Annotated in this window: 32 protein-coding genes, 2 tRNA genes and 1 pseudogene (1 of these 35 only partly in view); 7 read left to right on the top strand and 28 right to left on the bottom strand. The window is 34.1% G+C overall.

Annotation, left to right across the window (positions count from 1 at the left end):
* The 12 genes and pseudogenes from BXU01_RS12305 to BXU01_RS12250 all read right to left on the bottom strand — a co-directional run.
* Positions 1-3,202, bottom strand: a pseudogene (locus BXU01_RS12305) (DUF11 domain-containing protein); the annotation flags it as partial.
* Positions 3,203-3,698: 496 nt separating this feature from the next.
* On the bottom strand, positions 3,699-4,625 hold the full coding sequence (gene queG, locus BXU01_RS12300) for a tRNA epoxyqueuosine(34) reductase QueG (protein WP_083693479.1): 927 nt from the start codon (positions 4,623-4,625) through the stop codon (positions 3,699-3,701).
* Positions 4,622-5,968 carry a cytochrome P450 gene (locus BXU01_RS12295; RefSeq protein ID WP_083693478.1) on the bottom strand — a complete coding sequence of 449 codons (1,347 nt, stop codon included), beginning with the start codon at positions 5,966-5,968 and terminating at the stop codon, positions 4,622-4,624. Before BXU01_RS12295 ends, queG begins: the two co-directional genes overlap by 4 nt.
* A gap of 11 nt (positions 5,969-5,979) precedes the next feature.
* Positions 5,980-7,002, bottom strand: a complete 1,023-nt coding sequence (gene ruvB, locus BXU01_RS12290) for a Holliday junction branch migration DNA helicase RuvB (RefSeq protein WP_083693477.1) — start codon at positions 7,000-7,002, stop codon at positions 5,980-5,982.
* Between the two features lie 200 nt (positions 7,003-7,202).
* Positions 7,203-9,005, bottom strand: coding sequence for a cbb3-type cytochrome c oxidase subunit I (locus BXU01_RS12285; RefSeq protein ID WP_055096842.1), 1,803 nt, complete (start codon positions 9,003-9,005; stop codon positions 7,203-7,205).
* 31 nt (positions 9,006-9,036) lie between these two features.
* Entirely contained in the window at positions 9,037-10,221 is a 1,185-nt protein-coding gene (locus BXU01_RS12280; protein WP_055096843.1) for a cytochrome c oxidase subunit II, read from the bottom strand.
* Between the two features lie 19 nt (positions 10,222-10,240).
* Entirely contained in the window at positions 10,241-11,635 is a 1,395-nt protein-coding gene (locus tag BXU01_RS12275; protein WP_083693476.1) for a quinol:cytochrome C oxidoreductase, read from the bottom strand.
* 27 nt (positions 11,636-11,662) lie between these two features.
* Positions 11,663-12,208: a cytochrome c gene (locus BXU01_RS12270; protein WP_083693475.1), complete on the bottom strand. Its 546-nt coding sequence runs from the start codon at positions 12,206-12,208 to the stop codon at positions 11,663-11,665.
* An 8-nt stretch (positions 12,209-12,216) separates the two neighbouring features.
* Entirely contained in the window at positions 12,217-12,741 is a 525-nt protein-coding gene (locus BXU01_RS12265; RefSeq protein ID WP_025572651.1) for a DUF3341 domain-containing protein, read from the bottom strand.
* A complete protein-coding gene (gene nrfD / locus BXU01_RS12260; RefSeq protein WP_055096849.1) occupies positions 12,734-14,134 on the bottom strand; it encodes an NrfD/PsrC family molybdoenzyme membrane anchor subunit in 1,401 nt (466 codons plus the stop codon). The genes BXU01_RS12265 and nrfD overlap by 8 nt, the downstream gene beginning before the upstream one ends.
* Before the next feature lie 34 nt (positions 14,135-14,168).
* A complete protein-coding gene (locus tag BXU01_RS12255; protein WP_083693474.1) occupies positions 14,169-17,234 on the bottom strand; it encodes a TAT-variant-translocated molybdopterin oxidoreductase in 3,066 nt (1,021 codons plus the stop codon).
* A 32-nt stretch (positions 17,235-17,266) separates the two neighbouring features.
* The gene (locus tag BXU01_RS12250) at positions 17,267-18,595 is read right to left on the bottom strand and encodes a cytochrome c3 family protein (RefSeq protein ID WP_083693473.1); all 1,329 of its coding nucleotides are present in this window, start codon (positions 18,593-18,595) and stop codon (positions 17,267-17,269) included.
* A gap of 219 nt (positions 18,596-18,814) precedes the next feature.
* On the opposite strand from BXU01_RS12250, the gene BXU01_RS12245 reads away from it, so the two are divergent.
* Positions 18,815-19,204: an SPOR domain-containing protein gene (locus BXU01_RS12245; protein ID WP_083693472.1), complete on the top strand. Its 390-nt coding sequence runs from the start codon at positions 18,815-18,817 to the stop codon at positions 19,202-19,204.
* A gap of 411 nt (positions 19,205-19,615) precedes the next feature.
* Here BXU01_RS12245 and BXU01_RS12240 read toward each other — a convergent pair whose 3' ends face one another.
* The 4 genes from BXU01_RS12240 to rimP form a co-directional block, all read right to left on the bottom strand.
* Entirely contained in the window at positions 19,616-20,125 is a 510-nt protein-coding gene (locus BXU01_RS12240) for a DUF4920 domain-containing protein (protein WP_083693471.1), read from the bottom strand.
* A gap of 149 nt (positions 20,126-20,274) precedes the next feature.
* Positions 20,275-23,163, bottom strand: coding sequence for a translation initiation factor IF-2 (gene infB, locus BXU01_RS12235; RefSeq protein WP_083693470.1), 2,889 nt, complete (start codon positions 23,161-23,163; stop codon positions 20,275-20,277).
* A gap of 48 nt (positions 23,164-23,211) precedes the next feature.
* Positions 23,212-24,459: a transcription termination factor NusA gene (nusA, locus tag BXU01_RS12230; RefSeq protein ID WP_041516381.1), complete on the bottom strand. Its 1,248-nt coding sequence runs from the start codon at positions 24,457-24,459 to the stop codon at positions 23,212-23,214.
* Between the two features lie 13 nt (positions 24,460-24,472).
* A complete protein-coding gene (rimP, locus tag BXU01_RS12225) occupies positions 24,473-24,937 on the bottom strand; it encodes a ribosome assembly cofactor RimP (protein ID WP_165689783.1) in 465 nt (154 codons plus the stop codon).
* A 174-nt stretch (positions 24,938-25,111) separates the two neighbouring features.
* On the opposite strand from rimP, the gene BXU01_RS12220 reads away from it, so the two are divergent.
* The 3 genes from BXU01_RS12220 to BXU01_RS12210 all read left to right on the top strand — a co-directional run bounded on the left by BXU01_RS12220 (position 25,112) and on the right by BXU01_RS12210 (position 28,420).
* Complete coding sequence (locus tag BXU01_RS12220) at positions 25,112-25,936, top strand: universal stress protein (protein ID WP_083693468.1); 825 nt, start codon at positions 25,112-25,114, stop codon at positions 25,934-25,936.
* A 195-nt stretch (positions 25,937-26,131) separates the two neighbouring features.
* A complete protein-coding gene (locus tag BXU01_RS12215; RefSeq protein ID WP_083693467.1) occupies positions 26,132-27,547 on the top strand; it encodes an aldehyde dehydrogenase family protein in 1,416 nt (471 codons plus the stop codon).
* A 66-nt stretch (positions 27,548-27,613) separates the two neighbouring features.
* A complete protein-coding gene (locus BXU01_RS12210; RefSeq protein WP_083693466.1) occupies positions 27,614-28,420 on the top strand; it encodes an AraC family transcriptional regulator in 807 nt (268 codons plus the stop codon).
* 96 nt (positions 28,421-28,516) lie between these two features.
* On the opposite strand, the gene BXU01_RS12205 is transcribed toward BXU01_RS12210, so the two are convergent.
* Together BXU01_RS12205 and BXU01_RS12200 are read right to left on the bottom strand one after the other, a co-directional pair.
* Positions 28,517-28,587: transfer RNA gene (locus BXU01_RS12205), tRNA-Gln, on the bottom strand.
* Between the two features lie 97 nt (positions 28,588-28,684).
* Positions 28,685-28,755, bottom strand: a tRNA-Gln gene (locus BXU01_RS12200).
* 245 nt (positions 28,756-29,000) lie between these two features.
* On the opposite strand from BXU01_RS12200, the gene BXU01_RS12195 reads away from it, so the two are divergent.
* Both BXU01_RS12195 and BXU01_RS12190 read left to right on the top strand, forming a co-directional pair.
* The gene (locus tag BXU01_RS12195) at positions 29,001-32,282 is read left to right on the top strand and encodes a DUF2723 domain-containing protein (RefSeq protein ID WP_083693465.1); all 3,282 of its coding nucleotides are present in this window, start codon (positions 29,001-29,003) and stop codon (positions 32,280-32,282) included.
* Positions 32,283-32,374: 92 nt separating this feature from the next.
* Positions 32,375-33,010 carry a polysaccharide deacetylase family protein gene (locus tag BXU01_RS12190; RefSeq protein ID WP_083693464.1) on the top strand — a complete coding sequence of 212 codons (636 nt, stop codon included), beginning with the start codon at positions 32,375-32,377 and terminating at the stop codon, positions 33,008-33,010.
* 24 nt (positions 33,011-33,034) lie between these two features.
* Here the strand turns inward: BXU01_RS12190 and BXU01_RS12185 are convergent, their stop codons facing one another.
* The 9 genes from BXU01_RS12185 to BXU01_RS12150 form a co-directional block, all read right to left on the bottom strand.
* Positions 33,035-33,337, bottom strand: coding sequence for a co-chaperone YbbN (locus BXU01_RS12185; protein ID WP_007803883.1), 303 nt, complete (start codon positions 33,335-33,337; stop codon positions 33,035-33,037).
* A 74-nt stretch (positions 33,338-33,411) separates the two neighbouring features.
* The gene (locus BXU01_RS12180) at positions 33,412-34,647 is read right to left on the bottom strand and encodes a metallophosphoesterase (RefSeq protein WP_083693463.1); all 1,236 of its coding nucleotides are present in this window, start codon (positions 34,645-34,647) and stop codon (positions 33,412-33,414) included.
* A 120-nt stretch (positions 34,648-34,767) separates the two neighbouring features.
* Positions 34,768-35,619: an IS3 family transposase gene (locus tag BXU01_RS12175; RefSeq protein ID WP_206196619.1), complete on the bottom strand. Its 852-nt coding sequence runs from the start codon at positions 35,617-35,619 to the stop codon at positions 34,768-34,770.
* A 14-nt stretch (positions 35,620-35,633) separates the two neighbouring features.
* A complete protein-coding gene (locus BXU01_RS23755; protein ID WP_206196618.1) occupies positions 35,634-36,062 on the bottom strand; it encodes a hypothetical protein in 429 nt (142 codons plus the stop codon).
* 150 nt (positions 36,063-36,212) lie between these two features.
* Positions 36,213-36,401, bottom strand: coding sequence for a hypothetical protein (locus BXU01_RS12170; RefSeq protein WP_083693462.1), 189 nt, complete (start codon positions 36,399-36,401; stop codon positions 36,213-36,215).
* 107 nt (positions 36,402-36,508) lie between these two features.
* Positions 36,509-37,846 (bottom strand): cell wall metabolism sensor histidine kinase WalK, encoded by a 1,338-nt coding sequence (locus tag BXU01_RS12165; RefSeq protein ID WP_255373754.1) that lies wholly within the window; start codon positions 37,844-37,846, stop codon positions 36,509-36,511.
* A gap of 9 nt (positions 37,847-37,855) precedes the next feature.
* Entirely contained in the window at positions 37,856-38,530 is a 675-nt protein-coding gene (locus BXU01_RS12160; protein ID WP_083693460.1) for a response regulator transcription factor, read from the bottom strand.
* Positions 38,531-38,718: 188 nt separating this feature from the next.
* Positions 38,719-38,901 (bottom strand): hypothetical protein, encoded by a 183-nt coding sequence (locus tag BXU01_RS12155; protein ID WP_083693459.1) that lies wholly within the window; start codon positions 38,899-38,901, stop codon positions 38,719-38,721.
* Between the two features lie 50 nt (positions 38,902-38,951).
* Positions 38,952-39,149: a hypothetical protein gene (locus BXU01_RS12150; protein WP_083693458.1), complete on the bottom strand. Its 198-nt coding sequence runs from the start codon at positions 39,147-39,149 to the stop codon at positions 38,952-38,954.
* A gap of 324 nt (positions 39,150-39,473) precedes the next feature.
* On the opposite strand from BXU01_RS12150, the gene polA reads away from it, so the two are divergent.
* On the top strand, positions 39,474-42,314 hold the full coding sequence (gene polA, locus BXU01_RS12145) for a DNA polymerase I (RefSeq protein WP_083693457.1): 2,841 nt from the start codon (positions 39,474-39,476) through the stop codon (positions 42,312-42,314).
* 155 nt (positions 42,315-42,469) lie between these two features.
* Here the strand turns inward: polA and BXU01_RS12140 are convergent, their stop codons facing one another.
* Positions 42,470-42,772: the end of a LacI family DNA-binding transcriptional regulator gene (locus BXU01_RS12140; RefSeq protein WP_083693456.1), read on the bottom strand. The gene runs 723 nt beyond the window's last position; only the last 303 of its 1,026 coding nucleotides appear in the window; its start codon lies off the right edge, out of view — the gene reads right to left on this strand; the stop codon is at positions 42,470-42,472.

Below are 42,772 nucleotides of genomic sequence, written 5' to 3'. Positions count from 1 at the left end.
CGTTTAACGTATCGTTTGTTGTAACGTTTCCTATTGTAGTGATGGTGGTTGCTGAAGTCTGAATTGGATATGTATTGTCGATATTGGCACAAATTTTAGAATCTACAGTAACACTTGTGCTTAAAGATTCACAATTATTTGCTTTAGCAGTTATCGTATAACTTCCTGCTGGAGCAGTAATAGTATTTCCTGTCTGACTAACTCCTGTTGAAGGAGTTATCACATAAATATAACTTGCATTATAATTGGTTATAGTAAAACTACCTGTTGCTGTCGTACATGTTTGTTGAGTTACAGAACTCAATAAAGGTTGAGCCGGAGTGGCATTTACGGTTACTCCTACTGAAGTTCTTGCACTCTCACAACCACTGGCAGAAGTCTGGCTTACATAATAAGTTCCTGTTGCCAATAATTCTGTACCTGTGTAAAGTGTTCCGCCTGTACTGGCGTTATACCATTTTTTATTAGATCCTGTTGCAGCTAAATCATTAACTGTTTTGGCTTCAGCCGAACAAAAAGTCTGTGCCGATGCTGTTGGTGCAACTGGTGTTGTGTTTACGGTTACTCCTACTGAAGTTCTTGCACTCTCACAACCACTGGCTGAAGTCTGACTTACATAATAAGTTCCTGTTGTCAATAATTCTGCACCGGTATAAAGTGTTCCGCCTGTACTGGCGTTATACCATTTTTTATTAGATCCTGTTGCAGCTAAATCATTAACTGTTTTGGCTTCAGCCGAACAAAAAGTCTGTGATGAAGCTGTTGGTGCAACTGGTGTTGTGTTTACGGTTACTCCTACTGAAGTTCTTGCACTCTCACAACCACTGGCTGAAGTCTGGCTTACATAATAAGTTCCTGTTGCCAATAATTCTGTACCGGTATAAAGTGTTCCGCCTGTACTGGCGTTATACCATTTTTTGTTAGATCCTGTTGCAGCTAAATCATTAACTGTTTTGGCTTCAGCCGAACAAAAAGTCTGTGCCGAAGCTGTTGGTGCAACTGGTGTTGTGTTTACGGTTACCACGACTGGTTTTATATCTGAACATCCTAAAGTTGTAGTAGCTTTAATATAATATGTTCCTGCTGTAGCTGCTGTAGGTGTTGCATATGATGTTGTAGCAGTTGAGTTTGTCCAATATGTAAATGTTAAATTTGATGAACTTCCTGCAGTAATTGCCGGAGCTGTTATATCAACTTTTGATGGTGAACAAACTGATGCTGGATTAGTAATAACAAGTGTCGGTAAAGGATTAGGAGTAGTAGACACACTAGCCGAGTTATTTGCTAAATTACTATCTGTAGTCGTAGATGGTAATGCCGCTGTGTTATTGTAATTTCCTGTAGCGTTTACTTTTGCAATTATTTTTAATGTTTCTGTAATTCCTCCATTTACATCTCCAATACTCCAAACTCCAGTTCCGGCATTATAGCTTCCTACTGAAGGTGTTGCACTCACAAAATTATATCCGGAAGGAAGTAAATCATTTACAGAAACTCCCGTTGCATTATTTACTCCTAAATTACTTAGCTTAACCGTAAACTCAACATTAGAACCTACACATGGAGTTGCATTATCAACTGTTTTCGTTACGCCTAAATCCGTACACAAAGTAACACTTACAGGTTTAGATTGGGTTTGAACTCCACATGCTAAAGTCGAAGCAACTGAATAAGAACCTGTTTTAGTAGCTACATATGAATTTGAATTTGCTCCCGTTATAGCTGTACCATTAAAATACCATTGATAAGGTGCAAAATCTGGTGGGGTCGTTAATGTAGCTGTATTATTAGTACATCCGCCTCCTGAAACATAAGTCATTGTTGGATCTTCCGGCTGAGCTGCAAAATTTGAGAAAAACCCTGCCATCGAAAATCCTCCTCCTTGTTGCACAATCGAAACTGTTAATTTAGCTAAACTGGATATAGAAAGTACGTTTGGACTTCCAATTTGTGTATCTTCAAAATTGATTATATACCAGCCGGTAGATCCTAATTGATGACGCGGAGAAATACCAGATATCGTTTCAATATTAACCCCATTAACATTTACAACAGATGTGGCATCTTTTAAAAGTATATACCCAAAATAAGGTAACGAGCCTGTTCCGTAATTTCTAAATTTAGCAGTTTCTATAAAATTTGATCCACCACATTCAGATACGGGAGCAATTGTCGAAATATCTACCTCACATGATTGTGCTGTACCAGAATATACTGCTACATTTTTATCTGCAGAAACACGGGAAGCTGAAAAATTTGTATTTGAATTACCATTCAGGAAAGTGAAAAATTTACCCGCCGTTGCTAAAACAGTAGTTGTTGTTTTTGTTAATACTCCTGTGGCTGAATAACTATCAACTGTAACTGTTGTATTATCTTTTGTAGCAACAACAGTAGTTTGCTCTGCTGTATCATTTCCTTTTCCTCTTTCAATAAAATATTCTGATCCTAAAACTGATTCGGGAGGCACTTGATTATACGCTCCGTCTCCACATCCGCCAGGTGTATCAATGGCAGCAGAAGTATTCATTACTGTTGGATTAGAAGATTGTACCAAAGTACCTATAGGCGCTTTAAACAAATAACTCTGCCCAGCATCTAAAGTTGTCTTAACAACGCCATCTATAGTAATTGATGTGCCATTTGCAATAGCCATAATACTGTAAATAGGGCGTTGATCGCCATAACCATTAAAATTTCCTAAAGAACCGTCTCTATAATATCCTACTCTAAATCGTATACCAATTCCTGCATCACCAAAACTTGTTAATGCAGCATTTCCTTTAATATCCTGATCTGTACCATCACCGCCTAATGCATCTGAAGCCACATTTCTTAAGTTAATAGATATTGGTGCATCACCAGTAACAATTAATCCTGCCGCAGTCAAAACTGTATTTAATGCAAAAGCAGGAGCTGCACTTGGTTTTCCTGCAAATCTATATACTGCAGGAGTTCCTTTTGTAGCTGTAAGTGTTGTCACTAAAGTACCATCACTCTTAGCTACAGTAATATTTACAGTTGCTGTAGAATTCGTTGCGATTACGATCTCATTTGCTTTACTAAAATATTGCCAGGGTGCAGGTGCAATGTAGTGTTTGGTATAAAACTGTGCAGATGCGCTATAACTAATAAATAATGAAAATAAAACCAAGAAATTAAATCTAAACAATTTAGATCTGCAAAAAGTAAAGTTACGCATAAACAACTGTGAATTTAAAAATAGAAATACCAAAAACTGAATAGCCAATATTAGCATTCGATTGGATGTATGGGAGATACGATAAAATAGAAAGAATGGATTTTAAAAATCTGAAAAAAATATTTTCAAGATCTTCATAAAAATAAAGTAGCGTTTGAACCATAGATCGTTATAGGTGCAAGACTTAAATTGTCTCTCTGTTAAATTAGTAGTTTTTGGAGCGGCGAAAGTATACAAACACCTCTGTACTAGCTAGTTTAGTCGTCAAACTACACATATAAACGTTGAATTACACATTTTAACGATAAAAATTAACGTTGAAGTACAAAAAATATAACTATTTGATAACCAAACAACAGAAAATTCTTAATTTTTTAGAGAATTGTTACTATTAATAGATTTTGAAGATAAAAACGTAAAAATCTTACAAATAATAAAAATGAAGAAGCGAAAAATCTGAAAAGAAAAAACAAAAAGAAACTAAAATCTTACAAAATTATTCCAAGAATTTTACATTTCTCTTTAAGCCATCAAATTTAGTTCTTTTGATAGGAGAATTTTTAAAAACTGCACGAAAGGTTTCTTCTGTAATTTCAATCCAGTCTTTTTTAGAAAAAGAAAGCAGTTCCGGATTTGGATTAAATAAGGGTTCTGAATGTGGTTTTGAAAATCGGTTCCAAGGACAAACATCCTGGCAAGTATCACATCCAAACATCCATTCATCGAATTTTCCTTTCATTTCATAAGGAATATTCTCTTTGAGTTCTATTGTGTAATAAGAGATACATTTACTTCCATCAACAACATGAGGCGCAACAATTGCTTGCGTAGGACAAGCATCAATACAGGCTGTACAAGAACCACAATGGTCTGTAGTCGCATGATCATATTCCAGGTCTAAATCGAGAATAAGCTCTGCAATAAAATAAAAAGAACCTACTTTTTGAGTCAATAGATTTCCACTTTTACCAATCCATCCTAATCCGCTTTTTGCTGCCCAGGCACGATCTAAAACAGGTGCCGAATCAACAAAAGCGCGACCGGAAACATCGCCAATATTTTCCTGAATAGAATGCAGAAATTCTTTAAGTTTCTCTTTGATTACAAAATGATAATCCTGACCATACGCATATTTAGAAATTTTAAAACTTTCCTGAGTCTGGGTTTCTTCCGGATAATAATTTAATAAAAGTGACACTACACTTTTGGCATCATCAACTAACAAAGTAGGATCTAAACGTTTGTCAAAATAATTTTCCATGTAAGCCATTTGGCCATGATGGTTGTTATTCAGCCATTTTTCAAGACGTGGTGCTTCTTCTTCCAGAAATCCAGCTTTAGATATTCCACAAGAAAGAAACCCGAGGCGTTTTGCTTCTGATTTTATAAATTTTGAATATGTCTCTTTTGCATTAATGCTCATCTTTTAGAGAATAGAACTTCTACACCAACCGGTTTTAATGTAATTAAAGGATTGAATTCAACTGTATCAGTACTGGATTTAATCTCATACTTTTTTACAATTTGAGCAATGGTCAAACACATTTCATAAATAGCAAATCCCGCTCCGATGCACATTCTTGGTCCCGCACCAAACGGGTAAAAATATTGCATAGAAACTTTTTTCTGTTCGCCAAGAAATCGTTCCGGAATAAATTCATCCGGGTTTTTCCAATATTTAGGATTTCGATGCAATTCGTAGAAAGAAACTCCGATAAGAGTTTCCTTTTTTATATGAAAACCAGCAAGAGTATCATCAGTAACATTTTGTCTGTCTGTAATCCATGCAGGCGGATACAAACGCATTGATTCATTTAATACTGCATTAGTATAAGTCATTTTTTGAAGCTGCTCGACAATATTTTCAGTTTGAGATTCTATCTCAATAATCTCATCCAAAACTCTTTGTTGTACATTGGGATTTCTTCCTAAAAGATGCAAGGTAAAAGTCAAAGCATTTGCTGTGGTTTCATGTCCCGCTATAAAAAGAACTTTAATTTCATCAACTAATTGCTTAACCGACATACCTTCTCCCGTATCTTCATATCGGGTTTCTAAAAGCATATTAAGCAAGTCATTAATTTCTTCTTTCGAAGTCATTCTTTGTTCAATAATTTCCTGAATAATGCTATTATTTTCTTCAGCAAGTTCCAAATGTTTTTTTACTTGTCCGCTTAAAGAAAACCACCATGCTTTATGTGGAAGTCTAATTTCTTTGATTAAAAAATTCTGAACTTCCTCAATAATAAATTTAATTCGGTTTAATTTTTCGTCAGAGATTGAAAGTTGAAACAATGACTTCGCTACGACATTAAACGCTAACTGACTCATTACAGGAAAAACATCAATAGATTCTTCTTCTACTAAATTTTCTAACTCTGAAACAATAGTCTGATTCATGTTTTCAACCAGTTGATTCATCTTTTGTTTATGAAAAGCAGGTTGAATTAGTCTCCTTTGCTTTAGCCAAAAATCACCATCAACAGTCAAAAGCCCCTTACCTAAATATTTTGAAAGATAAACAGACTGAAATTTAGATTTATGATAATTCTTTTGGTTTTTCTGTAAGATATATTCAGCAATCTCATTGTCTCTGGATAAAATTATATGTTTAGAAAAACCAATTTTGAGAGAAAAAGAATCTCCAAATTTATCAAAATATCTTTTATGAAAGGGAATTGGATTTTTACGCACTCCTTCTGCATCCAGAAAAAATCTCAATATCGAAAGTCTGTTCGGGTAATTATATTTTCTATTTTCAGACATTTTGATAGAATTTAAAATAATCCTCCCTGAATGTTAATATTAATTTTTCCTAAATGTTTATAAGCTTTATCTGTTACCTCGCGTCCGCGTGGTGTACGCATAATAAAACCTTCCTGGATTAAAAACGGTTCATAAACTTCTTCAATAGTCTCACTGCTTTCAGAAACGGCAGTTGCCAAAGTTGAAAGTCCAACTGGTCCTCCTTTAAATTTATTAATGATAGTCAACAATATTTTGTTATCCATTTCATCCAGACCATGCGCATCTACATTAAGCGCTTTTAATGCATAACGAGCAATTTCAAGATCGATCGTTCCGTTTCCTTTTATCTGTGCAAAATCACGTACTCTACGCAACAATGCATTAGCTATACGAGGAGTTCCACGGCTTCTTCCGGCTATTTCTATAGCAGCATCTAATGAGATTGGCATTTTAAGAATAGAAGAACTTCTTTCTACAATTGTAGTTAAAAGTTCTGTAGTATAATATTGTAATCGGGATGAAATTCCAAAACGTGCACGCATTGGTGCAGTTAACAATCCTGAACGAGTTGTGGCTCCAATTAATGTAAAGGGATTTAAATTGATTTGAACTGTTCTGGCATTTGGTCCGGATTCAATCATAATATCAATCTTGAAATCTTCCATAGCCGAATATAAATATTCTTCTACAATTGGACTCAAACGATGAATTTCGTCAATGAATAAAACGTCTCTTTCGTCAAGGTTAGTAAGTAATCCGGCTAAATCACCGGGCTTATCTAAAACTGGTCCTGAAGTAATTTTGATCCCCACTTCAAGTTCATTGGCCAAGATATTAGCCAAAGTAGTTTTACCTAATCCGGGAGGTCCGTGAAAAAGTGTATGATCAAGTGCTTCGCCACGTTGATTGGCTGCAGCAACAAAAACTTTTAAATTCTCTAAAACTTGATCTTGTCCGGCAAAATCATCAAATGACAGCGGACGCAATCTTTTTTCAAGATCTAATTCTTCTGGATTGTACCCATTTGTAGTGGGATCTAGGTTCTCATTCATTTTACAAAGATAGACAAAGTAATCAGTTTGTAAAATAGATAAATCTCAAATAAAATACGCAAATCCATAAGATCAAATTCCTATATCTTAAATTAAGAATTTTAAATTATAACATTCTTTAATTTAGAATTTATAGCCAAATCTTAACCTAACCTAAAACAAAAAAGACCATCTTTTCAGATGGTCTTTCTTAAATATTTTTAGTGGTGTAAAACTTCTTCACCTTCTTTCATTGGTACATTTTGCGGTACAAAATCTACATCATGATTTGGGTTACTGTAGTCATATGGCCAACGGTATACATGAGGAATTTCTCCTGGCCAGTTACCGTGAATATGTTCTACTGGAGTTGTCCACTCTAATGTTGTCGATTTCCATGGATTTTGTACTGCTTTCTTACCATAGAAAATACTACTAAAGAAGTTGTACAAGAATACCAATTGGAACGCTCCTCCTACAAGAGCAAATGTTGTAATTAAAACATTCACATTTTGTAAATCATCAAATAATGGGAAGTTTGTATTTGTATAATAACGTCTTGGTAAACCAGCTAATCCGATAAAGTGCATTGGAAAGAAAACTCCGTAAGCACAAACTGCTGTTACCCAAAAGTGGATATAACCTAAGTTTTTGTTTAACATTCTTCCGTACATTTTAGGGAACCAGTGGTAAATACCAGCAAACATTCCGTAAAGTGCAGAGATACCCATTACTAAGTGAAAGTGAGCAATTACGAAGTAAGTATCGTGAACGTTAATATCTAAAGTACTATCTCCTAAAATGATTCCGGTTAAACCTCCAGTGATGAAAGTAGAAACCATTCCGATAGAGAATAACATTGCAGGGTTGAATTGTAGGTTACCTTTCCATAAAGTTGTAATCCAGTTGAAGGCTTTTACAGCAGACGGAATTGCAATCAATAAAGTTGTAAAGGTAAATACAGATCCTAAGAAAGGATTCATACCCGAAATAAACATATGGTGACCCCAAACAATGGTAGATAAAAATGCAATTGCAAGAACTGACATGATCATCGCTCTGTATCCAAAAATTGGTTTACGAGAGTTCGTAGCCATAATTTCAGAAACAAGTCCCATTGCAGGCAAGATTACGATATAAACCTCAGGGTGTCCTAAGAACCAGAATAAGTGTTCGAACAATACTGGAGAACCTCCTTGGTAATGTAAAACCTCTCCTGCAATATAGATATCAGATAAGAAGAATGAAGTACCAAAACTTCTATCAAAAATCAATAATAATGCTGCAGATAACAATACCGGGAACGAAATAACACCAATGATAGCTGTTACGAAAAATGTCCAGATTGTAAGTGGAAGTCTAGTCATAGACATTCCTTTAGTTCTTAAATTGATAACAGTAACAATATAATTTAAAGATCCCATTAAAGAAGATGCAATAAAGATAGCCATTGAAACTAACCATAAAGTCATACCTGTTCCAGAACCTGGAATTGCTTGTGGTAAAGCACTTAATGGAGGATAAATTGTCCAACCTGCAGAAGCTGGTCCAGCTTCAACAAATAGAGAAGACAACATAATTACAGCAGATAAGAAAAACAACCAGTATGAAATCATATTCATAAATCCAGACGCCATATCTCTTGCTCCAATTTGAAGTGGAATAAGTAAGTTACTAAAAGTACCACTTAAACCAGCCGTTAGTACAAAGAATACCATGATGGTACCGTGAATTGTTACTAAAGCCAAATAAATATCATTAGCCATTACACCATCAGGTGCAAATTTATCTCCTAATAAAACATTAAAGATCTTGAAAGACTCTTCTGGCCATGCTAATTGCATTCTAAAAAGCAAGGACATTGCAATACCAATTATACCCATAATAATACCGGTAATTAAGTATTGCTTAGCAATCATTTTATGATCAATACTAAAGATATATTTAGTAATGAACGTGTCTTTATGATGATGTTCGTGCTCGTGATCGTGTCCGTGATCGTGATCGTGCGCTTCTGCTGACATATATGTGTACTTTAAATTTTCTTAATAAATATTATTTCATAGCAACTTTAGCTATAGCTGCTTTAACAGTGTCGATTACCGCTTTAACAGTATCTTTAGCCGTGCTATCTGTAGTTGCTTTTGCTCCTTCAGCTGGTGCTTTAGCAGCAGCTGCCGCTTTAATATCCTGAGCTAAAGTAGTTTTTTCGCTTAACCATTTTTTATAATCTTCCGGAGTATCAACAACCACTTTCATTTGCATGTTGTAGTGAGAAGCTCCACAAATTTTATTACATAATAATAAATAATCAAATGTGTAAGGATCTAAAGCTGTACCTCCTTTAGCAACTAACTCAACGCTTTTTTCAGCTCTAAGTTTGTTGATGTTTGCTACTTTCTCCACCATAAATGGCAACTCTCTGTATTCAGCAGTTGTATAAGTTGGAATAAAAGCAAACTCAGTAACCATTCCTGGAACACAGTTCATTTGCGCTCTAAAGTGAGGCATATAAGCTGAGTGTAATACGTCTTGAGAACGCATTTTGAAATGTATTTTTTTACCTTTTGGAATATGCAATTCTGAAACTACGATATCATCAGCTGAATTTTTATCAGACATATCAACACCTAATGTGTTAACACCTTCGATCAAACGTACGTTAGCTTTTCCTAAAACATTATCATTACCAGCATACCTTGCAGTCCATTTAAACTGTTGTGCATATAATTCGATTTCGATAACATCTTCGTCTTTATCAACAAACATAATATTATTCCAAGCATACAATCCGTAAAGAATTAAACAAGCTAATACTACAGATGGAATAATACTCCAAATTGCTTCTAATTTATTACTATCAGCAAAGAATAATGCTTTTTTATCTTTATGACCTCTATTTTTGAAAGAGAACCAATACAATAAACCTTGTGTAATAAATTGTACTACAAAAATTAAAACCCAAGTAATATTCATTAAGTTATCTACTAAAAGCCCGTGCTCTGAAGCAGGAGTATGAAGTGCTAAATTACCCCATTTAAGTAAACCGTAAATCGTAAATATATATATGAATGCTAAAAAGCCAAACATAACATATCCCTGAATATTATTATCATTATCTGATGCAACTTGAGAATCGTCCGAAGAAGATCCCACTTGAGTAAGATCAAATATCTTGGTCAATTGCCATAATGCAACTGCTAATAAAACTAAAACTATAATTACCAACAAACTTGTCATCTGTTTACTTCTTTAAATATTAATAATGAAAATGTTTACTTTCTTCAATGAAAGGATTTCTTTTTGCTAACAAAGGAGCTTTAGTCAATGCAGTAAACACTACAAAAATAAATAAACCTAAGAAGAAAAGTATAGATGCAATTTCAGAAACTCCAATAAACCATTTATCTCCAACTGTACCAGGCATAATCATATTAAAGAAATCTACGTAGTGACCTAGTAAGATAACAACACCAGCCATTACAATAACCCAGCTAAGACGTTTGAAGTCTGTATTGATTAATATTAATAATGGGAACACAAAGTTCATAACCACAGCACCAAAGAATGGTAAATTGTATAATTGAATTCTTGTTACGAAGTAAGTTACCTCTTCAGGAATATTAGCATACCAGATTAACATGAATTGAGAGAACCATAAATAAGTCCAGAAAACACTAATACCAAACATAAATTTAGCTAAATCGTGAATGTGGCTTGTATTTACATACTCTAAATATCCTTTAGATTTTAAGTAAACAGTTACTAATGCAATAGCAGTAATACCACTTACGAAGAAAGATGCGAAAACATACCATCCAAATAAAGTACTGAACCAGTGTGGATCAATTGACATAATCCAATCCCAAGACATAATAGACTCAGATACGATAAAGAATACTAAGAAACCAGCAGTTAATTTGAAATTCTTTTTGTAGTATAGATCATCATTTGCTTCATCCTGAGCTAAACAATTTTTTCTAGATTGGTAACGGTATAAGTTCCATCCTACTAAAAAGATAGCTGCTCTGATAATCCAGAAAGTAAAGTTTAAATATCCATCTTTTCCAGCGATAATTTTATCATAGTTTGGACTAGTAGGATCTGTAACCCCTTCACCTAACCATACGAATATGTGATTAAAGTGTAATCCGCAAAGAATTAAAATAATAAAGAAAATAACTGAACCTACAGGCAAATAAGCCGTGATCCCTTGCATAACTCTAAACAAAACCGGAGACCAACCTGCCTGAGCAACTTGTTGAATAGCATAAAATGCTAAAGTTCCCATAGAAAGTAGCAAGAAGAAAATACAAGCAACATATAAAGCTGACCAAGGCTTATTTTGCAATTGGTGCAATACATGCGTTAAATGTTCTTTGTGCTCATCAGCAGCATTTACTGTTTCATGTTCGCCCCCTTTGTGCGATTCATGCGAAGCTTCAGCAGCTTCGTGGTGTCCAGCTTCTTGATGAGAAGTCTCTGCTGTTGCTTCATGTGCAGCACCATGAGATCCATGTGCATCTGCAGCTAGAATTTTTTCAACTTCTTGAATATCTTTAGGAGCAGTTAAAAAACCATATCCAATTCCTAATATACCAAGGGCCATTAGGATGATAGAAAAAGTTTTTAATTTACTTGAAAATGTATACATATCTATTACGATCAGTTTGTTCAACAATTATAATTGGCTTTTTAGTTTTAGAACATAGTCAGCAACTAACCAACGTTCGTGGGCACTTAATTGATTTGCATGTGAACCCATTGCATTTAAACCATAAGTTTCAACGTGAAAGATACTTCCTTCAGTGATTTCTCTGTCTTTATAGCTAGGTACTCCAAGAAATTTTTCTCTTTCAACCAATTTACCTTTACCGTTTCCAGCTGCACCATGACAACTGATACAGTAAATTTCGAAAAGTTCTTTTCCTTTTCCGGAATTTCTTTCGATTGAATCCAAAGGAGATTTTAAATTAGCTTTAGCCAATTCATAACCTGCTGTTGAATTTTCATATTCATAAGGCTCAAAACCTCTATTGATACTTCCTTCTGCAGGAAGTTGTCCTTCTTTTCCTCCTTTAAATATTTTTGCCTCTGAATATGGCTCATATGCCAAAGACTCATACATATTTGGGAAATACTGATAGTTTGGTGCCGAATTATTGTGGCAAGATGAAACTAAAATAGTTATACCAACTAAAAGTGTTATTTTATATATCCTTTTCATAGCTACAATTAATTCTTTTCAATTACTTTAACTTCAACAGCTCCTGTACCTTCGAAAAAAGAAACTAGTTCTGCTTCGTTATCATTTACAGCAACTTCCATTAAAAAATGGTCATCTGTTGTTCTTACATCAGGATTCTCTGCTTGTTTGAATGGCCATAATCTACTTCTCATATAAAAAGTAATAACCATTAAGTGAGCAGCAAAAAATACTGTCATTTCAAACATGATTGGAACGAATGAAGGCATATTCTGAATGAAGCTAAAACTTGGTTTACCTCCAATATCTTGCGGCCAGTCATGAATCATAATATAACTCATCATTGTTGTTGCAACAGAAATACCAACACATCCGTATAAGAAAGCACAAATTGCTAATCTTGTTGGTGCTAAACCCATAGCTTTATCCAATCCGTGAACTGGGAATGGAGTAAAAACCTCTTCAATATGATGATGAGCAGCTCTGGTTTTCTTTACTGCATCCATCAAAATATCATCGTCATTATAAATGGCGTATATTACTTTATTACTCATGATGTGTGTCTTTATTTGCTCTTTCTCTAATGTAATTATCTCCTGTTCCTTTCAAAATTGTTTTTACCTCTGCCTGAGCAATTACAGGGAATGTTCTTGAGTATAATAAAAACAATACAAAGAAGAAACCAATCGTTCCGATGAAAATTCCAATATCAACAAATGTTGGTGAAAACATTGTCCAAGAAGATGGAAGGTAATCTCTATGTAAAGAAGTAACAATAATTACGAATCTTTCAAACCACATTCCGATGTTTACTACAATCGAAATAATAAATGAAAACATGATACTTGTTCTTAATTTCTTGAACCACATAAATTGTGGAGAGAAAACGTTACAAGTCATCATTGACCAATATGCCCACCAGTAAGGTCCGGTTGCTCTGTTCAAGAATGCATATTGCTCATATTCTACACCCGAATACCAAGCTACGAATAACTCAGTGATATAAGCTACCCCTACGATAGAACCTGTAATCATGATTACAATGTTCATTAACTCGATATGTTGTAGTGTAATATATGCTTCAAGGTTAGAAACTTTTCTCATAACGATCAACAAGGTATTTACCATTGCAAATCCTGAGAATACCGCTCCGGCAACGAAGTACGGAGGGAAAATTGTTGTATGCCATCCTGGAATTACAGAAGTAGCAAAGTCCATAGATACAATCGTGTGTACAGAAAGTACAAGAGGAGTAGCTAAACCAGCTAATACTAAAGATACTTCTTCAAAACGCTGCCAGTCTTTTGCTCTACCACTCCATCCAAAACTTAGGATAGAATATACTCTTTTATTAAAAGGTGTTATTGCTCTGTCACGTAGCATTGCAAAGTCAGGTAATAAACCAGTCCACCAGAAAACTAATGATACTGAAAGATACGTAGAAATTGCAAATACGTCCCAAAGTAGCGGTGAGTTAAAGTTTACCCATAATGATCCAAATTGATTTGGAATAGGTAAAACCCAGTATGCTAACCATGGACGACCCATGTGAATAATTGGGAATAAACCTGCCTGAACTACCGAGAAGATAGTCATAGCTTCTGCAGAACGGTTAATCGCCATTCTCCAACGTTGACGGAAAAGTAATAATACCGCAGAAATTAATGTTCCGGCGTGACCAATACCAACCCACCAAACGAAGTTTGTGATATCCCAGGCCCAACCAACTGTTTTATTTAATCCCCATGTTCCAATACCGGTAGATACGGTGTAAATTATACAACCTAACCCCCAAAGGAAGGCTATTAATGCGATTGAAAATACAATCCACCAATGTTTGTTTGCCGGCCCTTCAACAGGGGCAGCTACATCTACAGTTACATCGTGATAAGATTTATCACCTATAACTAAAGGTTTTCTAATGGGTGCTTCGTAGTGAGACGACATAATCCTTTATATGTTTCTTAATTAATAATTTATTCTAAGTATTTCTAACTTTAACATGGTAAACCACATTAGGTTTTGTTCCAACATGCTCCAATAAGTGGTATGATCTATCATCAGCAGCTAATTTAGCAACTTTACTTTCAGCATCATTAACATCACCAAATATCATTGCTCCTGAAGAACAAGCATTTGAACATGCTGTCTGGAATTCACCATCAGCAACCGGACGACCTTCATTTTTAGCTTTTAGCTTAGTCGCCTGTGTCATTTGAATACACATAGAACATTTTTCCATAACTCCACGAGAACGAACGTTTACATCTGGATTTAATACCATACGTCCTAAATCATCATTCATGTGGTAATCGAATTCACTGTTTTTGTTGTACAAGAACCAGTTGAAACGACGTACTTTATACGGACAGTTGTTTGCACAATAACGAGTACCAACACATCTGTTGTATGCCATATGATTTTGACCTTCACGACCGTGAGAAGTTGCAGCAACCGGACAAACTGTTTCACATGGTGCGTGGTTACAGTGTTGACACATTACTGGCTGGAAAGAAACTTGTGGATTATCTCCTGCTTTTTCCATTTCATTAAATGTAGATAATGAACTAGACAAACCAGCGATATTCTCTTTTCTTTCGTTATCACCTTCAAAGGTACTTTCAGAAGAATAATATCTGTCAATACGCAACCAGTGCATATCACGGCTTCTTCTTACCTCTGCTTTACCTACAACCGGAACGTTGTTTTCAGCGTGACATGCAATAACACATGCTCCACAACCTGTACAAGCGTTTAAGTCAATCGAAAGGTTAAAGTGATGTCCTGTAGAACGATCAAATGATTCCCATAAATCGACAGTTGTAGCTTCAACTTCCTGGTGATCTAAAGATACCATTGGTTTTTCATTCCAATGTTCAGCATCTTTAGAGTTAAAAATTTCAAGAGAAGTTTCTTTAATGATATCTCCTCTTCCCATTAATGTTTTTTGGCCCTGAACACAAGCAAACTCATGAACTCCATTTGCTTTCGCAATAGAAACAGACTGAACACTATTGAAGTTTTTATATAATGAGTAAGCATTTAAACCTACTACCATTTCTTCTTTCAAAGCAGCCTTACGACCATAACCCAATGCTAAACCAACTGTACCAACTGCTTGTCCTGGCTGAACAATTACAGGTACATTTTCTAGTTTTAAACCATCAGCTGTAGTAATTGTAGCATAACTTCCGTTTAAACCTCCATTTGCAACAATCTCATTTGTAAGACCAAGTTTTTTTGCATCAGCATTCGAAACAGTTACATAGTTATCCCAAGAAACTCTTGTGATTGGATCCGGAAACTCCTGCAACCAAGGATTGTTTGCTTGTTGTCCGTCACCCATACCTGTTTTAGTATACAATACTAACTCGAAATCTCCAGCAGATTTTGATTTTGCAACAGCATTTGCAGCAGTAGCATAATCAACAGATCCGGCAGATAATGCAGATGAACCAATAACAAAAACACCATCATGTAAAACTTTGTTCCAAGAAGAACCTACAATAATTGAAGCTGAATTAGCTTTAATATAATCATAGAAATTTCCAGGAGTTCCATTTAAGGATAATAAAACGTCTTGAAATTGTTTTGTATTAAATATAGGACGAATAGTTGGCTGAGTCAAACTATAAGTTCCTTTCGTAATTACAACATCTCCCCAAGCTTCTAAATAATGAGGTACCGGAGCAGCAATTGTAGTTATTGATGCAGTTTCATCTTCTTTTAAAGAAAAAGCAACTGATGTTTTTACTTTTTTCAACCCAGATACAAATGAAGCTGAATCAGCTAATGTATAAACCGGATTAATTCCACTCATGATTAAAGTATGAACACTTCCTGCATTCATATCTTTTATCAATTGAGATACAATTGCGTTAGATCCTTTTCTAATTTGTCTTGTACCCGCAGTATTAAAAGCCTCACTAGCCAACACCTGGTTGATAGCTAAAACTAATAACTGAGCATTTTTATCTTCAAGCCCTGAAACTAAAACTCCTTTAGAACCTGCAAGTTTTAATTGCTGAGCAGCTTTAACCGCTTCGGCTTTAAATTTAGCATCTAAAGAAACAGCTACAGAAGAACCTGTAATAATGTTATAGATTTGAACCAAAGCTTGTTTTTGATCAGCTACTCCCATTGGAATACGCTTATCAGCTGCAGCTCCGGATAATGTCATATTTGATTCGAACTGAAAATGACGAGACATTTTTTTCGCTCCGTTAGATCCTGACGGGATTCTACCTTGCGCATATCCTGCATCATATCCTCCACCTTGCCAATCTCCTAAGAAATCAGCTCCAACAGAAACAATTAAAGAAGCTTTTGAAAAATCATAATCAACAAGAGCTCTTTCTCCGTAAACTGTTTCGAATGCATCTAATGCGTCAGATGAAGAAACTGCATCATAAACAACATGTTTTGCATTAGGATTTTTAGCAATAAACTCCCCTATCAATTTCTCAGTAGACGGGCTCGCTAAAGTATTTGTCAACAATACCACTTGTCCACCTTTTGCTTTTGCTTCAGCAAGACTTGATTTAATTTTCAAATCAACAGCAGACCAGCTACCATTTTTTCCATCCAATTTAGGCTCTTTCAAACGCATGCTATCATATAATGATAAGATAGACGCATGAATTCTAGCATTGGCTGAAAACTTAGATCCGGAAATAGTATTGTTATCAATTTTAATTGGACGACCCTCACGAGTTTTTACTAATAAGTTAGCAAAATCAAAACCATCAAAAACAGTAGTTGCGTAATAATCAGCAACACCAGGAATGATTTGTTCCGGTTGTAACACATATGGTATAGACTTGTGAACAGGACCTTCGCAGGCAGCAAGCGTAACTGCTGCTGTACTAAATCCTACGTACTTTAAAAAGTCACGACGTGAAGTTCCAGATTGAGCTAAAGCATCTGCATTTCCTAAGAATTCTTCTGTAGGAATTTCTTCAACAAATTCGTTATTTCTAAGCGCCTCAACAATAGAACTATTCTCTAGTTCTTCAACACTTTTCCAGTATTTTTTGTTTGATGACATTGTATATAAATATTAAAATCTTAATAATTCGATTAATAGTGGCATTTACCGCATTCTAAACCTCCCATTTGCGCTGCAGTCAATTTTTCTACACCGTATTTTTTAGAAAGTTCAGCATGAATTTTATCATAGTAAGCATTTCCTTCCATCTTAACATCAGTTTTTCTATGGCAATCAATACACCATCCCATTGTTAATTTAGAATATTGCTTCATGATCTCAAATTCCTGCACAGGACCGTGACAAGTTTGACATTCAACTCCAGCAACATTAACGTGTTGTGAGTGGTTGAAGTAAACAAAATCAGGAAGATTATGAATACGAACCCATTTTACAGGCTGCGTTTTTCCGGTATAAGCTTGTTTAGTCTTATCCCAACCAACTGCATCATACAATTTCTGGATTTGAGCATCGTAAAACGCTTTGCTATATTCAGCAGTAGCAGTAGTTTCAGCAACTTCAGAAATGTTTTTATGACAGTTCATACAAACATTCAAAGAAGGAATACCTGCATTTTTACTTACACGAGCAGCAGAGTGACAATATTTACAATTGATTTCATTATCTCCTGCGTGAATCTTATGAGAATAGTGAATTGGCTGAATTGGCTCATAATTCTGATCAACACCTACTTGCATTAAATAAGCATAAACAAAATAACCACTAGCCAAAAGCAAAAATATAGAAGTAACTAACACTAAAAATTGATTTTTAGCAAAAGCTTTCCAGATTGGAGTTCTTGCTTCTTTAGGAGCAACTACAATACCATTATTACTTGCTACTTTAGTCAATACTTTGTTCACCATGAACAACATAACAACTAAAATCGCCATTACAAGAGCAAGAGCCCCTAAAATAATGTTATTAGAAATTCCACTTCCGCCTTCTTGAGGACCTGTTGGCAAAGCACTAACAGCTCCAGCAGGTTTCTCAGGTATTGGCTGAGAAGTATAAGCGATAATATTATCAATATCACCTGTAGACAATTGAGGAAAAGCAGTCATTACAGACTTGTTGTTTTCTTCAAATAATTTAACTGCAGCAGCATCTCCTGATTTAATCATTTCAGAGCTGTTATGCACCCACTTGTAAATCCAGGCCATATCATGTTTACCGGAAACACCTCTTAAGGCAGGACCAGTTGATTTAGCATCTAATTTGTGACATGCAGCGCAATTTGCATTAAAAAGTTCTTTCCCTTTTACTGGATCACCACCTGCAGCAGCAGCCGGAGCAGCAGCTTCAGGCGCCGCCGGAGCAGCAGCATCTTGAGCAAATGAAGTTAGGGAGAAAATTAACGTTAGCGATAAGCTAAATAGTAATTTTCTTGAGATCGAATTATGGTTACCCACCTTTTTCATATAGTATAATAATTATCTACTAATTTTTGGTATGATTTTTTCTATAGGAAATCAACGAAAAACTAATACCTTCTTTTAAAACTTGCACAAAAATACGACTTATGAACTATTCTCAAAACCTTAAAATACTCTTAAATATCAATTTATATCAATTCTAAATAATATCAATATTTTCCATACAAATTTTAAATACTATTTTTGCATAAAAACCATCACATTATGAGAATTTTAACCCCTTCAAAAAGAGTTTTCTTAACATTAACAATGTTTACTTTAGCATATAATATTCATGCTCAAGACCAAAATTTAACACTAAATCAAGACCCTAAATTTGAGCAACTACTCAATGACAAACGTAAAATTAACACGTCAATAAACACAAACGATACTTATAAAATCCAAATCTTTAGCGGAAAAAGCGAAGAAGCAAAGAAAACGTTATCGGATTTTAAAAGGGAATATAGCAATATAGACGGAACAATAATTTTCAACACCCCAAACTACAAAGTAATGGTTGGGAATTTCAAAACAAGAATAGAAGCAGAACGTAACTTAGCTGAGATTAAAAAAAGATACAAAAGCGTCTTTTTAATCAAACCGAGCAAATAAAACAAACCTTATATACATTAAAAAGCGAGATCTTATCTCGCTTTTTTTATACTTAACAACAAAGCAATAACTTCAATCTTATTTAATCATACAAACAAAAAAAACAGTTAGTTAAGAATCCCTATCTAAAGCCAACCAAAGGAACAGTTTAACTCAAACACAGGATGCAAAAACACTATCAAAAAGACAAAATAAAGCTCATAATTTAACAACGCAAATTCATTACAATAAACCAACAATCAAATACTTTAATGCATCACAGAACCACCAAAAGCCTTATTACAAATAATCTTTTAACCTGTTTAAAAAATCAAAATACAGATCATTATTGAAAGGCAATTAACTTATCCAGCAAAAAAAAAGCCTCAAATGAATTGAGGCTTTTATATCAAATCAACTGCAAAATTTAAACTAATTCGCAACTTTTATTCCACTAGCTAAAAACTTTATTTCCTCTTTTGGAGAAACAATAGCATCTATAACAGCTTGTGCTTTTTTAGCGTCTTTAGCATAATGTTTTAGTTCATCTACAGATGTGACTTCTTTTTCGGCGTCTCCTTCTAAAACAACACTTTTCCCTTTTAAAGCAATGGGTACAAAAAAGGCATACTCTTTCATTTTAACAAAAACAGAAGAGCCATTATCCGCTTTAAGAGTTATCCAGCATCCTCGTTTTTTACAAACATCAGTTACAACTCCCTTTACCGAAACATTCTTTACTACTTTATCTTTATCCAACACATCATTCAACTCCATAATTGAAATCGCCTTATTCTCAGAAGCACTTGAAACATCAGCTCCATAATAATCACCCACCACAGCATTTCCCACTGGAGGTGATTTTTTTTCTACATCTTCCTGTCCAAAAGACTGAGCTGAAATACCGAAAAACAAAATAACAAAATATATTAACAGTTTCATATTTAAATAATTTTACCAAAAATAAAATTAATTTTTAAAACATCTTTATTAATTGTAAATCAATTCACACAACTGTTATCTTACCCCAAAAAACAATCATAAAAAAAGTCCCAATTTTCATTGGGACTTTAAAATATAATTATTGAATCTTATTTCAATTTCTTTTTAATTGCAACTTCATGGTATGCTTCAATAACATCTCTTTCTTCAATGTCATTATAACCTTTAATTTGAATACCACAATCATAACCTTTAGAAACTTCTTTTACATCATCTTTGAAACGTTTCAATGCTACAAGTTCACCTGTATGCACAACTACTCCTTCTCTGATAACTCTAATTTTAGAAGATCTCATAATTTTACCATCCATCACCATACAACCAGCGATTGAACCCACTTTAGAAATTTTGAAAATCTCACGGATTTCAGCAGTTCCTAAAATTTCCTCTTTCATTTCAGGAGCTAACATTCCTTCCATCGCATCTTTCAAGTCATCGATAGCAGCGTAGATAATAGAATAGTAACGAATATCGATTTCTTCTTTATCTGCAAGTTGTCTCGCATTTCCGGCAGGACGAACGTTAAATCCAATAATGATTGCATCAGAAGCAGAAGCCAACATAACGTCAGTTTCAGTAATTGCTCCAACACCTTTATGGATAATATTAATTTGAATTTCTTCAGTTGACAATTTAGAGAACGAATCTGATAATGCTTCAACAGATCCATCAACGTCTCCTTTAAGAATCACGTTTAATTCTTTAAACTGACCAAGAGCAATACGACGACCAATTTCATCAAGCGTAATATGTCTTTGTGTACGTACAGATTGTTCACGCATTAATTGAGAACGTTTAGATGCAATTTGTTTTGCTTCTTTTTCATCTTCAAATACATTGAACTTATCACCTGCAGTAGCCGCACCATCTAAACCTAAAACTGATACCGGAGTAGAAGGACCAGCTTCTTTAACGATATGTCCACGTTCGTCATGCATAGCTTTAATTTTACCATGATGCTTACCTGCCAACATATAATCTCCTACTTTTAAAGTTCCGTGTTGAACTAAAATTGTCGAAACATATCCTTTTCCTTTATCTAAGAACGCCTCAACAACTGTTCCTTGAGCCGCTTTGTTTGGATTCGATTTTAAATCTAAGATTTCAGCTTCTAATAAAACTTTCTCTAATAATTCTTTCACACCAGTTCCAACTTTTGCAGAAATATCATGTGACTGAATTTTTCCACCCCAATCTTCAACAAGTAAGTTCATACTAGCCAAACGCTCTTTGATTTTCTCAACATTAGCATTTGGTTTATCGATTTTATTGATTGCAAATATAATTGGTACTCCCGCCGCTTGTGCGTGAGAGATTGCCTCTTTTGTTTGTGGCATGATATCATCATCCGCCGCAACAACAATAATAGCGATATCGGTAACCTGAGCTCCACGTGCACGCATCGCGGTAAACGCCTCGTGACCCGGTGTATCTAAGAATGCAATTTTCTGACCATTATCTAAAGTTACTCCGTAAGCTCCAATGTGTTGTGTAATACCTCCAGACTCACCAGCGATAACATTTTCTTTACGAATATAATCCAGCAAAGATGTTTTACCGTGATCGACGTGACCCATTACAGTAACAATTGGTGCTCTGACAACTAAATCTTCTTCTTTATCTTCAACTACTTCAATAGCTTCTTCGATATCAACTGTAATAAACTCAACTTCGTAACCAAATTCATCTGCTACAATAGTTAATGTTTCAGCATCTAAACGTTGGTTCATGGTTACCATGATACCTAAAGACATACAAGTTCCAATTACTTTAGTAATCGGCACATCCATCATGATAGCAATTTCACCTACAGTAACAAACTCAGTAACTTTAATAGTTTTACTTCCTTCATCAAGTGCCCTTTGCTCCTCATCAGATTTCTGACGGTGCGTATCTCTTTTATCTCTTCTGTATTTAGCAGCTTTTGATTTTCCACCTTTCCCTTGAAGTTTTTCAAGAGTTTCTCTAATTTGGTTTTTTACTTCCTCTTCAGTAGGCTCAACTTTTGCTACAATTGCAGGACGGTTTCCTTTTACAAAACCAGGTCTTGCACTTCTGTTAGCATTAAAACCTCCACCACCAGTATTTGGTGTAATTTTATTAGGATTTGGAGTTCCCGGTGCATTACCTGTAGCAGGTTTTGGTGCACCTGGTGCGCCAGGCTTAGGAGCAATTCTTTTACGCTTATTTTTATTAGCGTTATTTCCGGCTCCTGGAGCTCCTGGTTTATTAGGAGTAATTTTTGGATCTTCCTTCTTTTTCTTAGGCTTATTAAATTGAGATAAATCAATTGTTTGCCCGGTAAGAGTAGTTCCGGATAATTTTTGATATTGTGTAGTAATAGTTTCCTCAGCTGTTGTAGGATCAGTTGAAACAACTGGTTCCTGAGCAACTTTAGGAGTTTCTACTTTTACTTCTTTTACTTCTTTTTTCTCAGTAATAATAGGTTTTTCTACCTTTTTCTCTTCAGAAACTACAGGAACCACTGGTGGCTCAGGCTGTACAATTTCTTTTTGAACAGGTTTTTCTGGTTGAGCTGGAGCAACAACTACTTTCGGTTCTTCAACTTTAGCAGGCTCCTCAACAGGAGTAGGAACAACTGCAGGTTTCTTAGGATTTAAATCAATTTTACCAACCTGAACAGGTCCGGTTACAACAGCTCTCGCTTTTATAACCTCTTGTTGTTTTTGGCGTTCCTCGTCTTGTCTGCGTTTGTCTTCAATTTCTTTTTCACGCTCTACACGTAAAGCTTCTTTTTCTTTTCTTTTCTCTTCCCCCACTTCCTTAGAAGCTTCTTTATTCCCCTTATCGCCCGCAAATTGGCTTTGTAGGATATTAAATTCGCTATCAGAAATTTTCGCATTTGGATTTGCATCAATAGCAATTCCCTTATCTTTTAGATAATCAACAGCTCTTTCTAACGAAATATTTAATTCCCTTAAAACCTTGTTTATTCTTATTACTCTCTCTTCAGACATATAACCTTTTTATTATTACCTTTTTCGTTGTGTTGTTAGAGCAGATAACTAGCTATCAAACTCTTCTTTTAGTATTTTCATAACATCAAGAATAGTTTCCTCTTCTAAATCTGTTCTTCTTACTAAATCTTCTACTTCTTGCTTTAAGATACTTCTAGCTGTATCCAAACCAATTTTTGCAAATTCTTCAATAACCCAGCCTTCAATTTCATCTGAAAACTCAGTTAATTCAACGTCATCATCTTCGCCACTGGCAACATCACCTTCTCTGATAACATCTAGCTCGTAACCCGTTAGCTGACCCGCTAATTTTATATTATGACCACCTCTACCAATTGCTTTAGAAACTTCTTCTAATTTCAAGAATACTTCAGCTCTTTTGTTTTCTTCATCAATTTTGATTGAAGAAACTTTTGCAGGGCTTAATGCTCTTGTAATAAACAACTGAATATTACTTGTATAGTTGATTACGTCGATATTTTCGTTTCCTAATTCACGAACAATTCCGTGAATACGAGACCCTTTCATACCAACACAAGCTCCAACAGGATCAATTCTATCATCATAAGAATCTACAGCTACTTTTGCTTTTTCACCAGGAATACGAACTACATTTTTCACTGTAATCAAACCGTCAAAAACTTCCGGGATTTCTTGTTCAAATAATTTTTCTAAAAACTTCTCAGAAGTTCTTGACATAATAATTTGAGGTTTATTTCCTTTTAATTCAACGCTTTCAATGATTCCGCGAACGTTATCTCCTTTACGGAAAAAGTCAGATGGAATTTGTTTTTCTTTTGGAAGAACAATTTCATTTCCTTCATCATCGACCAAAATTACAACTCTTGGGCGAACATGGTGCACTTCGGCAGTATAAATATCACCAATAATATCTTTAAATTGTTTATAAAGATTTGTATTATCGTGTTCGTGAATTTTAGATATTAAGTTTTGACGCAATGCCAAAATAGCTCTTCTTCCTAAATCAATCAATTTAACTTCTTCAGAAACTTCTTCACCAATTTCAAAATCCGCTTCGATCATTCTAGCTTCTGTTAACGTAATTTCTTCGTTCTCAAAATCAAGATCTTCATCAGCAACAATTACTCTTCTTCTCCATATTTCCATATCTCCTTTATCAGGATTAATAATAATATCGAAGTTATCATCAGAACCGTATTTTTTCTTTAATGCATTTCTAAACACGTCCTCTAAAATTGCCATAAGCGTTACACGATCAATAAGTTTATTATCTTTAAACTCTGAGAATGAATCGATTAATGCTAAATTTTCCATGCGAATTCTTTAATTAAAATGTTACTGTAACAATTGCCTCTTTAATTTCTGTATAAGGTATTTGTTGCTCTTTTTGAACTGTTTCTTTTCCTTTTCCTACTTTTTTCGGTTCTCTTGCTTCCCAAGACAAAATTATAAAAACATCGTTAGCTTCCACTAATTCTGCTTCAATTTTTTCAGTATTTGTAGTAACAATCAATGTTCTACCAATATTTTTCTTGTATTGCCTTGTCATTTTCAATGGTGATCCTACTCCAACCGATGCAACTTCAAGCGAAAAATCCTGTTCTTCACGATCCAGATTATTTTCGATTGCACGACTTACATCAATACAATCCTGAAGCGCTACTCCATTATCCCCATCTAAACCTACACTAATTTTGAAAGAGTCTGAAATAGCCAGATCAATCAAAAAGATTGATGGCTTTTCTAAAAGAGCCTCCGTAATTAATCCGTTTACTTTTTCTTTAAATGTCATAATTTTATAAAAAGAGGGGACACTTAGTCCCCTCATTATTTAGATTTTAATAAATAACGGTGCAAATATAGTGTTTTTTTTATAAATCAAAATAAATAGATTGCTCTAAAAATATTTCTTATCTTTATAAGAGCATTAAAACAAAAGAATTTCACATTATTTAACCCAAAAATTATGAAACTAATTCTAGTACCTACTGATTTCTCTGAACACGCAGAAGACGCTCTTAAAGTCGCCGCTCAAATTGCTAAAAAAAATAGCTCCGAAATCATCGTTTTACACATGCTTGAACTACCAAGCCAAATGAACGATGCAGTACTGGGAGGGGCAAGCATTCCTGAAACAATGCTTTTTATGAAAAAAGCAAATGAAATGCTGGACGAAGTTTCATCACGACCGTATTTAGACGGAATTCCAGTGACTGAAATTGTAAAAATGGACAAGCCAATCCACGGTATTTCGCAAGTAAGCAAAGATTACAATGTTGACTTAATCGTAATGGGATCTCACGGCTCTTCAGGAATCGAAGAACTATTAATTGGTTCTAATACTGAAAAAGTAGTTCGTAACTCTGAAATTCCAGTTTTAGTGATTAAAAAAGACGCTACAAATTTTAACACATCAAATATCGTTTTCGCATCTGACTTTTCAGACGAATCAAAAAAACCTTTTCAAAAACTTTTAAATTTTACTAAACTCTTCGAATCAAAAATACATTTAGTAACAATATGCACACCAAACAGCTTCAAACCAACGCATGTAGTAGAAAAAGCCATGAATGAATTTGCAGCCGAATTTAATCTTACTAACTACAAAACACACATTTACAACGACACTAATATAGAAAAAGGAATTATCAACTTTTCAAACAGCATAAATGCAGATATTATTGGAATGTGCACACATGGAAGAACTGGTTTCGCTCACTTTTTTAACGGAAGCATTAGTGAAGGACTCGTAAATCACGCTGTAAAACCAGTAATAACTTTTAAAATATAAATACAATTCTATTTAAATCAATATCTAAGAAAAGCCTTTCAACTGAAAGGCTTTTCTTTTACATAAAATCCAATATACTTTCATTAACAATACTATAAAATGAACTTTTCAACAAAGCTCATTTGAGCTTTACAACAAAGCCAACAGTGTTGCTAATACAGATCTTTGTCAAATAAAATTCATAAAAAATATAACATGAAAACAATAGACAAAATTTACATTAACGGAGAATTCACAACTCCACAAGGAAAACAATATTTTGACCTTATCAGCCCAACAACAAATGAAAAATTAGGACAGGTGCTTTTAGGAAATGAGCAAGACACCAAAAACGCGATAGCCGCAGCTAAAGAAGCCTTTAAAAGCTTTTCTAAAACCACAATAACAGAAAGAATTCAGTATTTAAAAAACATTCAGGCTTCTATCGAAAAAAGAAGAGAAGATTTTATCGATGTTATGGTTGAAGAATACGGCGGAACACTACAATTTTCGACTACAAGTTTTGATTATATGTTAAAAAGTTTTGACTCGGCAATTAACTTATTAAATTTTTACAGTTTCACCAAAACCATGGGAGAATCTGAGGTTCAGATGACTCCAATTGGCGTAGTTGGAATCATTATCCCATGGAATTCCAGCAATGGTTTTATTGCAAGCAAATTATCAACCGCAATTGCCGCAGGATGCACCGCAGTGATTAAACCAAGCGAAATGAGCGCGCAACAAACACAATTAATAACAGAATGCCTTCACGAAGCAGGATTACCAAAAGGAGTTTTTAATATCGTTAACGGATTAGGCGAAATAGTTGGAGCAGAAATTAGCCGTAATCCCGATATTGCAAAAATTTCTTTTACCGGATCCACAAATGTTGGAAAAATTATTGCCAAAGAAGCAGTAGAAACCATGAAGCGAGTTACACTTGAACTTGGTGGAAAATCACCCAATATCATTCTTGACGATGCAGATTTTTCAAAAGCCATTCCGCTTGCTATAATTGCAGCTTACATGAACAACGGACAAGCATGTATTGCCGGAACAAGACTATTAGTTCCGGAAAACCGACTTGAAGAAGTAAAAAAACTAATCACAGAAATTATCCCAAATACTATTGTCGGTAATCCAAAAAACAAAACAACAGCAGTTGGCCCATTGGTAAGCGTAAAACAATACGAACGTGTTCAAAATTATATCCAGATCGGGATTGATGAAGGCGCAGAAATTCTAACCGGAGGCTTAGGCAAACCAGAAGGACTAGAAAAAGGGAACTTTGCAAAACCAACTGTTTTTATAAACGTAAATAATCAAATGCGAATCGCAAGAGAAGAAATTTTCGGTCCAGTTTTATCTGTTATAACATACAAAACAGAAGAAGAAGCAATTGAAATTGCCAATGATACTACATACGGATTACAAGCATACATAAGTTCATCAAACGAAAAAAGAGCCCACAAAGTTGCCTCCCAAATAAATGCCGGACGTGTACAAATAAACGGAATTGGACATGATCCCATGGCACCGTTTGGAGGATTTAAACAATCCGGAATAGGCAGGGAATTCGGAACAATTGGTCTAGAAGCTTATCTTGAACCAAAAGCATTAATTCGATAACACGAAAAAAGATCCGAAAATTCTTCTTCAGCGAAAATTTCCGGATCTTTTAGTAATTTTACATTTATGACAGCAAAATCAACTATAAAACCAAAAATACTCTACTCTTGCTATTATAGCCGAAGTCGTGAAGGAGAAAACTTCATACCGGAACATGTATTTAGTTATCAGATTTCAGGAGAAATGATCGCTTCTGACAGCAAGAATACTTATATTTCGAAAGAAGGAGATTTTCGCTTTAGCAAAAGAAATCATTTAGCCAAATTTGTTAAGATTCCGCCTGAAGGAGGAGAATTCAAAACTATATCCCTTTTCTTAAATCAGGAAATCTTACAGGAAATAAGCAAAGAATATGATTTTAAAGTCACTAAAAAGCCAGATTCTAAATCAATGATTTCACTGGCACCAAATCCGCTTTATAAATCATTTATAGATTCATTAATATCGTATCTCGAAGTAGAACAAGAAAACAATGAAGCCTTATTCAATTTAAAAATAAAAGAAGCCGTACATCTTTTACTTAAAGTAAATCCGGAATTAAAAGATATTTTATTTGACTTTAACGAACCAGGTAAAATTGACCTTGAAGCCTTCATGAACAAAAATTTTCATTTTAATGTGCACCTAACCCGTTTTGCCTATCTGACCGGAAGAAGCTTAGCCACTTTTAAAAGAGACTTTCAAAAAGTTTTTCAGGAAACACCCGGAAAATGGCTGCTTAACAAAAGATTGCAAGAAGCTTATTATTTAATTAAACAGGGAAAATCCCCATCTGAAGTTTATATTGGAGTTGGTTTTGAAGATTTATCTCATTTTTCATTTTCATTTAAAAAGAAGTTCGGAGTTGTCCCATCTTCTTTATTTACAAAATAAGCTATTCAAGATCAGACAGATACACTTTGCACAATCACAAAACAGTAATAAAATTTATTCCATAAAAAAAGCCTCTCAATTGAGAGGCTTTTTATGTTGGTCTACAAGGACTCGAACCTTGAAAGACTGCACCAAAAACAGTTGTGTTACCATTACACCATAGACCAGTAAGAATGCTTACGAGAATGCAAATTTAAAGCTTTTTTTAGTTTTCACAACTTTATTTTTGAATAAAAAAGCCTCTCGATTGAGAGGCTTTTTATGTTGGTCTACAAGGACTCGAACCTTGAAAGACTGCACCAAAAACAGTTGTGTTACCATTACACCATAGACCAGCGTTGCTGTTAAGCGAGTGCAAATTTAAAGCTTTTTTTAGTTTGCGCAAACTTTTTGACAAAAAAAAATCATTTTTTTTCATTTTTCCGTCTCTCTAAACCGTAATGATCTTACAAGTATTTCACAAACAACGCATTACTACAAACAAATACTTTTGCAGAATTTTATGTTAATGCTCTTCTCTTTCAACAAAAAAACATTTTCTTTGTAGGATAGAAAACATACATAATTATAACACCTAAATATGGCACAATTCAATTTCAATAAATGGAATACAATTATTGGTTGGTTTGCATTTGCAATCGCATTAATTACCTATACACTAACCGTTGAACCTACCATGAGTTTTTGGGATTGTGGCGAATATATTGCCACAGCTGCTAAACTAGAAGTTGGTCACCCTCCCGGAGCTCCTTTATTCCAGATGATGGGTGCATTTTTTGCCATGTTTGCTATCGATGCGCAACATGTAGCCGTGATGGTTAATATGATGTCTGTTTTTTCAAGCGCATTTACTATTTTATTTTTATTCTGGTCTTCGTCTATGATTTTGAAAAAAATTATAGAGCGATTTGCAGAAATCAATCAAAATAATTCAATTGTTATACTAGGAAGTTCTTTTGTTGGGGCTCTTGCCTACACTTTCTCTGATAGTTTTTGGTTTAATGCCGTTGAAGCCGAAGTTTATGCAATGGCTTCTTTATTAATCGCATTGCTTTTCTGGCTTGGTCTTCGTTGGGAGCAAGACATGGATAAACCAAAAGGAAACAAATGGTTATTGGTTATTTCATTAGTTGTAGGACTTTCATTTGGAGTTCACTTCATGGCTTTACTAACTATTCCTTCAATAGGATTCCTTTATTATTTTAAGCATTACGAAAAAGTTACAATCAAAAACTTTCTTATTGCCAATGTAGTCGTAATTGGTATTTTACTATTTATATTCAAACTGCTATTACCATTAACAATGGAAGCATTTGCAGATACTGAAGTTTTTATGGTTAACAGCATTGGATTGCCTTTTAACTCAGGAACTATATTTGTTGCCTTAATATTAATTGCATTCTTTTATTTTGGATTAAAATACACCAAACAAAAAGGTCTGGTTTTCTATAACACCATAATACTTTGCATCTTATTTATTTTCATCGGATTCTCTACCTGGATGATGTTACCTGTTCGTGCTAACGCAAACACTGTAATCAATGAGAATAAACCATCAGATGCTGCAGAAGTTTTAGCTTATTACAATCGTGAACAATATGGTGTAAACCCTTTGTTTTACGGTCCGCAATACACAGAAGTTTTCTCTGGTCTGGATGCAAAAACGCCTTATTTAGATAAAAAACCTAATTACGAGAGAGATTATAAAACCGGTAAATATATTATTACCAATAATTTCAAAAACGCAGAACAAAACACTGACGACAATCAAAAAACGATTTTACCAAGAATGTGGAGTACTGAAACAGGACACATTCAGAACTATATTAGTTTTACAAATCCTCCTAAATTTAAAATAAATCCTAATTATGATTATGAGCAGGATTTAGGCAAATACGGAATCGATGCCAGCCAGTTAAGCGAAGAAGAATATAATAAAGCTACTGCGCAATTGCGTAATGAAGTTGAAAAAACAGTTTCTGAATTCAGAAAAGCATATGCTCAAAAGCAAATTGACAACGAAGGCTACACAAAATTCTTGAAAAGTTACGGTGATTATTTAATTATCGAAAAGCCATCGGCTGTAGATAATTTCAGTTTTATGTTCGAGTATCAATTTGGATATATGTATTGGAGATATTTAATGTGGAATTTTGTTGGACGCCAAAGTGATGTTCAGGGTAAATATGATAATCTTGACGGAAACTGGATCAGCGGTATCAAAGCTCTTGATTCTTTACACCTTGGATCCCAAGATAACTTGCCTTCAGACGTTTTAAACAATAAAGGAAGAAACGTTTATTTCTTCTTACCTTTTATTTTAGGACTTATCGGATTAATGTATCATGCCAATAAAGACCTTAAAAGCTTCTATGTACTTTTAGCTTTATTTTTATTTACCGGAATTGCCTTAAAAATATACTTAAACGAGAGACCTTTTGAGCCTCGTGAAAGAGATTATGCTCTTGTAGGATCTTTTTATGTATTTGCAATCTGGATAGGATTTGGAGTTTATTCGCTCTACGAAAGTATTCAGAAATATATTGCACCTAAAATTGCAGGACCACTTATTATTGGGGCAAGTTTATTAGCAGCTCCTATTTTAATGGCGTCTCAAAACTGGGATGATCACGATAGATCAGGAAAATATACTGCCGTTGCAATGGCAAAAGCGTATTTGAATTCTTGTGATAAAGATGCTATTTTATTCACTATTGGAGACAATGACACATTCCCGTTATGGTATGCTCAGGAAATCGAAGGCATCAGAACCGATGTTAAGATTGTAAATACGAGTTTATTTATGACAGATTGGTACATTGATCAAATGAAAGCAAAAGCATATGAATCTGATCCTTTACCAATATCGTTTACACACGATGAGTATGTTGGGGACAAACTTGATTATGTGGCGCACATACCAAAAATCGAAACCCGATGGAATATTAATGATTTTATTAGCTTCATTAAAAATCCAAAATCAACTGTAGGTTTACAAAACGGACAGACAATTCATTTTTATCCAACAAATAAAATCAGAGTTCCTGTTGATAAAAATACAATTATCAAAAACAAAGTTGTTAATCCTAAATACAACGATTCTATCGTTCCTTACATGGATATTGATATCAAAGGAAGCGCTATATATAAAAATCGTTTAATGATGCTGGATATCCTTGCTAACAACAATTGGAAAAGACCAATTTACTTTAGCGGAGGTGCTTTTGATGATGAGGATTATTTATGGTTAAAGGATTATTTGCAATTAGACGGAATGGTCTACAAATTAGTTCCTGTCAAAAACACACCGTCAAAAGACGGAGGCCCAATGGATATGGGACAGATTGATGCTGATAAAATGTATGATATAGTAATGAAATGGGATTGGGGCAATAGCGAAAGTGATAAAATTTATCATGATCCGGAAACCAGAAGAAACAGCATAACTTATCGCACGAATTTATCTCGTTTGATGAACCAGCTTATTGCAGAAGGTAAAATTGATAAAGCTAAAAACATCATCAATTTAGCAATAACAAAAATGCCTTTGGATAAATTTGGCTACTATTCATTAGTAGAGCCATTTGCTGGAGGATATTATAAAGTTGGAGAAACTGCAAAAGCACATGATTTGCTAAATAAGCTAGTTCAGAAATACAAAGAAGAACTAAACTATTACGCAACATTAACACCTGGTGATCAAACTGATCTGGCAATTGATATCATTACTGACATTGAGCGTTACAGAAGTTTATTACAAGTTATGAAAGAGAATAAAGATCTTGCTTTCTACGAAAAACATAAAACGACATTTAATACTTATGTAAATGTTTTTGAACGTTTTGGAAGAGAAAAAGAATAATATACGAAAAACATAGCAATTAAAAAAATGCAGCGCAATTTGATAAATAGCGCTGCATTTTTTATTTTTACATATCTGTAAATCAAATCAAAATGAGCTTTTATTGGGTAAAAACTAATTCATTTATCAAAAGGGTATTTTCTAAATATTGTTGGGATATTCCAAACAACGAAAAGAAAATATATCTAACCTTTGATGATGGCCCAACGCCGGAAATTACAGACTGGGTTTTATCTGAATTGAAAAAGTTTGATGCAAAAGCTACTTTCTTTTGTATAGGAAAAAACATAAAAGCCAACTTGGCTTTATTCGAAAAATTAATTACCGAAGGACATTCTATAGGAAACCATACCATGAACCACGTAAATGGATGGAAAAGCAGTAACAATGATTATATTGAGAATGTTAAAAACTGTGCTGCGATTTTAGAAGAAGAAAAAATGTGCAACATGATATTTCGTCCGCCTTACGGGAAGATAAAAAAGGCACAATCTAAAATTCTAAGAAAATTAGGGTATAAAATAATTATGTGGGATGTTTTAAGTGCTGATTTTGATCAGACTATTACTCCTGAAAAGTGCCTGGAAAACGTTACTAAAAATGTAAAATCAGGAAGTGTGATTGTATTTCATGACAGCATAAAAGCTTCACCTAATTTAAAATTTGCTTTACCAAAAACGTTACACTTTTTAAAGGAGAACGGCTATACGTTTGATATTATTCACTAAACAACATCAACAAAAGAGTAGTATTTATAAACTGAATTGTTCCTGAACAATTCCGATAATTGTATTTGCATCAAGTTCGCCAGATTGTCTCCAGATCATTTGTCCTTCTTTATAGATCATTAAAGTAGGAAGACCTTTAATACGAAGGGCTTCTGCTAATTCCTGATTTTTATCCACATCTATCTTAATCACTTTGGCTTTATCGCCTAGTGCAGCCGCAACATCCTTAATTACAGGATGCATCGATACAGATGATTCATTCCAATCCGTGTAAAAATCAATTAACACTGGGACCTGAGCATTTATAAGTTCTCCAAATTTTGACATAAAACCAAAAATTTAATTCTTTTTTATTCTGTTAAAAAGAGGTAATTATATACAAATGTAGCATTTTTAACGAATTAAGCCACATTGTTCCCTTTTTTTAGTTCAATCACTGTAATTTCGGGCATAATACCCACTCTTCCTGGATAAGCATGAAAACCAAATCCGCGATTTACATAAACATAGCGGCCAACATTTTCATATAATCCTGCCCATTGTTTGTAAATATACTGCGCCAGACTCCATTTAAAGTATCCCGGAATTTCAATTCCAAATTGCATACCATGCGTATGGCCTGACAAAGTCAAATGAAAGTTTTTAGGGTGATTTTTGATCTCATATTCCCAATGACTCGGATCATGGCTCATCAACACCTTAAAATCATGCTGATGCACGTTTTGAGATGCTTTATTTAAATCTCCTGCTTTCTTAAAATTCTGTCCCCAATTTTCTACTCCAATTAAGGCGATTTTATCATCTCCTTTTTGAATATAAGTATGTTCATTAAGCAAAAGCTCAAAACCTATCTGACCATAAAGACTTTTAATTCCCTGAAAGTTTTCGTCTTTTTGTTTCTCAGAAGGCCATGTAACATATTCACCATAATCATGGTTTCCTAGAACGGAAAACTTACCATATTTATACTCTTTTATCCTGTTAAAGGTTTCTAACCACGGATGCATTTCTTTAGCATGCGTATTTACAATGTCTCCTGTAAACAAAATCATATCTGCTTCCTGCTCATTAATCAAATCAATAGCATAATTTATTTTGTCCGGATCATCAAAACTGCCACTATGAACATCTGAAATCTGAGTGATTTTAAATCCATCAAAAGCATCCGGCAAATCAGGAAAATAGATGGTTTGCTTAAAAACTTTAAAATTATATTTACCTTCAAAAATTCCGTAAAGCAGCGATAAAAAAGGAACCGCAGCCAAACCTAAAGCCACTTGACTAATAAATTTTCTTCTGTCCGGCATAATATCTTTTCTTGGAACATTATACATGAAATAATTCAGGATACTTGCGCCAATCCTAAAAATATCTTCACCAAACATTACAAGCGTCAAAACTATTTTAGGAACATATACCAATAGCATCAAACCCATTGTAAACATGGTTTGTTTGGTCTGTCCAACAGAACGATCAAATTGTGTAAAAGAGTAAATGATAAAAATTAAAAGCAGCAAACTTATAATTTGGTAACTCACCAACACCCATCTCAATTTTACTAAGGTACGAAAGGCTTGATAAGAATAGAACTCAATAAATAAAAAAAGAGCACATAGAAGTACAAAACGTAAGATCATTATTTATAGTTTTAAGCAAAGTAACAAAGAATGAATTTTTTATTGCTTTTTATTATCAAAATTTTAACTCTGTCTCGTCCTAAAAAAACGATACTGATTTTATTAGATAAAAATAATTAATTAAACAGTTGCAAGAACGTTCTTGCAACTGTTTTTGGTTTTATATGTTCTTATTTGCATTTGATTTTGACAATGCATTTGATTTGGTGTTAGCATATGATTAGAATAATGAGGTCTTTGCTCATTATAAATATTAATAGATTCCCTTATAATCTGTTTTGTAATTTTTATTTCTTGATGATATTTATCGACCATAAATTCTTGCTTTAAAATTCCATTAATCCTTTCAGTTATGGCATTTTCATACGGATCTGAGTTTTGGGTCATACTGCATAAAACCTTGTTTTTGATTAGCTCCTTTTGATATTCATTAGCGCAATATTGCAATCCTCTATCTGAATGATGGATTAGAGTCAACATGTTGGATTTTCTTTGTTTAAGAGCCATTTTCAATGCTTTTAAACTGCTTTGTGTATTAAGATTTTTGGCAACATAATACCCCATTATCTTCTTTGAGTAAGCATCTGTGACTAAACTTAAATAACAGGGATGATCTCTTTTTCCGATATAAGTAATATCACAGACCCAAACTTGTTCAGGACGATTTATCTCTAAACCTAAAATTCGATTTTTATGTATTCTAAAACGATGATGTGAGTTTGTTGTTACATGATAACTCCGTTTTGGCACAATTAATAAATGATTTGCCCTGAGTATATCAAAGAATTTATCTCTACCGATTTTTAGTTCTTTAAGTTCTCGTGATAAAAGATAATACAGTTTTCTAGCACCAATCTTAGGCATCTTTTCCCTTATATCCCCAACTAGTAAAACAACTTCTTGGGCTTTGGTTTGCCTGGAGTTTTTTCTTCTAATTCTTCGATAATAAACCTGTCTGTCTATCCCGAACAAATAACAGGTAAATGCTACTGTTTGTTGTTCTTTTTGTTTGAAGTGGCCGATTGTTCGGGTGCAGAGTTTTTTCGGATATCAATATGGTATTCCTTTTCAGCCAAATCAATCATCATATCAAAGAGAATAGCTTTTTTGTCTGCAACAAAAGCCTGTCTCTCCAATAGTGCTTTTTGCTTTTCCAATAACTTTACTTGAGCTTCAAGTTCCATTATCTTCTGTTCAGGTGTTTTTGCCATTTGGGTGGGGTTTTGGTTCTCCCAATCAAAGTTACCAAATTTTCTTAACCAATTTAAAACTGTGGCATGACTCTGAATGCCATATTGTTTCCTTGTTTGAGTAATAGAAATATTTCCCTTTTCAATCTCACTAACAATCTGAAGTTTTAGTGACATACTATAGTCTCGTTGACTACGCTTTACATAATTTAATTCATCTTTCATAACGATGGCTTTTTGTGTATCGCTATTTCAGGACAAGACACTCAAATAAAACAAAAAGCCGATAGATTTCTCTACCAGCTTTTTCTCTACCAAATTTTTTAAAACCTTTATAATCCACAACATGGTTTAAATTACCAAACCTGTGTTGTTTTATTTTTTAGCTTCAGGCTTAGCTGCTTCTGGTTTTGCCTCGGCTTTTTTAGCTTTTTTATCTGCTTTTTTGTCTTTTTTAGGAGCTTTAGCTTCTTTTACCGGAGTTGTTTGAGCTGGAGTTGTTTGAGCGTTTACCATTGCAGTTGTTCCTAAAACAAGTACTGCTAACATTACTAATTTTTTCATGATTTGAAGTTTTTATGATTATTAATATTTTCATTTATTATACCTCAAAGATATATTCGCTAAATGAAGACAAAATGAAGATTGGGCAACTTTGAAAAAATTAACTTTTAATTTTGTTTTTGCGCCTCAGGAAATAATAACATAAAGGTCGTGTTTTCATTTATTTGCGAAGTAACCTTTATCTCAATATGATGAAAAGAAGCAATACTGGCTGCAATAGCAAGCCCTAAGCCCTGCCCTTCCTGATCTGAACTAATTCTCGCAAACCTGTTGAATATGTTTTCAATCTGAGAAGGATTCATACCAATTCCGGAATTAGTTATCGAAATAAAATAATTGTTTTCTAAAAAACCGTCTGCAACTTCAATACTTCCGTTTGGCTTATTGTATTTGATCGCATTGGTAACCAGATTATAAATCAGAATATGAATAAGGGTTTTATTTCCTGTAAAAGCAAAATCATGATCCATTTTATTCAAAAACTGAATTTCTCTATCATCAATACGATCTTGTAAATCTTCCTGCAGGTCCGTAATAATATCATGAAAATTTATATCCTCGTTTGCTTCGTATTGATTGTTTTCGATTCTGGAAATCAATAGTAAATTATTGATTATTTTTTTTAGCATATCCAATGTTCTTAAGGAACCTGCAATTTTATCAAAAGCATTATCATCTAAGGAATCATTTTGAAGCAGGTTCTCGAACTTATTTTTAAGCAAAGCAATTGGCGTAAGCAATTCATGGGAAACATTTGAGATGAATTGCTTTTCTTTTTTAAAAAGTTCTGCAATACGGTCCATCATCTGATTTAACACAAAATCCAGTTCCCTAAAATCCCTTGACCTGGCTTTTATTGGCGTATGATCAAAAGCTTCAGGTTCGTTTACACGCCTTATTTTAGTATCTATAATTTTATAGAAAGGCTTGAGCAGGTATTCTATATAAAAAGTATCTGCCAGAAAAGTTATAAAGAGTATAACGACAAATACAATTATAATAAAAAACCTGATTATAAAAGTGAGGTCATTTACCTCGCCAAGACTACTTCCTATTTCGAGCTGATAACCTTGATTTTCATAAATAAAATGATATTGCAGAATTCTGTATTCATTTTCTTCGCCCTCGATAATGCGATATTCATTATTAAAAACAGCTTTTTTTTGATTGGCTTTTACAGGGGATTTCGAAAGTACCAAAAACTCACTGTGTAGTGTCGAAAACTGCGAATATGTTTCAGTCGAGTCATCTGAGTTTTCTATAAAATCATTAATTTCATTTTTATCTAAATGCTCAATAAATTTTTGCTTTTTTTCAAGCAATCCATTATTAATATGTCGGTATACCACATCTTCGACCAATATTGGCAGCATTAGCCACAACACTAAAATTACCAAAAGTCTTGTTAGCGCATTAAAAATAGCCAATTGATGTTTTATTTTCACAATATTTATTTACTCATTAATACGATAGCCAACATTTCTTACGGTTTCAAACCAATCTATTGCAGTATGTTTATCCAGTTTTTTTCTAAGATTTCGAACATGCACATCTATAAAATTTGAATCTGAATTTACCTCCAGAATATCTCCCCAGATATGTTCTGTCAATTGCAATCTCGTTATTACCCTGTTTTTATTTAAAACCAAATATTGAAAAATATCAAATTCCTTTTTGGTAAGACTAATAGGTATTTCATCATAACTCACTTTATAATCCTGAAGCTGCAGTAAGAATCCATGAATACTTAAACTGTTCAAAGTAAACCCATGAATCCTGCGAATCACAGCAAATAATCTGGCACTAAGCTCTGTTAAGGCAAAAGGTTTGGTCAAATAATCATCTGCACCAAGATGCAAACCGTTTATTCTGTCATCTAATTCGCCGCGTGCCGTGAGCACAATAACTGCCATTTTTGACTTTGTTTTGCGAACTGTTTTTAAAACCTCAAATCCATCTCCGTCAGGCAAACCAAGATCAAGAAGCATAGCATCATAATCATTACTACTCACTTCTTCAAGAGCATCACCGCAATTATGAGCAATTTTGCAAACGTAACCTACATTACATAAAAAATCGTAAATCTCGACAGCAAGTTCCTTATTATCTTCAACAATCAGAATATTCATAATACAGCATTTAAGCGCAAATAAATTTAAGCAATTCTAAAAAACATATTGCGCATTATTAAAAAATTAACGAATCAAAAAAAGCTGATAAATTTCTTTACCAGCTTTCTCCATCTGCATTCTCATAATCATTACTTCTGTTTTGCCTCCTTTACAATTCTTTGAAAGCAAAACAAAAACAACTTTTATTATTTCACCTTAGCCGCTTCTGCTTTTGGAGTTTCAGCTTTTACTTTTTTATCAGCTTTGTTTTTGTGGTGTTTTGTAGCTTTAACTTCTTTTGCAGGAGTTGCCTGAGCTGGAGTTGTTTGAGCACTCACCATTGCTGTTGTTCCTAAAACTGCTGCTAATACGATAAATAAATTTCTCATGATTTCTAAATTTTAAATTAATTAACCTTTTATTTTACATTGACCTTTTCTTATTTTTTTACTTTAGCTGTCTCTACTTTTACAGCTTCGCTTTTCTCTGATTTCGCTTTTTTATCAGTTTTGTTTTTTAGGTGTTTTGTAGCTTTAACTTCTTTTGCAGGAGTTGCTTTAACATCTTTTGCAGGAAAAGCACTTACCATTACACTTGTACCCAAAACTGCTACTAATAACATCAATAAATTTCTCATGATTTCTACTATTTAAAAATTAATATCTTTTATTTTACAGATCAAATGTACCTCTGTAATATGAAGACAAAATGAAGAAATCCCTGATCATAAATATTTTAACTTGACATTAACTATTGGTTCTTTTTTTCACCATATAAGTAATATAAGTTCATTTAAATATATAATCGTAATAATAATTAGACGCACTGCAGTGCGTCTCTACAGAATGTGTGCTGCTAAAATGACCTTACAATCCTTATATAGTTGAAAACAAATTAAATTTTCAGAACCGAATCATTTTTAAAACCCAATTGTTTATTTTTACACACTAATATTTTTTCTATGTCAACTCAAAAACGTCTTTTTCTTCTCGATGCTTACGCTTTAATTTTTCGTGGTTATTATGCCTTCATAAAAAATCCCCGAATTAATTCTAAAGGAATGGATACATCAGCGATCATGGGATTCATGAATTCGCTTTTGGATGTTATTAAACGTGAAAAACCAGATCATTTGGCCGTAGCTTTTGATAAAGAAGGAAGTCAGGTAAGAACAGAAATGTTTTCTGACTACAAAGCCAATCGTGATGCAACACCCGAAGCTATAAAAATTGCCATTCCATATATTCAGGATTTATTAAGAGCGATGCATATTCCTATTATAGAAATGGCTGGCTGCGAAGCTGATGATTTGATTGGTACAATTGCCAAACAAGCCGAAAAAGAAAACTACAAAGTCTTTATGGTAACTCCGGATAAGGATTTTGCACAATTAGTTTCTGAAAATATTTTCATGTATAAACCAGCCCGAATGGGAAATGGTATCGAAATTTGGGGCGTTCCTGAAGTTTTGGCAAAATTTGAAATCGAAAGACCGGAACAAGTAATCGACTTTCTTGGAATGATGGGAGATGCTGTCGATAATATTCCGGGATTACCGGGAGTTGGTGAAGTTACCGCTAAAAAATTCCTGAAAGAGTTTGGCTCAATGGAAAATCTTTTAGATAATACCCATTTGCTAAAAGGTAAAATGAAAGAGAATATCGAAGCCAATAAAGAAAAAGGAATCTTATCTAAAAAACTGGCTACTATTATATGTGATTGCGATGTTGTTTTTAATGAAAATGACTATGAACTTTCACGACCTGATATTGAAAAAACCGACGCAATTTTTCAGGAATTGGAGTTTAGAAGAATGGCGGAGCAATTTGATAATTTATTTAAAGTTGGCGGCGGAAATGAATTAGCCAATAAAGGTGATGAAGCTAAATTATATAAAAAACCACAACCTAAAAACGAAGATCAATTTGATCTTTTTGGAGGTGGCGCAACTACAGATGAAAATACCGAAGAAAGAACATCTTTTTATAATACTTTAGAGAACACACCTCACTCCTACCAAGCTGTTGAAGGTGATTTAGGAATTAAATTGCTTTTACAAAATCTACAAAAACAAACTTCTGTTTGTTTTGATACCGAAACTACCGGTCTGGATGCTTTGCATGCAGAATTGGTTGGAATGTCTTTTGCTTATGAAAAAGGAAAAGCATTTTACGTTCCGTTTCCGGAAAGCCAGGAAGAAGCTCAGATTTTAGTTGATAAATTCAAACCGTTTTTTGAGAATGAAAATATCGAAAAAATTGGTCAGAACTTAAAATATGATTTAAAAATCCTTTCTAATTATGGCGTTGTTGTAAAAGGAAAACTTTTTGATACGATGATTGCGCATTATCTGATTAATCCGGATATGCGTCATAATATGGATATTCTGGCTGAAACCTATTTGAAGTATTCTCCAAAATCAATTGAAACATTAATTGGTAAAAAAGGTAAAAACCAAATTACAATGCGTGAAGTTGCACTTGAAGAAATCAAGGAATATGCCGCCGAAGATGCGGATATCACATTACAATTAAAAGAGATTTTTACTGCTGAATTAGACAAAACCGAGACTAAAAAATTATTCGATGAAATCGAAATTCCGTTAGTTAGTGTTTTAGCAGACATGGAAACCGAAGGAATTCGATTAGATGTTGAGTTCTTAAGCATTATGTCTAAAGAAATGGACATTGAAATTAAATCTCTCGAAGAAAAAATATACGAAACTGCCGGAGAGAAATTCAATCTGGCTTCTCCAAAACAATTAGGAGATATCTTATTCGACAAACTAAAAATTGGCGGAGCAAAACAAAAGAAAACCAAAACGGGTCAATATGCGACCGGCGAAGAGGTTTTAACGTATTTAGCAAATGACAACCCGATCGTAAAACAAATTCTGGATTGGCGCCAGATGGTAAAATTACAAAGTACCTATATCCTTGCTTTACCGGAACAAGTAGATAAAAAAACATTACGCGTTCATACTGATTATATGCAAACTGTTGCGGCAACAGGCCGTTTGAGTTCTAATAATCCGAACTTGCAAAACATCCCGATTCGTACAGAAAGAGGCCGCCAGATTCGTAAAGCATTTGTTGCCCGCGATGAAAACCACACTTTAATATCTGCCGATTATTCGCAAATTGAATTAAGAATTATTGCTGCTTTAAGTGGTGAAGAAAATATGATTGCCGCTTTCCAGAACGGAGAAGACATTCATAAAGCAACCGCCGCAAAAGTATTTGATGTTCCATTAGACGAGGTTTCACGCGAACAAAGAAGTAATGCTAAAACAGTAAACTTTGGTATTATTTACGGCGTTTCTGCTTTTGGGTTAAGCAATCAGACTTCATTATCCCGTAGCGAAAGTGCCGCTTTGATCGAAGCGTATTATAAAACATACCCAAGATTAAGATCTTATATTAATGAGCAAATAGAATTTGCCCGCGAAAAAGGATATGTACAAACTATTCTTGGTCGTCGTAGATATTTAAAAGACATCAACTCAGCAAATGCTGTAGTTCGTAGTGCTGCTGAAAGAAATGCTGTAAATGCACCAATTCAGGGAAGTGCTGCCGATGTAATTAAAATCGCCATGATCAACATTCATAAAAAATTAAAAGAAGAAAACTGGAAATCCAGAATGTTGCTTCAGGTTCATGATGAGCTTGTTTTCGATGTTCACAACGACGAACTCGAGAAAATCCAGCCTATGATTAAACATGAAATGGAAAACGCGTTTATGATGAGTGTTCCTTTAGATGTAGAACTTGGATTGGGTCTGGATTGGCTGGCAGCACATTAAAGTCATTGCGAGGAACGAAGCAATCTCATTTGCTGAATTAAACTTTGTGCGTCATTATTAGTGAGGTTGCTTCGTTCCTCGCAATGACAAAAATTAGATATAAAAAAAGGACTGTTCGAAAGAACAGTCCTTTTTTTATGAATTAAACTTTATGATTAAGCTTTTCTTGTAGATTCTCGTTCTTTCAATTTTGTTTTGATAACGATAGTTTCATAATCTGAAGTTTCTTCTTCAGATTCTTCCAGACGTTTGATTAATTGTTTGGCAGCAACTTCTCCAATTTCGATTCCGTGTTGACTTACTGTAGTCAAACTTGGCGATAAACGTCTTGAAGCTAAAATTCCATCGGCAAAACCTATTATTGATATATCTTCAGGAACTTTATATCCTTTCTTCAAACTTACACGTAAAGCCGCAACTGAATCATTTTCATCCAAAGCAAAAATAGCGTCGATTTT

It is taken from the genome of [Flexibacter] sp. ATCC 35103 (genome assembly GCF_001975985.1).
GTDB lineage: Bacteria > Bacteroidota > Bacteroidia > Flavobacteriales > Flavobacteriaceae > Flavobacterium.
The sequence above is the reverse complement of the archived record's forward strand: the minus strand, read 5'-3'. Positions and strand labels throughout refer to the sequence as shown.

Coding starts and splice junctions, on each gene's coding strand:
- queG (WP_083693479.1), bottom strand. CDS start 4,625: ATGAGCATTAATGCAAAAGAGACATATTCAAAATTTATAAAATCAGAA.
- BXU01_RS12295 (WP_083693478.1), bottom strand. CDS start 5,968: ATGTCTGAAAATAGAAAATATAATTACCCGAACAGACTTTCGATATTG.
- ruvB (WP_083693477.1), bottom strand. CDS start 7,002: ATGAATGAGAACCTAGATCCCACTACAAATGGGTACAATCCAGAAGAA.
- BXU01_RS12285 (WP_055096842.1), bottom strand. CDS start 9,005: ATGTCAGCAGAAGCGCACGATCACGATCACGGACACGATCACGAGCAC.
- BXU01_RS12280 (WP_055096843.1), bottom strand. CDS start 10,221: ATGACAAGTTTGTTGGTAATTATAGTTTTAGTTTTATTAGCAGTTGCA.
- BXU01_RS12275 (WP_083693476.1), bottom strand. CDS start 11,635: ATGTATACATTTTCAAGTAAATTAAAAACTTTTTCTATCATCCTAATG.
- BXU01_RS12270 (WP_083693475.1), bottom strand. CDS start 12,208: ATGAAAAGGATATATAAAATAACACTTTTAGTTGGTATAACTATTTTA.
- BXU01_RS12265 (WP_025572651.1), bottom strand. CDS start 12,741: ATGAGTAATAAAGTAATATACGCCATTTATAATGACGATGATATTTTG.
- nrfD (WP_055096849.1), bottom strand. CDS start 14,134: ATGTCGTCTCACTACGAAGCACCCATTAGAAAACCTTTAGTTATAGGT.
- BXU01_RS12255 (WP_083693474.1), bottom strand. CDS start 17,234: ATGTCATCAAACAAAAAATACTGGAAAAGTGTTGAAGAACTAGAGAAT.
- BXU01_RS12250 (WP_083693473.1), bottom strand. CDS start 18,595: ATGAAAAAGGTGGGTAACCATAATTCGATCTCAAGAAAATTACTATTT.
- BXU01_RS12245 (WP_083693472.1), top strand. CDS start 18,815: ATGAGAATTTTAACCCCTTCAAAAAGAGTTTTCTTAACATTAACAATG.
- BXU01_RS12240 (WP_083693471.1), bottom strand. CDS start 20,125: ATGAAACTGTTAATATATTTTGTTATTTTGTTTTTCGGTATTTCAGCT.
- infB (WP_083693470.1), bottom strand. CDS start 23,163: ATGTCTGAAGAGAGAGTAATAAGAATAAACAAGGTTTTAAGGGAATTA.
- nusA (WP_041516381.1), bottom strand. CDS start 24,459: ATGGAAAATTTAGCATTAATCGATTCATTCTCAGAGTTTAAAGATAAT.
- rimP (WP_165689783.1), bottom strand. CDS start 24,937: ATGACATTTAAAGAAAAAGTAAACGGATTAATTACGGAGGCTCTTTTA.
- BXU01_RS12220 (WP_083693468.1), top strand. CDS start 25,112: ATGAAACTAATTCTAGTACCTACTGATTTCTCTGAACACGCAGAAGAC.
- BXU01_RS12215 (WP_083693467.1), top strand. CDS start 26,132: ATGAAAACAATAGACAAAATTTACATTAACGGAGAATTCACAACTCCA.
- BXU01_RS12210 (WP_083693466.1), top strand. CDS start 27,614: ATGACAGCAAAATCAACTATAAAACCAAAAATACTCTACTCTTGCTAT.
- BXU01_RS12195 (WP_083693465.1), top strand. CDS start 29,001: ATGGCACAATTCAATTTCAATAAATGGAATACAATTATTGGTTGGTTT.
- BXU01_RS12190 (WP_083693464.1), top strand. CDS start 32,375: ATGAGCTTTTATTGGGTAAAAACTAATTCATTTATCAAAAGGGTATTT.
- BXU01_RS12185 (WP_007803883.1), bottom strand. CDS start 33,337: ATGTCAAAATTTGGAGAACTTATAAATGCTCAGGTCCCAGTGTTAATT.
- BXU01_RS12180 (WP_083693463.1), bottom strand. CDS start 34,647: ATGATCTTACGTTTTGTACTTCTATGTGCTCTTTTTTTATTTATTGAG.
- BXU01_RS23755 (WP_206196618.1), bottom strand. CDS start 36,062: ATGAAAGATGAATTAAATTATGTAAAGCGTAGTCAACGAGACTATAGT.
- BXU01_RS12170 (WP_083693462.1), bottom strand. CDS start 36,401: ATGAAAAAATTAGTAATGTTAGCAGTACTTGTTTTAGGAACAACTGCA.
- BXU01_RS12160 (WP_083693460.1), bottom strand. CDS start 38,530: ATGAATATTCTGATTGTTGAAGATAATAAGGAACTTGCTGTCGAGATT.
- BXU01_RS12155 (WP_083693459.1), bottom strand. CDS start 38,901: ATGAGAAATTTATTTATCGTATTAGCAGCAGTTTTAGGAACAACAGCA.
- BXU01_RS12150 (WP_083693458.1), bottom strand. CDS start 39,149: ATGAGAAATTTATTGATGTTATTAGTAGCAGTTTTGGGTACAAGTGTA.
- polA (WP_083693457.1), top strand. CDS start 39,474: ATGTCAACTCAAAAACGTCTTTTTCTTCTCGATGCTTACGCTTTAATT.